We start from the raw sequence: 55,957 nt of genomic DNA, 5'->3' as shown, positions 1-55,957 counted from the left end.
CCTTCTATGCGGCGGTGGCGGGGGTGGGGCAGCTGCTGGGGCTGGCTGCCGCCGAACGCTGGTGGCAGCAGCTCACCCTCGTCTCCTGGAACTCGCTCCTGGCCATTGTCTATATGGGGGTGGCGGCTTCGGGGGTTGCCTACCTGCTGTTTAACCTCAGCATTCAGCAGGTGGGGCCGACCCGCACCGCCAGCGTGGTCTACAGTTTGGTGCCGATTTTTGTGGCGGCCCTGGCCTGGCTGTTTTTTCGGGAGCCGCTAACCGCCCCTATGGTGGCCAGTATGGGGCTAATCTTGCTGGGCGTAAATGTCGTGCTGAGTCTGCCCAAAGTGTGAGTGAGAGGAAATTAGCGTTCGCTATGCTGAGCATAGTTTGTGCCAGCTTATTTTTTGCCGGGAGGCATTATGGCATCGCTAATATTGTCTTTTTTGAGCCCAATTTCTGCCCTGATTGGCCCCATTAACCTGTTTGGCAGCACCGTTCTGCTGGGAGGATTTGGCGATGATCGGCTCATTGGGGGCGACGGAGACGAGATTTTGATTGGCCTGGGGGGTAACAACCAGTTGTTTGGGGGTGGGGGCAACGATCGCCTCTATGGTGGACCAGGCAACGACCTGCTGGACGGCGGCCTGGGCCAAAATCGCCTTGTCGGCGGGGCAGGACAGGATACCTTTGTGCTGAGAAACGATGGCCGGGTCGATACCGTGGTGGATTTTACCCCTGGGGTCGATCGGTTTTTGCTGCAGGGCGGATTGAGTCTGGGGCAGATTGCGATCGCCCAGCAGGGGGGCAACACCACCCTGCGCTACCTGAACCAGCCAGAACCTAGCGTCATTCTGCTCAACGTGGAGGCCACCAGCCTGACGCCGGAGAGCTTTCAAACCCAGGCGCTGGTGCCCAGCTTCAACAGCCTGACCATTTTTGGCGACAGCCTCTCCGACCCCGGCAACCTGTTCCGGCTCACCGGCTTTTTCCCGCCCTTTCCCTACTCCCAGGGGCGATTTTCCAACGGCGATATCTGGGTGGACTACTTGGCGAGTGACCTGGGGCTAGAGCCAGCCCAGGTGCAAAATTTTGCCCTCGGAGGAGCCACCACGGGCCGCGACAACGGCCTCGATCCGCTGATTGGATCGATTACAGGCATCGATCCCAACCTGCCGGGGCTGCTGGACCAGGTGGATAGCTATCTCGGTAGCCTGGGCGAGGGAGCGGCCAACCCCGATGGTCTGTACGTGGTGTGGGCCGGGGCCAATGACCTGTTTAACCTGCCCAGCGACCCCGCCGCGATTCCGGCCTTTCTAGCCAACTCGGTGCAGAATATTGCCACGGCGATCGGCAGTTTGGCGGCGCGGGGGGCAGACACCTTCCTGGTGCCCAACCTGCCCAACCTGGGCCTCACCCCCCGCACCCTGCTCGACGGCACCAGCCAGCAGGCTACGGCCCTGAGCCTGGGGTTCAATGGGGGGCTGGCCAATGCCCTCACGGCGCTAGAGCAAGCTCTGCCCATTGACATCATTCCGGTCGATCTGTTTGGGCTCACCAACGAGATCATTGGCGCGCCGGCAGAGTTTGGCTTTACCAATGTCACCGACCCACTGTTCAACCCGTTGCTGCCCAATGGCCCCGACCCACTGCTGCTCAACGACCCCGGCTTTTTCTGGTGGGATCAGCAGCACCCGACAACGCGAGTCCACGACCTGCTATCGGACGTGTTTCAGGTCGCCCTGGTGGAGGCTGGTTACGTACAGGCTGGGGCCGACCTGCTGCCGACCCTGAGCGCTGGGTTCGAGGCCGACTGGCTGCCCCAGGGCACAAGCAACCTGGCTGAAGCGACCGCAAACGCTCTGGTGCCCAGCCCGGAGGCTTGGCTGGCGGTGAGTGCCGATCTGGGGTGATGGTATCTGGGTGACGGTACCTGGGCGCCAGGGGGTGGAATATCAGACAGAGGCCGTTAGCGTGATGGATGCGGGGCCTCTGTCTGTCCCTGGGCGGCTGATTTAATAGCTTTCGTCGGTGGTGACGGTGTGCAGACCCAGGTCGTGGTTGGCTCGGTTGAGGCGATCGGCGATCGCGCGCCGCCATTTCAAACTGATGGTGTCGTCGGCCAGCACTTCCTGGGCCTCTTCGCGGTATTTGGCACTTTGCACGGTATCGACCTCTTCAAGCTGCTTGAGGTGCTCAAATACTTCTTTGGGAGTCGTCATAGCGGTTGTCCTCTTGATCAGGGGCTGGGGCAACCTGGGCCACAGGACCGAGGTTGCGGGCGCATCCCACCATTTTCTGAAAAGCCCAACCCAACCGCTACTGTTCCCAGCTGAACCTTTACGCCCTGACAAATTTTGTTGTGCTTCGCAACAGGCTGTTGCACTTCGCACCAGCGGATCCGTCTGCCCAAATCTCCGCCCACTGTCCTGGGCTGAATGGGGTGATTCTTCGGTGTGTGTTCAATCCCTGGTCAGTTAATAATTGAACCGGGATGTTTGTTCGAGCCGATTCCATGTCTAGGCTAAAACCAGACAGGGGCATTGCGGAGGAGAGAGCCAGGCATGGAGACGGCTGCCAATGGGGCGATCGCAGCGGCGTATTTCATTATTCCCCTGACGCTGCTGCCGCTGCTGCGGTGGAGCAAGCGCGAGGTTTGGCTCAACCTGCTGTTGATGATTTTGTTCGTCTTCAGCTGCGGCGTGGGACACACCCTAAGCGCCCTGCACCTGCACAGCACCCGCTGGCACTGGGTGACGGCGGGAATTTCCTGGACGGCGGTGGTGGCCTTACTCGCCAGCCAGACGCGCCTGCGCTACCTGAGCGAAACCTTTAGTCTGCTGGAGGCCACCTGGGATCAGGCCCTGACCGGCAAAATGCTTTACGAACGCAGCGGCGACGACCTCACCCTGCTCAAGCTCAACCCTGCCGCCCTGGGCATCACTAATAATTTGCTCAGGCCGGGCGATCGCCTCTGCGAAAAAATGCCTGTCCACCGCCAGCCGGTCTACCCCTACCAGGAGTCCCTCATCGATCTCTACTTTCAGACCCTGGAGTCAGGAGAATCGCGGCGGCTAGAGTTTCACTACAAGGGCGAGGTTTCTGGCTGGTACACCACCCTTGTCACCCCCCTGTCGGATCAGCTGCTCTACCTCACGTTTGCCGAAGTGAGTGGCGTTATCCACGACCCCCTGACGGGCCTCTACAACCGCCGGGTGCTCGATATGGAACTGGCCACCTGGGATATCTGCCTTTTCATTGACCTCGATCGTTTTAAGCTGATCAACGACCAGCGGGGCCATTTCTTGGGGGATGAGTTGTTGAAAGCGGTCGCTGGGGTACTGCAAGATCAGGCCCAGCGCTATGGCGGCATTGCGTTACGCAACGGTGGCGACGAATTTCTGCTGCTGCTGCCTGCGGCGGACGCCGCTGCTGAGCCCTACCCTACCCCCGCCGCGATCGCGGAAGATGTGCTGGTTAATATTCTCGCGATTGAGGTTGAGGGCATCAGTATTAGCGCCTCCATTGGCGTTGCCAGCGGCACCGTCGAGGCGTTTGGGGAAGACACCCCGATCAACCGTCTGCTTCAGGCCGCCGAAACCGCCCTGCGGGAGGCCAAACGCAACCGGCGTTCGAATCTGCCCCAGCACCGCATTCAGGCGTGGAATAGCGATCTGGCTCGACGGCGGCTGCGTCAGATCACCCTGGAGGCTTACCTGGAGCAGCGCAGCAGTGAGCTGGAGTTCTGGCTCGCCTACCAGCCCATCTGCTGTATGGAAACCGGCACGATTGTCGGAGCCGAAGCCCTGATCCGGTGGGACTCGGCTCACCTGGGTCGGGTGTCGCCCTCGGAGTTTATTCCGGTGGCCGAGGCGACAGGGCTGGTGCACCGCATCAGCGACTGGGTACTCAGCCACGCCCTGGAGCAACTGGCCCGGTGGCAGGAGATCTCGCCCCAGTTCAATCTCTCGGTCAACATCAGCCCCCTGGAGCTGGAGGACGACGACTTTTTGGACCGCATCATGCAGCGGGTGGCGGGGGCGGGCATTACCAGCAACCGCTTTGGCATTGAAATCACGGAGCGGGGCATCTACAACAACCTGGAGCGCTACCTGCAAAGCCTGCAAGAGCTGCGGGATATGTCGCTGCGGCTCAAGGTCGATGACTTTGGCATGGGTCAGTCGGGGCTGGCCCAGCTTCTGCAGTTTCGCTTCGATGAGGTCAAAGTCGATCGCTTTTTCATTCCCACTAACGCCCAAAATTTGGAGAAAGTGGCGATCTGTCGGGCGATCGCCAACCTGTCGGAGGGCATCAACTTTGACCTGGTGGCCGAGGGGATTGAGCATGCCGACCAGCGCGACCTGATGCTGGAGCTGAACTACAGCTACGGCCAGGGCTATCTCTTCTCCAGGCCGCTGACGGCGCAGAATTTGACGACGCTGCTGCGGGAGGGGCGGGGGTTGGGGGTGGGTGAGTAGGTGAGTGGATGGGGGGATGGGTGGGAGGGTGGATGGGGGAGTGTAAACGTCAAAATTGAACGGTCAATGTTTTGTACTCTGCGCTTTGTGCAGGGGTGAGGGAGAGTAAAACGGTAGCTTTCAATACAAAATATTGCTTTTTGGCGGAGCCGATTCGGCCTGGCGGAACCTTAATAACAGCGGCATCATTCGCTGGTTCACCCATTCCTTCATCCCTGGTGTTCGTCTATGGCCACCTCAATTTTGTCCGATGCCAACCGTCGCCTGGAGCGGGCGCTCAAGTACGTTGCCATTTCTGAGGACGCCTCTGAGCGGTTGCGCTATCCCAAAGCCAGTCTTACCGTGTCGATTCCGGTGCGCATGGACAACGGCTCCCTGAAGGTGTTTCAAGGCTACCGGGTGCGCTACGACGATACCCGTGGCCCTACTAAGGGGGGCATTCGCTTTCACCCCGATGTCAGCCTGGACGAGGTGCAGTCCCTGGCCTTCTGGATGACGTTCAAGTGCGCGGCGCTGAATTTGCCCCTGGGCGGGGCCAAGGGCGGGGTGACGGTGAACCCAAAGGAACTGTCGAAGTTTGAGCTGGAGCGGTTGAGCCGGGGCTATATTGACGCGATCGCCAACTTCATTGGCCCCGACGTGGACGTGCCCGCCCCCGACGTCTACACCAACCCCATGATCATGGGCTGGATGATGGATCAGTACAGCATCATCACCCGCAGGCTGAGCCCGGCGGTGATCACCGGCAAGCCCCTGAGTATGGGCGGCAGCCAGGGGCGCGACACCGCCACGGGAACGGGTGCATTCTACGTGCTCCAGGCGCTGATGGCCCGCTTTGGCAAATCCCCAGAACTGACCACCGTAGCGGTGCAGGGCTTTGGCAATGCGGGCAGCGTGATCGCCCGGCTGTTGTTTGATGCGGGCTATAAGGTGGTGGCGGTGAGCGACTCCCAGGGCGGAGTCTATGCCCCCGCCGGGCTCGATATTCCCAGCATTCAGCAGTTCAAAGCCTCAACCCGCAGCCTCAAGGCCGTGTACTGCGAGGGCACGGTCTGCAACATCGTGCAGGACCACGCCGTGATCACTAACGACGAACTGCTGTCCCTGGATGTCGACATTCTGATTCCGGCCGCGCTGGAGAACCAGATCACCGCCGAGAACGCCGATACGATTAAGGCCCGCTACATCTTTGAGGTGGCCAATGGCCCCATCACCTCCGAGGCCGACGATATTTTGTCAGCCAAGGGCATTTACGTCTTTCCCGACATTCTGGTAAATGCAGGCGGGGTAACGGTGAGCTACTTTGAGTGGGTGCAAAACCGCAGCGGCCTCTACTGGTCTGTTGAAGACGTCAACAGCCGCCTCAAGACGATGATGGTGACCGAGGCCGAACGCATCTGGAAGATTGCCCAGGAACTCGAGATTCGCCCTCGCACCGCCGCCTACGTTCACGCCCTGGAGCGCCTGGGCGACGCCCTCAACGCCAAGGGCACCCGCGACTACTACGTCAGCGGGATTTAGAAAGCAAGAAAAGGGTATTGGGTTTTGGGTATCGGGTATCGGGTTTGCCTGCCACCTGCCACCCAACACCTGCCACCCAACACCTGCCACCCAACACCTGCCACCCAACACCTACCCTATGCCGCCACCGGCACCCGGCCCCAGCGCTCAACGGCCTGGGCAACCCGCTGGCCAAATAGCTCGGCGGTGAGGCGATCGCCCGCTTCGATGGCTGCGGGGCTGCCGTCCATGGTCATCGCGCTTTGGCCCATAATCCCCAGGAATGAGCCCAGGCGGTTGACGCCGTCGTCTTTGCCCTGGTACTGGCTGGGCATGTCGGTGGCCCCAATCCAGACCATGCCGTGCTGGGCGGCGTTGATCGCCAGGTAGAGCAGGGTGCCCTGCTTATCGCCGCTGGGGGAGCTGGAGTGGGTAAAGCCAGCGGCAATTTTGTCTTTCCACTGCTGCACAAACCAGGCGGAGCTGGCGGCATCGAGAAAGGCTTTGAACTGGGCCGCCACCCCGCCCATGTAGGTGGGCGAGCCAAATACGATCGCGTCGGCTTCGTTCAGACGAGCCATGGTGGCGTCGTCCTGCCAGCGGCCCTGGTTGATTTGCTCACCGGTAATCCTCAGCAGCTCTGGGTTGTGACCTGCGGTGCGGACTCCGGCCGCGATCGCCTCCGCCATCAGGTGGGTATGGCCGCCGCCAGAAAAGTAAACAATTGCAATGGTTGCCATAAAACTTTACCTGTCACGTTACTTCTGGATACTAAAAGTAACTACTTACCAAAGTAAAGTAGAAACCCTGAGGTAACTACTGAATTCCTGAAATCAGGTATTCTGCTATACGTGGAGGATTTAAGGTCACCCTTGAACCCAGAACCCTACCCCTTGAGCCCTGTTGCCATGTCTAGCCGCACCAGCGATCGCAACCCCTGCCCCGTCAACCAACTGATGACGGTCCTGTCCGGGCCCTGGACAATGTACATTCTCTGGATTCTCTCAACCGCTGGCCCCACCCGGTTTGGGGCGCTGCGGCGGCAGGTGGAGGGCATTTCCACCAAAATGCTGACCGAGCGTCTGCGCATGCTCGAGCAGGAGGGCATTGTGGACCGCCACTACGAGCCCACGGTGCCGCCCCAGGTCACCTACAGCCTGACCGAGCGGGCAGGCGAACTCGTCGCCATTCTCGATCAGCTCAACGATTTGGCCCAGCGCTGGTACGGCCCCACCGCCCCGCCAGAGGTCGAGGTCTGCTTTGACCCGGCCCCCGAGTCGGAGCTGACGGTTTAGCCGGGAGGGGCTAGCTGCAGGGGGCTGTCCTCCCGATGCTGAGCGTTTACCGGCCCAGGTAGTCCAGGATGCCCCGGGCGATGCCGTCGGCGATGCGGTTGACGGCGGCGGGGTCGCGGAAGCGGGCAGCGTCTTCGGCCCCGGTGACAAAGCCGGTTTCCACCAGCACCGAGGGCATGGTGGTGTAGCGCAGCACGTAGAAGCGGGCCTGGCGCACGCCGCGATCGCGCATATTGACATTCCGCAGCACGGCGCTGTGGATGCTGCGGGCCAGCCGCTCGCCGCTGGAGAAGTAGTAGGTCTCCAGGCCGTTGACCTCGGGGCGGCTCATGCTGATGGCGTTGGCGTGGATGCTGACAAACAGGTTGGCCCCGGCCCGGTTGGCCATCTGGGCACGGGCGTCGAGATCGACAAATACATCGCTGTCACGGGTCATCAGCACCGTGATGCCCGCCGCCTGGAGCTGCTGGCGCACCCGGTTAGAGATGGTGGTGTTGATCTGCTTTTCCTGAATGCCGCCGATGCCGATAGCGCCGGGGTCGCGGCCGCCGTGGCCGGGGTCAATCACCACCACGATTGAGCCCCGGGGAATGGGAGGGATGACCGGGTTGGAGGCCACCGCCGGGGCGGAGGCGGCGACGATTTTGGCGGGCAGGCTGGCGGCCACCAGGGCGCTATAGATTTCATCGGCCCGCTGGCGATCGCGGAACAGACCCACCTGCACCACCGCCTGACCATCGACCGTGGTGCGAAAGGCCTCGGGCTCGACGGCGCGCACCTGCTGCAGGGTGTTGTTGTTGACAATCGGCACAATGACGCGGAAGTGGTTGCCCGTGGGGGTGGTGCCGCTGGGAGGCGGGGGCGGAGCCTGAGTAATGGGGGCACCGGGTACAACGGGAAGGGCAGGCGCGGCGGGGGACTGCGACAGGGGTGGCGCGGCCCCCTCGGCCAGGCGCACATTCAGCGGGGCGTCGTGGGTGAGGTAGATGTGGCCGACGGGCTGGCCGTTAAAAACTCGCCGGGCCATCTGCCAGCCTGGGTTGAGCTGAATTTTGAGGAAGCCGCCAGTGTTGCCCTGAGGGCGGCCGTTGGTGCGGCCAATTTCAATCGGCGGAGCACTGCGATCGCGGGTGGGACGGGCAAACAGCACCAGGTCATTCTGTCGGGCAGACACCTCCAGGCGGTAGTGCACGCCCAGGTCCTGGCCGTTGATCCGCACTGAATAGCCGTTGCTGTCGGTTTTGCGATCGCAGGCTCCAGCGAAGTCAAAGTTGAGCAGCAGCGGGTCGATGGACACCGGCCCGCTGCCCGTATTTTGTTCCTGCCAGCACTGGCGCTGGTTGGGAACTTGTTCCAAAATCATCAGGTTGTAGAACGCCCCGTCGCGCACCGGAGAAGCGATCGCCACGGTGAGGCTGGGGTCAATGGGCTGCTGTTCAAACTGCTGGGCCGCCGCCGGAGAGGCCGTCAGCCCCGCCAGCGCTAGGGCAGCAGTCGTCAACAACATATTCAGGGAACGAGACAGCAGGGCCATAGCAGTGGTGTAGCGGTGTGAGGAGTGGAGTGGCAGTGGGGGCCAAGCGCTAGCAAGACTCCTAATGCTACTCACGATTGTGGCGATGGCAAGGGCAATTTCGCCGGTAACGTGTCGCAGTTTACCAATTGGCCCGAGCCAGACCAAAGGCCAGAAAAAACCGGCCCAGAAACTCCAGGCCGGTCAGGGGAGCGCAGGGTCTCCTAGCGCGAGGGTTGGCCTAGGGCCTCAGATCGCGGAAAGTTTGGTACGCCTGCTCGGGGTGATAGATATGACAGCGCCCCGTAATTGTCCGCATCAGGTCGAGGGAGAACCGGGTTTCCTTCATCAGCGGGGCCCAGTTTTCTCTGAGGGCGGCGTAGGCAGGCCGCAGGTTGTAGGACGGAATACCGACTGAAATATGGTGGGGAACATGGACGTTGATATCGTGACACAGCACCTCGATCCACTTGGGATAGTCGCAGTGGAGGGTGCCGGAGAGCTGCGCCTCGACCTCATTCCAGGTGTCGCTGTAGCGGAACTGAATGTCGGGAATGGTGTGGTGGACCAGAGTAAAGGTGCTCATCCAGAAGTGGTAGCCCAGCCAGGGCATCAGCCAGTACTTCACCACGCCCCAGGGACCAGCGAAATAGAACAGAGTGGGGAAAAACACCAGCGCAAAGATCACCACAGCGGCAATGGAGCGCATCACCTTGGCGCGATCGCGGGGTTCAAAGTTGCGCAGGTCAAAGTGCAGCGCCCCCCAGTGGGCCACCGAGGCCAGCCACCACAGCCAGCCCCGCATATGCCGGTAAACTGCCTGCAACAGGCCGTTGGCCCCGCTGTACTCCTCCTGGCTCCAGGGAGCCCAGGCGTTGTCAATCTCCATGTTGTTAGTGTGGCGGTGGTGAATGTCGTGGAGTAGTCGCCAGCTGTGGAAGGGGTAGATCAGCGGCAGAAACATGATGTGCCCCAGCCAGTTGTTGACCCAGCGGCGGTTGGCAAAGGAGCGGTGGCCGCAGTCGTGGCCAATTACAAAAAAGCCGGTCAGGGCCGTGCCGGTGAAAAACCAGGCCGCGGGCAGCAAAAACCAGGGCGAAAGGGCGATCGCGGCGTACCCCAGGGCCACAGCCCCCACGCTCAGCAGCACCGCCGTCCAGGCTTTGCGAGGATCTTTTTGAAAGTAGGCTTTGGGAATGGTTTGAATCACCTGCTTTAGCGTCAGGTCGCCATAGGGGTTCGTGCCCGCGGCTCTAGCGGAAGGCTCAAGAATTGCAGTCAAGGACTAGTCTCCAGAAACGTTAACGTGCGAACTTATAGGGCCGAACAACAGCAAGCGTCGGTTTGAGTAAGACGTTTGCGCGTCGGGTAGCGTCCCAGCATTGCGCTGTTTAGCCATCGGCTGATGTCCTCAGCGACGGGGCCAACGCACTATTTTGCCCAAAAAAAATCTGTTCACCCCGCAGGGAACCGAACAGAGCCTTAGCTTGATTGCAAAATCGAGATATCAGCCAGCCAAACCAACTCAACAACTCAGATAATCGCCGCAAACAGCTTAGTGGAGCAAAGACTGGCCCAGGGGGACGCTTATTATTCCTTAACAACCATATCATGCTCAGTTTTGCTTGCCGGTTGAACCTGGGATTAACCCCAAAATTCTCCCCTGGCAGGAGGGAATGACGGCCCGTAAAACCAGGGAGAAACAGGATCCCTGTAAAGCTGGGCGTTGCTGAATGCAGGTATGATATGCCCCCCCGCCCCCCAATTCTGGGGGGAGCCGAAATCTCAAAGTCCCCCAGAATTGGGGGACTTAGGGGGCGATGATAAGGATGTCAAGTTTACAGATTCATTACTCAATTCAGCAACGCCTAAAGCAGAACCCCGGGCTCAATCCTCTGAGAGAAGCCCATCAGCCCACTTCCCTGTTCGGTTTTGGGCCATTGATGGCCATTGACGGCAAAGGAATTGGCAACTGCCCTCTGTATCCTAGCGGCGGCGGCGGGTAAACCCTAACCAGAGCAGCGCTCCACCGATTGACATCACCAGCGGCATAAAGGCAGTGGCGGCCCGGTAGTGGACGTCTTCGGTGGAGTCGAGGCTAATAGCGTCGTAGACAATGCCCTTGTCGCCCACGGGCACAGTCCAGTAGTCGGCGTGGCTGAGGGTGTCGTCCTCGATCGCCACTTCCCAATTCCCAGGGATCGACTCGTCGGGCAGAAATGAAAACCGCCCCTTGTCATCGGTGGTGGTGCTGAGCCAGGGCTGGTCGGGGTTGTTGGGAGCGAAAACGCTCACCGTGGCACCCACAAACGGCTCGCCAGTACTAAATTGAGACTGAAACTCAAGCTGATTGCCTAAGGTGTAAAAGGTTTCGACCTGGTGTGCGCTGGCCTGGGTTGGGAACCCCACCAGGGCCAAACACATGACCAAAGCAACAATCAACCGTTTCATAGCGCAGCGACCCGTAATCTGTACGGCCTTCATTGTAGCGAGAGTTTTGGTCAGCTGAGCCGCGACTCGCCCCGAGATGAGGTGTATCCCACTGTTGTCATCCTGTTGGCGAAGCCGCTTCGCAGGAGCAACGGCGCCAAAGGTTTCAGGGACCGGGATGGGTCGCCTAGCGATCGCTACGGTCAGCGTGACGTTCGCACCAGAGGTGCGACCAACCCGGAATGATATCGGTATACTCCCTGCGATCGCCTGCTTATGCTCTGATTTCTTTCCAAATTGACTGTAGCAGCGCGCTCCAATCCTCAGCCGTCATGTCAAAAACCCGCGTTCGATTGAGGCAGTGGTAGGCGAGTTTGTCCGTGGTAATTCTGGCCAACAGGTCGGGCTGTTGGCCATTGGGCCAGTAGAAATCAAAATCTTCCCAGAAGACCAGTTCATAGTCATAAAAGCCATTTTCGTTTAGAAAATGGCTGGCTCTCAGCACCTGGAGGCGGTGGGTTGGCACCTTTTCACCGGAGCGCCGTTTGAGCTGACGCTCCTGCCGTTCCTGAGTGGCTCTAGGGGAGCTGGCATTGGGCAAAGGGCCTAAAAAGTCTAGATAAATGTGTAGATCGTCGCTTATTTTGCGGACAACAGATTTGGTCGAATTCAGGTCGCAGCGCTTTGGTGAGTAGATCCAGCTTCGCATGGCCCTGGGGGTGTCGCGCCCTTCGACTAGAGAAATCAGGCTAAATTCCCCATGGATAACTCGCATGGATTGGAACGGCTTAGGGGTTTCCTCTGTGGCATGTTCGCGCCACCAAAGCAGGCGACGAATAAACCTCAGGGCGTCTTCCAGAATGCGATCAAATATCATTGAAGTTGGGCTTTTACACCCCAGAAGAACGGATTTTGCACTCATTTTCCTGCTGGACAGGATAGTCTAAAAAGCAGCACCCAAGGTCTGACGATATTAAAATTCCCCGCCAATAACTCCCACTGCGTCAACCTTTTGTAAATTCATTAAAACTTAGCCAAATCCCTGGCCAAATAAACCTTTGACATTAGCAGCGACAGCAATACCCCTAGCCTATCGGCAGGCTCAGCTGGTACTTCTACTCCCATGAGAAAAGGCCCCTGCCAGGTTCGGCAGGGGCCAGAGGTATGCATCTACCGCGAGCACCATACTTACTGTGGAGGCCCTGTCAAGGTAGGGGGAGTACCGTAGATTACTACTGAAGGACGATGAGCAGGGGCGGTGGGACGAAGCCATGGTAGAAAGGCTAACGCTGGGACTGGACGGGGCATTGGCGATCGCCCTGGTGGCGATCGCGGCTTTTACCTGGAAGCTCACCCGCTCGCTGCGGGCGGCCCCCTGGCTGCAACCGACGGAGGCTGTACCGGAGGCATCCATCGACGTGATCATTCCCGCTTTCAACGAGGCTGACAATATTCGCGACTGCGTGGAAGCGGTGCTCACGACCGTTCTGCCGGGGGGCAAACGGTTTGAGGTCTGGATTGCCGACGACCAATCCACCGATGCCACCGGCCAGTTCGCCGCCGAGCTGGCGGCCCAGCACCCCAACGTTCACCATCTGGCGGTGCCGCCGCGTCCGGCGGGGAAGGTTGGGCACGGCAAAAACTGGGCCTGTGCCCAGGCGGCACCGCTGGCCCAGGGCGACTACCTGCTGTTTATCGATGCCGATGTGCGGCTGTCGTCGGGGGCGATCGCCGCGGCCCTGGCCGAAGCCCAGTCCCACCAGGCCGATCTGCTCAGCTGTGCGCCTAAGATTATTTGCGGCTGCTTTGCCGAGTGGCTGGTGCAGCCGATTATGATGAGCGCGATCGCGATCGCCTACGACTTCCAGGCCATCAACGACTCGACGGCGGTAGAGGATGCCTTTGCCGCCGGGCCGTTTATGCTGTTTCGCCGCGAAGCCTATCACCAGATCGGGGGGCATGCCGCCCTCCACGACGTAATCGTGGAGGATGTGGAGCTGGCCCGCCAGATTCGACGGCATGAGTTGAGGCTGCGCTACGTGCTGGGCATTGATCTGCTGGGGGTGCGAATGTATTCGTCCTTTGGCACCCTGTGGGAGGGGTGGACGAAGAACTACTACCTGGGCACCGAAGAAAATTTGCCGCTGACGCTGCTGTCGGCTTTCACCATTGCCCTGGTGTTTGTGATGCCCTGGGTGGGGCTGCTGGCCAGCCTGATTGCGCTCCTGCTCAAGCCCGCATTTTCCTGGCCTGTAGCGATGCTCTACGGGCTGACGGCGTTGACGCTGGTGGCCTACGGGCTGCTCCGGTGGCTGAGCTACCGCCAGGTGCGAGTCCCCCTGCGCTACTGGTGGCTGAGCAGCGTGGGCGGCTTGATTGTGGTGGCGATCGCCCTTACCTCCGTGGTCAAGACCAAGACCGGCTGGGGCTGGACCTGGCGGGGGCGATCGCTGAAAGTGTCCTAACCCCTGGGCGCGTACATCATCACCAGCACGCCCAGCAGCACTACCCAGCCGCCGAGCAGATCAAAGCGATCGGGTTGTACCTGGTCAATGGCCCATCCCCACGCGATCGACAGCACAATAAAAATGCCGCCGTAGGCCGCGTAGGCGCGGCCGAAGTGGGTAGGTTGGAGGGTTGGCACCGCTCCGTAAATGCCCAAAATTGCCACGCCCAGTACCGCTAGCCAGGGGCTTTTGCCCTCCCGCAGGGCCAGCCAGACCAGGTAGCCGCCGCCAATTTCACATAGGCCAGCCAGCACAAAAAACAGCAGCGATCGCACCATAGTTCAGCCCTGGATTCTCAGTCAGCGGAGTTAAGGATTGCGGGTTTACGATTGGTTGGGCCTCAGCGTTTTCTAAAGACAACGCTGAGGCCCGACCTGGGCCGGAGGGTTGGAATGGGGGTCATGGTCAGGTCCTGGGCGGGGGTCAGCTCCCAGGTGTAGTGGCGCAGCAGGTGGGCTGCCACCAGCTTAATTTCGAGCTGGGCAAAGGCCAGCCCCAGGCACACGCGGGGACCGCCGCCAAAGCCCACCAGGCTGAAGTCAAAGCGTTTGTGCTCGGCCCGCTTGGGGCCAAAGCGATCGGGGTCAAAGGTTTCAGGGTCGGTGTAGATGCGGCGATCGCGGTGGGCGGCATCGATTCGGTACAGCGCCATCCAGCCCTCGGGCACCCGATAGCCGTTGAACTCAAAGGGTTTGACTACGCCGCGAAAGCCTCCGCCCACGGGCGGGTACAGCCGCTCCACCTCTTTGACCACCTGATCCAGATAGGGCATCTGCCGGATCTGCTCCAGAGCGACGCGAGCGCTCGTTTCCATCAACCTCATCTGCTCCTGCCGCGCCTGTGCCCACACCTGCGGGTGCTGCGCCAGGGCCATCACCAGCGAGGTCAGCATTGAGGTCGTGGTCTCGTGGCCCGCAAACAGCATCAGCAGGGCCTGGGCCTTAATTTCCTCCAGGCTGAGGCGGTTGCCGTCTTCATCTTCGCTCTGCACCAGCAGGCCCAGGGCGTCGTTGGTGGGGTGAGCCTGGCGCTCCTTGACCACCTGCTCAATGTGCTCTAGCAGGCGATCGCGCGCCTTGATAGCCTTGCCAAAAGGCGTCCAGCCCCAGCGAATCGGCGGCGAAAACAAGCCGTTGGTCAGATCGGCAAACCACTGCGACATCTGAGCGCTCTGCTCGCCCGGTTCGCTGCCCAGCAGCAGGGTGCTGGCGATATCAAAGGTGAGCTGCTTCAGCTCGTCGAACCAGGTGAATTGGCCCAGGGCTTCCCACCGCTGGGCGTAGCGATCGGTCAGCGTCTGCATAGTGGCGACATAGCCCGCCAGGGCGGGACCGTGGAAGGCGGGCATGAGCAGCTTGCGGTTGCGGCGGTGCTCCTCACCCTCCTGCAAAAACAGCGACTCCCCCAGCAGTTCTTTGAAGGTGCCGGGCCAGCCCTCCCGCCAGGAGAAACAGTCCATGTGGCTGGAGAGCAAAAACTGGTTGGCCTCCGGCCCCATCATTACTACCGTGGGGCGGCCCAGCAGGTGGGTTTTGAAAATAGCCCCGTACCTGGCCTGGCGCCTATTGGCAAACTCGCGATCGAGCAAAAAGCTGAGGGTTTCGCCCACCACCGGGAGGCCAAAACTACCGGGAGGCAAAGGCCCTGAATCTGAGATGGACGGGGTCATACAGGGGAGAACGATCGAAACCGACGCCCTCTAGCCTAGCGCGAAGCTACAGCGGTAGCTGCCTGACCTAGTAGATACCCAAAGCCCCGCCATCCCAGGTCATTACTGGGCAGGGGCGATGTTGTGACCAGCGGCCACAATCAGTTCTTTGAAGGTTTCTTCTGAAGCCTGGGAGCTAATGGTGATCGTCTTGGCCTGCGAGTTGATGTCGATATCGGCATCGGGTTCAGAGGTCAGAATCAGGTCCTTAAGCTCTTGCTCCGACTTTTCATTGCCCAGAGTGGGGACTTTAAACTGCCACGGCATAGTGTGTTTTCCACCTTTAGTCTGTCGTTTCCTGTACTCACACTAGCCAGGTAGCGATGGCCTGTCGTCTACAGAAAGGCTGAATGTGCGAGAAAACGAGCCCAGACAGTGCTGAATGGCAGCAATCCAACCCTGAGGCTAGCTCTCATTAGCTAACGCCAAAACCCGCGCATAATATCCTCATAGACATCAGTTCACCAGCCAGCTCCAGCCCCAGAATACGGCCATACCGCCCGCGATGGTCAGTAGCAGGTTCTGACGCCAGACGGCGAGGATAACGCAGGCGATCGCCCCCACCAGCCGCGCATTCTGCCAGCTCAACCAGAGGTCGCCAGCGGGCAGTACCACCGCAGGCACTACGATCGCCGTCAGCACCACCGGGGGCACGTAGCCCAGAGCCCGCACCAGGGTCGGCGACAGGGAAATGCGACCGCTAAAGGCCAGCAGCAGGTAGCGAATTGAAAACGTCACCAGGGCCATAGCGGCGACGAGGAGCCAGTCGTTCATGGGGATTTTGAATTTCGGATTTTGGATTGGGGTCGGTATTACCGTTTGCCCTGGGGGCTGGGGATGAGTTGGGTTTCGAGCCAGTAGCCAGTGGCGACTCCGGCGATCGCCGCCACCATTAGCCCCAGTTTATGGGGCAACCCATTGGCCAGCACCGCCACTAGCCCGGCGACGGCGATCGCCCCCACCATCGGTCGCGTTTTGGCATAGGGCGCGGTCATGCCGATGAAGGTGGCCACCATGGCAAAGTCCAGCCCCCAGGCCGCCGCGTTGGGAATTAGCTGGCCCACCGTCAGCCCCAGCAGGGTACACAGAATCCAGTTGCCGTACATGGCCCCGGCGGCCCCCAGGTAGTACCAGTGTTTGTGGGGACTGCGGTCGGGCTGTGCGTAGCGACGAATGGCGATCGCAAAGGATTCGTCAGTCAACAGGAAGCCAATCACCGCTCTCCACCGCTGCGATGCGCCCTCCACGTAAGGCAGCAGGCTGGCGGCGTAGAGCAGGTGGCGCAGGTTGACGACCACCGTGGTGAGCACAATTAGGGGCAGAGTGCTGCCCGCCGCCAGCAGCCCCAGGGCGATAAACTGCGACGACCCGGCAAACACAAAGGCCGACATGCCCAGGGTGGCCCCAAAGGAAAGCCCGCTGCCCTGGGCCAGGGTGCCAAAGATAATCCCAAAGGGAATCGCCCCTACAACCAGGGGAATAATGTCCCGCGCTCCAGCCAATACCTCTTGCTGCGGCGATCGCTCTACAGACTCAGTTGAGCTAGCCAAAAGAAATCTCCGAAAAGCAGGATGTCTCTTTCCATTTTGAGTTAGAAGGTAGAGGAGGTATCACGGCTTTTCACTATGGCAGACGCTCCCCAGCAAACGCAAATTTGTATTCTTGGCGGCGGCTTTGGCGGCCTCTACACCGCGCTGCGCCTGAGCCAGCTGCCCTGGGAAGGCAACCCGCCCACAATCACGCTGGTGGATTGCAGCGATCGCTTTCTGTTTTTGCCGCTGCTCTACGAGCTGGTCACCGATGAGCTGCAGGCCTGGGAGGTGGCCCCACCCTACGTCGATCTGCTGGCCGGGACTACCGTCCAGTTTCGCCAGGCGGAGGTCGCCGCCGTAGACCTCGACCAGCACCGCGTCAGCCTCAGCGATGGCCTCACCCTCACCTACGATCGCCTGGTGCTGGCCCTGGGCGGCACCACGCCAATGGACATGGCCCCCGGCGTGGCCGAGCACGCCCTTGCCTTTCGCTCTCTGCAAGATGCCTACCAGCTCAAAGATCGCCTGCGCCTGCTGACCGCCTCCGACGCCGAAAAAATTCGTGTCGCGGTGGTGGGCGGCGGCTACAGCGGCGTTGAGCTGGCCTGCAAAGTGGCCGAACAGCTGGGCGATCGTGGCCGGGTGCGGCTGGTCGAGCGCACTGATACAATTCTGCGTGCCTCCCCTGAGTACAACCGGGAAGTGGCCCAAAAAGTGCTCTCCGACCTGGGGGTGTGGGTCGATCTCGAAACTGCCGTCGACAACGTCACCGCCGACACCATTAGCCTGACCTACCGGGAGCAGACCGATATTTTGCCCGTGGATCTGGTGCTGTGGACCGTGGGCACCCGCGTCAACGAGGTGATGGCCAACCTGCCCCTGAAGCACAACGATCGCCAGCAGATTGTCGTGCAGCCCACCCTGGAGTCGGTCGATCGCCCTGGGGTCTACGCCCTAGGCGATGCCGCTGACTGTCGCGATGCCGAGGGCCAGCAGGTGCCCACCACCGCCCAGGTGGCGCTCCAGCAGGCCGACTTTGTCGGGTGGAATATCTGGGCCAGTTTGAGCGATCGCCCCCAGCTGCCCTTCCGCTACCGCCACCTGGGCGAAATGCTCACCCTGGGCACCAGCCGCGCCACCCTCACCGGGCTGGGCGTTCAGCTCGACGGCGAACTGGCCTACGTAGCCCGCCGTCTGGCCTACCTCTACCGCATGCCCACCTTCTCGCACCAGGTGCGGGTGGGCATTAACTGGATGACCAAACCCTTGCGCGATCTGCTCTCAGCCCAGTCCTGATGGCGGAAATGGCTGTTTCCTGTGGAATGATCAGTCGGCCACAGGGAACCCTAATTTTTAGCTTTGACGCTGCATTAGCTGCAAACCGCGATCGCGCGTTTCCAGGCAAAACGAAATCATGAACCGGGCGTCCGGCTACGACGTCCTAAGCCCACCGCTGAGGGTTGACGGCGGCAGTGCCACTTTGGGCGAGCGTCTCTTTCAACCTCTTATCCGAAATGGGCTGGGTCAAGATTGAAGGTGTGATCCGGTGCAATGTTTTATCGCGGGCCGATCGCGACGGTCAAACGGTCGCCCAATTCCCCACCTGTTTTGGCGGGCGGTTAAATCGACCGGGCGATCGCACCCTCTACCCCTTCAACCTTCTCTTTCTGCAACCATGATTCGCTCTATTCAGTCGGTTTTGTTGTTGGGGGTGCTGGCGATCGCACCGCTGGAAAACGCCCTCAATCCCGTCTATGCAGCCCAGGCGCAGGCGGCGGTTTGTAACCCCGATGCAGCCCTTCAAAACCGGCTGGCCATGGCGGAGGAGCAGGCGCGCTCTGCCCTGGAAAGGACTCAACCCGATGCGGCTCTGCAATCGTTACAGGAGACTTTGGCGATCGCTGGGCAGTTGCGAGACGGGCGACGCCAGGCAGATCTGCTACAGCAGTGGCTGCTAGATGCTAACGAGGGCTACCCAACGACCCGGTGGCAGCGGCTGACCCAGGGCGCTCGGCAGGTGCCATCACCCCAGATCCAGGCCACCCTGGGACAGTTTTTGGCGCTGGCCAATCAGCTGCCCTCGGGCCACAGCTATGTCAAAACGCGATCGCTGGCGGCGATCGCCCGCTACTACACCGTTCTAGAGCAGGGTGAAACCCCGCCTGCTAGGCAAGCCCTAGAGCAGGCGCGGCAGGCGGCAACCCTAATTCGTGGCAGTGATTTCACCGCCAGTGCGCTAATCGACATTGCCGAAACCTATGCCTTGATGGGTGAGACGACCTCGGCGCTGGTCGTGCTAACCCAGGTGGGGGGAGCCGTGGAGCAAATTCCGCCCGACACCTCCCAGCGACTGAAGCTGTCTCTTTTGCAGCGCATGGCGACCACCTACGCTCAGATTGGTCACTTCGCTCAGGCCGAAGCCATCGCCGCCGAGTTGCCCGATGACTATGAGCTGCGCTCAATTGTGCTACGGGGCATTGTTGAGGGAACGATTGCCGTGCAAAACCTGAGCGCGGCAGAGACATCGGCTCAAGCTATCCCCGCAGCAACCCAGCGCATTTTGGCCCTGGGCAAGGTGGCAGTTGCTTACCACAACGCCAACCAGCCCGCCGCAGCGGCTCGGGCGATCGCCCAGGCCAGGGAGCAGGCCGAAACGGCTACGGGTTTAACGGATCCAGAGTTTGTCTTTAGAAATTTAGTTGACATCTACCTGCAGCTGGGGCAGCGCGACGCAGCCCTGGAACTGGCCCAAACTCAGCTCCGGGCCTCTCAACCGGAGACGATCAAATCGGTGATGGTGGCCTACAGCCAGGCTGGGCAGCAGGAGGTAGTTGAGGCGTGGCTGTCAGCTCAGCTGAGTGATATTCAAGCCCTGTCCGACCCCTGGGAACAAAGCTTCGCTTTGGGATACCTGCTGCAGCTGGCGATCGACACCCAGCAGTTTGAATGGGTTCGCCAATCCTGGGACCAGATTGTCGCCGTCAACTATAACTATGGCCCACAGGATTGGGAAATGGTCAGGATCGCTACTGCCTACGCGGCCACGGGGCAATACGGTCAGGCAGTGGCGTGGGCTCAGCAGCTGCCCCTCGACCATCGGCCTGTCTTGCGGGTTCGGCTCTTGACGGCGATCGCCCTGAGCGCCCATCAGGCCGGTCAAACCGCCTGGGCTAATAACCTGCTTCAGCAAACGCTGGAGAGCTTAGATAGTCTGGTCGCCACCTATCAGCGCCAGTTCCCCGAAGAGGTGCTCCAAAGCGGGGTGATCGAACCCAGTGCCCTCACCGCCATTGCCGTTGTCTATGCCCAAATGGGGCAAGCCGACCTCACCCGCGAACTGTTGCAGCGGGTCAGCATTTTGGATAGCTCGATCACCGATGCTTCGTTTGGGGGGCCAATCGACCAGCCCTTTGAGGTGTTTATGGCGGCGAACCAGTATATCGGGGCGTTGCAACTCGCCCAGGCTACCTCGCCCGCAGAGGTGCGCATTGGGCGCTTGCAAACCAGCGCCACGGCTCTGCTGCAACAAAATCGCTTTGACCTGGCCCTGCCCGTGGTCAACGAACTCCCTGAGCCCAGTCGCCAGGCGCAGCTCCTGCTGGCGATCGCCCAGCGCTATGGCGATCTAGGGCAGGCTGAGGCCGCACAGCCCATTCTGGCCCAGGCCTTCCAGGTGGCGCAGACCATTCCCGGCGAAGAATCCCAGGTCGATCGACTGGGGGCCGAGGGATACACCATCATCGACAGAACCGACGACCGGGGCAGCATGCTAGAAGCGATCGCCCTGCAATACGCCCAGCTGGGGCAGGGCGATCAGGCCCGACGGGTGGCCAACCAGCTTCAGGCGATTCCGTTGCGCCAGCAGGTTCTAGAATCCATTCGCTGTGCTTTGTGACCTCAGCCCGTCTCGTTCAGACGTCGCCTATCGCTATAACAGCCCCTAGAACGGGCCGGGGAAAATTAACGGCGAGCCGACCAGAAGACTGGCCTACAGGGCTACCGCTGCCAGTGCCTCACGCCCCTGGGCCATGACCTCGTCGTAAACCGCTTCCAGCGCCGGGTTGCAGCCCCGGCATCCGGCCACCACCCGGTCGGCCCAATCCAAATATTCGCGCTTGCGCTCTAGGGACCAGCCGTCGGGGGGCGAGGTGGTGATGTTTTGCACGTTGGCGGTTTTGTCAGCAATTTTGAGCTGCTTGGCCTGGGCCGACAGGTGGGGGGCGTGCTCTACCTGCCGCTGTTTGCGCTCCGCCTTGGGCAGGCTCTTGTCGTCGGTGACTTCGGCCACTATTCGCCGCACCTCAGGGCCAAAAAGCTGCTCCAGTTCCTCTGGAGTGGTCTCGGTGTCTTCGACCGTGTCGTGGAGAATGGCGGCCTGTAACGTCGCCAGGTCGGTGACGCCGCCCTCGGTGGCCAGCAGCTGTGCCACCCGGATGGGGTGGTTGATGTAGGGGGAGGCCTCTTTGTCCTTGCGGCGCTGGTCGCTGTGTTTGGTAGCCGCAAAGTGCAGGGCCTCGAGCAGGGCAGGAGCGGTGGTGGGAGTCAGCGCCGAAGAAGTCATGGGTGTGCTGGGAAGGAGAGATTTGATCAAACCGTATCTTCAGCATGCCCAGAGGAAGGTAACCCGACATCCCCTACTTAGGGGAATCTTTGATAGGTCAACCCCAGGCCGGTGGGCAGTGCCCACATTACAGAAAATCTCACTGATTTTTCTGAGACACATCCTTCGATGATCGCGCCCTGCCCTGGGAGCATGTCACCTTTGTAACCCAATGGCTCCATTGAGATAAGCACAACGATGGGCCAGCACCTGGGGAACATTGTCCTCATTCCACTGGGCCCCTGAGATTTTGACTCTGCGGCTGATTTGCTTGATAGCCGATTCAACCGCCCCTGAGCCAATCGAGCAGATTTGCTCGCGTTGATAATAGTCATAATTGACAATGCGGTGGCGATGCTTGCGGAGGTAATTACAAAAGGCCTGGGCCTGCTTTTTGCTCAAGGGTCCAAAGAGGGCTAGGGTTTCATCGACCTTGCCCTGCCATGGTCAGGATCGCTACTGCCTACGCGGCCACGGGGCAATACGGTCAGGCAGTGGCGTGGGCTCAGCAGCTGCCCCTCGACCATCGGCCTGTCTTGCGGGTTCGGCTCTTGACGGCGATCGCCCTGAGCGCCCATCAGGCCGGTCAAACCGCCTGGGCTAATAACCTGCTTCAGCAAACGCTGGAGAGCTTAGATAGTCTGGTCGCCACCTATCAGCGCCAGTTCCCCGAAGAGGTGCTCCAAAGCGGGGTGATCGAACCCAGTGCCCTCACCGCCATTGCCGTTGTCTATGCCCAAATGGGGCAAGCCGACCTCACCCGCGAACTGTTGCAGCGGGTCAGCATTTTGGATAGCTCGATCACCGATGCTTCGTTTGGGGGGCCAATCGACCAGCCCTTTGAGGTGTTTATGGCGGCGAACCAGTATATCGGGGCGTTGCAACTCGCCCAGGCTACCTCGCCCGCAGAGGTGCGCATTGGGCGCTTGCAAACCAGCGCCACGGCTCTGCTGCAACAAAATCGCTTTGACCTGGCCCTGCCCGTGGTCAACGAACTCCCTGAGCCCAGTCGCCAGGCGCAGCTCCTGCTGGCGATCGCCCAGCGCTATGGCGATCTAGGGCAGGCTGAGGCCGCACAGCCCATTCTGGCCCAGGCCTTCCAGGTGGCGCAGACCATTCCCGGCGAAGAATCGCCGTAGGCCGCGTAGGCGCGGCCGAAGTGGGTAGGTTGGAGGGTTGGCACCGCTCCGTAAATGCCCAAAATTGCCACGCCCAGTACCGCTAGCCAGGGGCTTTTGCCCTCCCGCAGGGCCAGCCAGACCAGGTAGCCGCCGCCAATTTCACATAGGCCAGCCAGCACAAAAAACAGCAGCGATCGCACCATAGTTCAGCCCTGGATTCTCAGTCAGCGGAGTTAAGGATTGCGGGTTTACGATTGGTTGGGCCTCAGCGTTTTCTAAAGACAACGCTGAGGCCCGACCTGGGCCGGAGGGTTGGAATGGGGGTCATTTTGAGTTGGGTGGCTTTCTCAGGGGTCATCAGTTAGGCCTTTAGGTCAACACTTGCATCCTCACCTGTTTCAGCCGACCTTGCAAACCTGACATGCTCCCCCCTGCCCTCCTGGCTGAGCGCCATCTTGGGGTTGCGGGTCATGGACTTAATGTACTCCACCCGGCGAAATCGCAGAGCCGACCAGTCAGCGTCTATCGCCACCTGGCGCACCGGCTCAAAGCCCAGATCCCCCAGCACGGCCCAGCCGGTATCGCGGTTAAATTCGCAGGTATAGGTCTTGGAACTTTTCTTGGGATAGGCAAACCAGAGAATACTGTCGCCCATGGCCCTGGGGGCGATCGCCTGGGCCAAATCATCCACCTCCGCCTGCTGGGTGACAAAGACCAGAGCAAAGGCAATCGCCGCGATCGCCTCTACCTGCCGGTGGGTCGTCACGCCTTCCAGACCCAACAGCTCCGGCTCAAAGCTGGTGGGAGCGTTAACCACCAAAATCTCACCCTGAGCCGTCAAATTCAGTTTTTTGAAAAGAGGCGTCATGTCACCAACCACTTCTCAGCTCAGGGGTTCGCCGTTCCTCTGGCCCCAAACTATTCCGTTTAGGTCTGAACCTATAGCCTAATCCCAAATTAAATTTAGTCAAATTGTCATTTTGCTTACTAAATTACCGCTAAGTTGAACACTAATCTCATGGCCCGTGGGTACCTGTTTTTTAGTCGCCATATTGCCTCTATGCCTCAACAACTGGATGTTCAACTGAACTTCACCATCAACGGAGAGCCAGTCTCCGTGGAAGATCTCTCCCCAGCCATGACCCTGCTGGAGTACCTGCGCCTGAGCGGGCGAGCAGGCACCAAGGAGGGCTGCGGCGACGGCGACTGCGGGGCCTGCACGGTGGCGATCGTCGGGGCCGGGGCCGACAGCCAGCCCCACTACCAGGCGGTGAACAGCTGCCTGATTCCCCTGGGGGCGGTGGCGGGGCGGCAGGTGTGGACGGCAGACGGCATCGCCCAGGGCCGCATTGCCAAAACCCCCCTGGTGAAAGAACCCGTCACCGCCGACCAGCTCCATCCAGTGCAGGCGGCGATGGTAGAAACGGGCGGCTCCCAGTGCGGCTACTGCACCCCCGGCTTCATCATGAGCCTGTTTGCCGCCTACTACGACGGCACCCCCGACGATCTCTCGGTGGAGGGCAACCTCTGCCGCTGTACCGGCTACCTGCCCATCCGCCGCGCCGCCCAAATGGTGGCCGAGGCCGCCCCCCAGGATAGGTTCGCTGAGCATCTGACCTCCGCCTCGCCGGAGCTGGCCCCCCTGGCCTACACCACCCAGAACAACGGCTCCAGCGAACGGTTCTATCGCCCGACTCAGCTTTCAGACGTCCTTGACCTGTTGCAGCAGCACCCCGACGCCACCCTGGTCGCCGGAGCCACCGACCTGGGCCTGGAGATGAGCTGGCACCGACAGCACTACCCAATTCTGATTTCTCTGGAGGCCGTTACCGAACTGAAGCAGATTCACCACACCGAGGAGGCGATCGAAATCGGCGCGGCGGTGCCCCTCAGCCACATTGAAGCCAATCTCCACGGCCTTTTCCCCAGTATGGATGAGATGATCCACTGGTTCGCCGCGCGGCAGGTACGCAATCGGGCGACCCTGGGCGGCAACATCGGCACCGCCTCCCCCATCGGCGACCTGCCCCCGGTGCTCCTATCGCTGGATGCGTCGCTGAAGCTGGCGGGTTCCGGTGGTACACGCACCCTTCCCCTGGCCGACTTCTTCCTGGGCTACCGCCAGACGGCCCTCCAGCCCAGTGAGGTGATTGTGTCGGTGACGATTTCCAAAGCGCCTGCACCGGGTACAGCCCGCCGCCTGGCCCAGTCCTACAAAATCGGCAAGCGCGGCACCGACGACATCAGCATTGTCGCAGCCGCCTTTGCGGTGGATGTGGATGGGGACAACCGGATTCTCAAGGCGCGGCTGGGCTATGGGGGGGTGGCGGCCACTCCGGCGCGGGCGATCGCCGTCGAAGACTTCCTGGTCGGCAAACCCTGGACCATGGCTACCGTACAGGCTGCAAAACCCCTGCTGCAAGAGGCATTTACCCCGCTAACCGACCTGCGCGGCAGCGCCGAGTACCGTAAGCGCCTGGTGGTGAATCTGTTCGAGAAATTCTTTGTGGAGTTCCCGTAGGGTGGGCACCGCCCACCGTTCCCTATACAGGCGACAGCCATCCTTGAATGCGCTTCATCAGCCTGGTTTATACCCAATGATGGTGGTGGGCAATGCCCACCATTGCAAACAAAGGCAAAGGTAGCAAAAGTTAAATGTTTTCGATGCGCTCAAACAGCCCTGCAATGCCACCCCATGACTTAAAGTCCTCAGGGAGGACATAATAAATTTGAGGAAAACTACTAGCAACGGTGAAGCGTGATGACTGCCCTGGCTCAAGAAATTCTTAACAGCTTTGATAGCTTACCTAGTGCGGAGCAGGTAGAGATTGCTCTAGAAATCCTGCGGCGACTTGTTAATCTTGATTTCCTACCACTGACCGATGATGACTTAGCTCTAAACGCAGAGGAGCTATTTTTAGCCCTCGATCAACAGGAAGCTGACCATGAGCAGTCCTGATCGAGGTGAGGTTTGGCTAGTCGATCTGGGCTATGTAGCCAAGGTTAGGCCTTGCCTTGTTATCAGTATCCCCCCACGCATGCAGGACAGAGACTTAGTAACATTAATCCCTCACACAACAGCTCTCAGAGGCTCCCGCTTTGAAGTAGATGTCCGCGTAAGATTCTTGAAACCCGGAGCCTTTGATGTTCAGAACCTCATCACTGTTCCCCACGCAAAATTGTTAAGAAAACTGGGTGAGCTAGATTCGGATCAGCTACTTTAAATTGAAGACGCCGTACTCTTTTGGCTAGGGTTTGAAGCTATGGATTCTGATGAATGAATAGGTTGGATGATACCAGAGATTATTAACACAAAATTCGCAGTCGGAATTGGCTGAACTGCTGCGATATAGCTGAACACAGGATCAGGAGTAAAACCCTCAATTCCAAATCCAAAATTCTCCCAGACCCACCCCTGCCCCTCCCAGGAGGGGATAAACCGTCCTAAATCCCTAGCGAGGTACCCCATGAGCCCAGTCGGTAAGCCCAACCACCACGAAAGCGCGATCGCCCACGTCAGCGGCACGGCGGTCTATACCGACGACCAGCGGGAACCCGCCGGGATGCTGTCGCTGTATCCAGTGCTGTCGCCCCACGCCCGCGCCCGGATCACCAAGCTGGACGTGGCCCCGGCCCTAGCGGTGGCGGGCTGCGTGACGGTGCTCACCGCCGAAGACGTGCCGGGGGAAAACAATACTGGGGTAATCGTCCACGACGAGGTGCTGCTGCCCACGGACGAGGTGGTGTACCACGGTCAGGTGGTGGTGTGGGCCGTGGGGGAAACCGAGGCGGCGGCGCGGGAGGCGGCAGCCAAGGTGGTGGTGGAGTACGAGCCGCTGCCGGCAATCAAGACGGTGCAGGAGGCGATCGCCGCCAATAGCTACCACAGCGACCCCCAATTCATCCGCCGGGGCGACCCCGACGCGGTTATTGCCCGGGCCGAGCACACCTTCTCGGGGGAAGTGGAAATTGGCGGGCAAGATCACTTTTACCTGGAAACCCAGACGAGCTGGGCCATCCCTGACGGAGAAGGTAATCTTCAGGTCTTTGCCTCCACCCAGCACCCTAGCGAAACCCAGGTGGTAGTGGCCCGCATTTTGGGAATATCCACCAACCGAGTTGTGTGTACCTGCCTGCGCATGGGCGGCGGCTTTGGCGGCAAAGAATCCCAGGCCAACCCCTTCGCCTCGGCGGCGGCCCTGGCCACCTACAAGACCGGACGCCCCGCCCGCTGCCGTCTGCGCCGCCATCAAGATATGCTAATCACCGGCAAGCGCCACGGCTTTTTGGGCCAGTACGAAGTGGGCTTCAACGGCGACGGCAGAATTACGGCGATGAAGGCGGTGCTGACCGCCGACGGCGGCTGGAGCCTGGATCTGTCGCCCCCGGTGCTGGGCCGGGCCATGCTGCACATCGACAACGCTTACTACATTCCCAACCTGGTGGTCGAAGGGCGGATCGCCAAAACCAACCGGGTGTCAAACACCGCCTACCGTGGCTTCGGCGGCCCCCAGGGGATGATCGTGATCGAGGAAGTGGTGGACCGCATTGCCCGCACCCTGAAGCTGCCCCCCGATCTCGTACGGGAGCGCAACTTCTACCACGGCGAGGGCGACACCAACCGCACCCACTACGACCAGGACATCGTCGATAACCGCATTGCCCGGGTGTGGCAGGAGGTGATGGCCAAGGCCAACTACGACGCCCGCCAGGCCGACATCGCCGCCTTCAACGCCGCCAACCCCTACCAAAAGCGCGGTCTGGCCATTACTCCAGTCAAGTTCGGCATCTCCTTCAATAAGGTGATGTACAACCAGGCCGGGGCGCTGGTGCTGATCTACAGCGATGGCGGTATTCAGCTCAACCACGGCGGTACCGAAATGGGCCAGGGGCTGCACACCAAAATGATTCAGGTGGCGGGCAAAGCCCTGGGCGTTAAGACCGATCGCATTCGCATGATGCACACCAGCACCGACAAGGTGCCCAACACTTCCGCCACCGCCGCCTCCAGCGGCTCCGACCTGAACGGCCAGGCGGTGAAAAATGCCTGCGAAATCCTGCGCGATCGCCTGGCCGCCGTCGCCGTCCGCATGCTAAACCTGGACGCTCCCGAAGACATGGTCTTTGAAGACGACTGGATCTACTGCCGCACCTATCCCAGCGCCCGCATTGCCTTCGAAGAAGTGGTTTGGCAGGCCTATGCTGAGCGTGTCAGCCTCTCGTCTACAGGCTTCTACCGCACCCCCAACATCTTTTGGGATCCCAAGCTGGGCAAGGGTCGCCCCTTCTACTACTTTGCCTACGGGGCCGCCGTGGCCGAGGTGGAGGTGGACGGCTTCACCGGCACCTTCAAACTGCGCCAGGTGGACATCGTCCACGACGTGGGCGAGTCGCTGAACCCATTGGTAGACAAGGGCCAGGTGGAGGGGGCCTTTGTGCAGGGCATGGGCTGGCTGACCATGGAAGAACTGGTGTGGGATGGCGAGGGCCGCCTGCGCACCTTTGCCCCCAGCACTTACAAAATCCCCACCATCAGCGAGATCCCGGAACAGTTCCACGTCCACCTGCTGGAGCGGGCCGCCCAGGACGGTGTGATCTACGGTAGCAAGGCCGTGGGCGAACCGCCCTTTATGCTGGCGATGTCGGTGCGGGAGGCGATCCGCGCCGCCGTTGCCGCCTTTGGCAACCCCGACTATGTGCCCCTGGCCCTGCCCGCAACCCCGGAGGCGACCCTGTGGGCGATCGAGGGAGTGCGGGAGGCAATGCCCCAGACACAGCCAGTGGCGGTGTCCTAGGTGCTGGGAATGTTAGCGTATAACCACACACCTAAAGCACGCTGATGGTCACCCTCGGTATCACGAAGGCGATTACCAATCTTGCCGAAGCCCAGGCCAGACTTGGCCTTGCACCCAGTTCGGATGCTGACTTTTTTACGGAATGGAAAGCGTCTTTGCCCCCCTTGAGCGAGGCCGAAAAAGCCCGCTTGAATCACCTCAAGCAGCGTTATCTCCACTACGCCGACAGCGGTGCCATTACCGAAGGCAACGTCAACTTGATTTTGCTGTCACCACTGTTAGAAACCCTGGACTTTATCGATCCGCCCGATGAGGTGCGGAGCGAAAAATACGTCCGGTTTGAAATTGAAGACGGTGACACTCAACTGGATGGACTGATCGATGCCCTGGTGATTCACGATCGCCTGCGGTTGATTTTGATTGAGAGCAAACGGTACGGTTTTAGTGTGCGGCAGGCGATCGCCCAAACCCTGGCCTACATGGCTGGAGTGCCGACATCCCCCGTGTTTGCCCTGATTACCACAGGAAAGGATCACCTGTTTGTGAAATGCGATCGCGCCACCGCTCACTATGCACTGTCAGACAAATTTACCCTCACCACTGCGAGGACAATGAGCTATATACTGTCGCACAAATCTTGAAGCGTTTGGGGATCAGATAATCTATTACCCCTAAATTCTCAGACCAAGACCATACTCAAAGACTATTCAGCCATGACAACACTTGCGGATATAGAAGTTGCCATTACTCAATTGCCTGAGCAAGAGGCTCGGCAGCTGGCAGATTGGTTGCAAGCTTATCTAGATACTCTGTGGGACAGGCAAATGGAGCAGGATTGTGCAGCAGGAAAACTCGATGCGCTGATTGCCAAAGCAGAAGCAGATATCGCCTCAGAGCAAGTGAAGGATCTCGATGAAATCCTTTACGACGCCTGATTTTTGGTAAGCTTTTGAGGAGCTATCCCCAGAGCTTCAGGCAAAAGCTAGGAAAACCTATCAACTCTGGCAGGACAATCCTCAGCATCCATCGCTTCATTTCAAAAAAGTGGGCAAGACGCTTTGGTCAGTGCGCATCAGCGGCGGTTATCGAGCGTTAGCCCTCAAAAAGGGAGACGATTACTACTGGATTTGGATAGGCCCCCACGATAAGTACGACGAACTTTTGAAATGAGATAACTGCTTTGTGGTGAACTGTTTTCAACAACTGGTTCAGGCGCTTGCGGTTGGCCCCGCTGTGCTGGCCACTGTGGTGAGTGTGCGGGGGTCAGTGCCGCGCGAAGTGGGAGCCAAGCTGGTGGTCGATGCCACGGGCCAAGCCTTTGGCACCATTGGCGGTGGGGCAGGGGAAGCTAAGGTGCTGCACCAGGCCGAGGAGGTACTGAAAACCGGGCAGAAGCAGAGGGTTGAAATCGACCTGTCGGGGGCACCCCAGCGGCAGATCGAGGGCATCTGCGGTGGCCACATGGGGGTGTGGTTGGAGCGGTGGCAGGGAGAGGCGGCCAGGGATCTGGCCAAGACGATTGTCCAGGGGTTGCAGGAGGGGCGATCGCTCACCCTGGTCACCCCTTTCACCACCGATCAAAGCCCCTACCTGGCCGAGACACCCATCGAACTCGCCCCAGAGATCGCCTTTGTGGAAACCCTGCAACCGCCGCCCACTCTGCTGATCGTCGGCGCGGGCCACGTGGGCATACAACTGGCCAAAGTTGCTCACCTGGCCGGGTTCCAGATCGCCGTGCAGGACGATCGCCCCGAGTGGGCCAATGGCGAACTGTACCCCCAGGCCAGCCACGTTTTGGCGGAGCCGATCGAGGGGGCGATCGCTTCTCTGTCCACCCACCAAACCCTCTACGCCGCCCTGGTCACTCGCGGCTATATCTACGACCTCGAAGCCCTCCAGCATTTGCTCCAGCGGCCCATCCCCTGCCGCTACATCGGCATGATCGGCAGCGAAAAGCGGGTGAAGCAGGTCTACGGGGCGATCGCCCAAACCGGCCTGCCGACATCAAAACTCGCTACGGTCTACGGCCCCATCGGGCTAGACATTGGGGCGCTGACTCCAGAGGAAATTGCTGTCAGTATTGTGGCAGAGCTAATTATGGTGCAGCGGGGTGGCACGGGGCGATCGCTCTCTGAAAAGCTGCGGCGGGGCATGGGGGGCGGTTGATACAGACCCCTCTAAGCGAGCCTTATCAAATCAAACAGTTTTTTCTTCAAGCGCATCAAAGATCTTCAAAACTCTATTAATTTAAGCTCTTTCAATATAGAAAAATCCCAGCCTGATTTTCTTGCTTCAACACAGTTTTTCTTTGAATAAATGATTTTACTTTATCCGCTAAAAAATTAGAACTCATCCCCTCCTTCTAAGGTTGTAGAAAATGGCTCATCCCCAGGGTAGATACAAATAGATATAGTGCGCTCTAAGGTTGCATTAGCGATGCCGGTGGACGTCTGAATCGAACCCGCCCCAATTGCTTAATTATCTCTCGATGGAGGCTTCAATGTCTAACCCCAGAGTCGAAAGCGACAATTACGATCCCCACATTATTCCAGCGGAAACGGCTGCTCGCAAAGAGCGCGAAGGGGCAGGTTTTAAGCAGGTGCGGGACGAGTCTGACAAGTCTATCGACACCAGCGCTGGACAAACCGTAGACAAAGAAGGCTTGGCCAACAACTACCCCATCGAGCCAGAAATGTACATCAACGAACCTGGCGACCTGCGCGAAGAAGAGGAAGCCAATCGGGCGCGGCGGGAAGCTGAACTCAGCGCCGCCAACCAAACCGATGAGTCCGGCAAAGTGACGACAAAGTCGGACGAGCGCAGCAAGGGCGTAGGTCAGGTCTAGCCTGGGCTAGAAATGTAGCATTCTTGTAATGCTTGAGGCACTAGCGCGATCGCAGCGCGACAATGGGGGTAGGCGTAATGGCCTCCCCCATTGATTTTTGGGGCCATCGCTAAATCGGGACCAATTGTTTTCGCTACCGTTATTTCAAGGGCATTACCGCAATGACCCCCGCCACCCTGATAGACCTCCTCAACCGCTACTACCAGACGGGTGCCCGCGACCTGCACGGGCTGGACTTGCAGGGGCTGAATCTGGCGGCTATCCACCTGGTCGATGCCGACCTGCGCCGCGCGAACCTCTGTCGGGCCAACCTCTACCAGGCCGACCTCACCCACATCGATGGCTACCAGATCACCCTGGCCCGTGCAGACCTGCGCAGCGCCTCCCTGGCCCATGCCGTGCTGCGCGAGGCCGACCTGCACAAAGCCAACTGCCACCGCGCCACCCTAGTTGAGGCCGATCTGCGCGAGAGTCGGCTCGATCGCGCCGACCTCAGCCACGCCAATTTAGAAGGCGCTAACCTGACCCAGGCTGACCTGTCCCACGCCAACCTCTACTGGGCCAATTTGCGCTATACCAACCTGACGGGGGCCAACCTGAGCCGGGCCAACCTCAGCGGCGCTAAATTCTGCCAGACCATCATGCCTGACGGCAGCCGGCGCGATTCGGAATGTCCCGTGGCCCAGCCCTCTCCTCTGGTTTAGCTTTTTTGAGGCATTGCCTGGCGTTACTTCCAGGCCCGATTTTCCAGGTCGCGGACCTGCCGCTCCAGGCGATCGAGGCGACCGCGCAGCTCATCCATTTCGGCCTGGCGGGGCACGCCCAGGTCTTGCAGAGTATTGCGAAACAGCCGCTGAAACTGGTCTTCGAGTGCGCCATTGCCCTCGTTGAGCTGGGCCATCACCTCATCCATCAGTGTCCGCGCCTGTTCGGGGTTGAACTTGCCCTCACGCACCCATTCTTCGCTCACCTGCTTGACCCGCTCGGCCACCAGGGACGTGGTACCCACGCCAATCATCAGTAGCTGGCGTAGAAGGTTGTTGGTATCCATTAAAGTCTCCTTGTTGTATCCCAGGTAACGTGAGCAGGTCGCTAGGCGATTGGGTTAATGTCATGGAGTCTAAAGTTTTGGGTTTAAGCTTTTGCCCTAGACCTGAAACCTGAGACCCTAAGCCCGTTCTACGGCGCTTAACTACTTATCTATTCTGTCAGAGATTTCCCTGGCCTCTGGTATTGAAAGCCGAACCCCAGCCGTCGGATGCCCTCAGCTACCCGCCAGCTCGTTTACCTTGGCCCGCACCGCCTGAATGTCCTGCCACATCAGCCACTTGGGGCTGCCCTTATCACGCGAGGGGTTGCGCAGCAGGTAGGCGGGGTGAAAGATGGGCATGCACAGGCGGCCCTCCCACTCCATCCATTCGCCACGAATTTTGCTGATGCCCGACTTGATGCCCAACAGCCCTTTGACCGCCGTTGCCCCGGTCAGCAGAATAATTTTGGGGTCAACCATGCGAATTTGCTCCAGCAGGTAGCCTTTGCAGGCCGCCACTTCGTCGGCGGTGGGCACGCGGTTCTCCGGTGGGCGGCATTTGACAATGTTGCAGATGTAGACGTCCTTCTCGGTATCGAAGCGCACTGAGGCCAAAATCTTCTCGAGCAGCTGGCCCGACTTGCCCACAAAAGGGAGTCCCTGCTCGTCCTCCTGCTGCCCTGGGCCTTCTCCGATAATCAAAACCGGAGCGGTTGGGCTGCCCCGGCTGACTACCACATGGGTGCGGGTCTCGGCCAGATCGCAGCGCAGACAGCCCCGACAGTGGGTGCCTAGGGTCTCCAGGTCGGGGTAAATACCGGTGGGAATGGGCACCTTGGCGCTGGTGGGGATGGCATCGAAGTCGATCCCGCTGGGTTCTGCGCCTGCTTCAAACAAACTAAACTGCTCGTCGGCCATTGCTGTCGGGGGCTCACATCCTTTCGGAGTCATTGTAAAGGGTCTGGCCCCTCGATGCCGTAACGCTGCAGCCGTGGCATGACAATTCTGCCCCACGGGGACGATCGCCCTGAAGCTACACCCCTGAGGCTAGACCAGGATGACCAGCGGAGAGGCGGCCTGAGTGGGTCTGGCCACCCTGCCCCACAGCTAGCCCAGGGATGGCATTGTATAGTAGACAATTAGCCTAACTGTGTTTTTGTCCAGGAGCCTCAGCCTTGACTTTTTCCGCCGAAGATTTTGCCAAAGCCCTCGAAGCCCACGATTACGATTTTCAGGTGGGCAGCACCGTGCGGGGTACCGTGATCTCCTTCGCCTCCGACGGGGCAACTGTCGATATTGGCGGTAAGTCGGCGGCCTTCTTGCCCATTCGCGAGGCAGCGGTGCGAGCCGTTACCTCCCTGGAGGGGGTGCTCGAACCCGGCGCTGAGTATTCTTTCCAGGTGATCCGCGACCAGGATGCCGATGGTCAGGTGCTGCTGTCGATTCGCAAGCTCCAGCTCAAGCAGCTGTGGGATAAGCTGGCCCAGCAGGCCGAAGCCAGCGAGGTGCTGGAGGTAAAGGTGACGGGCTACAACAAGGGCGGCGTAACGGTTGACGTGGAGGGGCTGCGCGGGTTTGTGCCGCGATCGCACCTGGGCCGCTCCTACGAAAACTTGGCCGATGCCGTGGGCCAGCGGCTCACCGTGGGCTTCTTGGAGGTCAACCCCGGTGCCAACAAGCTGGTGATGTCGGCCAGGCTGGCCGCCCGCAGCCAGGTAATGAGCACCCTGGAGCTGGGCCAGCTGATCGAGGGCACCGTGGCCAGCCTCAAACCCTTTGGTGCCTTTGTGGAGTTTGACGGCATTAGCGGCTTGCTGCACATCAAGCAAATCAGCAAAAACTACGTCGAGTCGCTGCCCACGGTGCTGAAGGTGGGCCAGTCGGTCAAGGCGGTGGTTGTGGGGCTAGACCCCGATCGCAACCGCATTTCCCTGTCCACCAAAGTGTTGGAAAAGTACCCCGGAGAACTGCTCAAAGAGCCTGAGGCGGTGTTTGCCGACGCCGAAAACCGCCTGGGCGATGTCAGCAAAGTGCTGGCCGAGAGCGAGGCCTAACCACCATGGGCACCGTTTGGGAACTCGACTTTTACTCCCGGCCCGTGCTGGATGACAACCAAAAGAAGCTCTGGGAAGTGCTGCTGTGCGAAGGGCTGGTGGGTACGGGCGCAGATGCCGAGCGGCTGTTCCGCTACAGCAAGTTTCTGCCCAGCAGCGAGGTCAACTCGATTTCGTTGAAGGGGGCGATCGAAGAGGCGATCGCCGAGGCGACCAGCCAGGGCATTGCTCCCCCCAGCCGGATTCGCTACTTTCGCTACCAGATGCAAAATATGATTTTGCGGGCCTGCGAAGAGGCGGGTATTCCAGCCCGGCCCAGTCGGCGTACGGTGGCCCTGCAGCGGTGGCTGCGCGATCGCAACCAGACCGTCTACCCCCAGATGGAGGGCTATAACAGCGCCCCCTCCCCTTCGGTGGCGGCCCCGCCCCCGAATCCCCAGCCGCTGCCCGACGCCCTGTTGGGCCAAAAGTGGGCCTTTGTCACCCTGGAAGCCGCCGCCTTTGCCGATCTGCCCGAGTGGGAGATCGACTTTGGTGAGTCGTTCCCGCTGGATATGGCGAACCTGAACCCCGACACCCCAATTCCGGGACTGCTGATTTTTTCCCCGCGCGCCTCGGCCCTGTCCGCCTGGATGTCGGGTCTGGAGCTGGCCTACTGGCGGATTGAGGCCAGCAAAAACCCCGCGATCGTGCTGGAAACCGGGGCCGCTGACAGCTGGATTTTGGCGGGTTTACCTAACGCTGGCCTGCTGGCCGAAGCCCAGGCCTTCGAGTCCGCTAAAGCCAAGGCCAACCAGGTGCACTTCATCGGTATCCAGGCCAGCCCCGAGAGCGACTCCTTCGCCGGGTTTTGGCTGCTGCAAGAGCTGCCACTGGGGTAAGACAATGGCATCAAGGATGATTACTTGCCTATCAGCTCCCAGGGTTCTTCAAGTACCCCGGGAGCTAGTTCTGCCTGATTGGAGATACTCGTGATGCAAGGCGCTAAGTATCCTCCACTCCTGCAAAGAATCATCCAGTGGCCCCACTGGCGCAATGTGGGTATCTATGCGCTGCTGCTGGCGATCGCCCTGGTGATGGTATTCCCCCTGCTGTGGCTGCTCAGCACCTCCTTCAAAGGGCCAACCGAAAACCTGCTGGCCACTCCGCCCCAGCTACTGCCCCAGCAGCCGACGTTGGCCAACTACCGCCAGGTGTGGCAGACCAACCCCTTTGGCCAGTACTTTCTCAACAGCACCATCGTGGCGGTGCTGACGGTGGCGGCCAACCTGCTGCTGTGCTCGCTGGCGGCCTACCCCCTGGCCCGACTGGTGTTTTGGGGCCGCGATACCCTGCTGGCGCTGATCGTGGCCACGATCATGATTCCGTTTCAGGTGGTGATGATTCCGCTGTACATTCTGGCGGTCAACCTGGGCCTGCGAAACACCTACCTGGGGCTGGTGCTGCCCTACCTGGCCTCGGCCTTCGGCATTTTTCTCATGCGCCAGGCGTTTCAGGGGGTGCCCAAGGAACTGGAGGAGGCCGCCCGCATGGATGGCTGCTCTGACCTGGGCATCTGGTGGAACGTGATGCTGCCCGCCACTCGCCCGGCCCTGGTGACGCTGGGCATCTTCGTGTTTATCGGCACCTGGGGCGAATTTCTCTGGCCGCTGATTTTGCTCGATCGCCCCGAGCGCTATACCCTGCCTCTGGGGGTGGCCCGGCTGGCGGGCAGCTTTTCGCTCGACTGGCGGCTGATTGCAGCGGGGTCAATTTTGTCGGTGCTACCTGCGATCGCGGTCTTCATTCTGCTACAGCGATACATCGTTCCTACCGAGACGGGCAGCGGCGTGAAGGGGTAAGGCGTAAGCAGTGATTGGTGGGGAAACCCGTCACTATTTGCCCTGGTCCCTGACCAATAACGCCGACCAATGTTGGTATACTACTGATCAGTAATAGATACTGCCTTCCTCTCTGACCCAGTTCCCTGGTTTGTTCGCCTATGGCCCCTCCTTCCTCAGTTTTGCCAGCCTCTAGCCTCGATGATGACTGTCGGCTGGTGAGGCTGTCGCCGGAAACGCTACAGTTGGTGGCCGACTTTTTTAAGGTGTTGTCGGAGTCGAGTAGACTGCAAATTGTCTGCGCCCTCAAAACCGGGCAAAAAAACGTCACCGAAATCATTGAGTTCACTGGGCTGGGGCAGGCTAACGTATCCAAGCACCTGAAGATACTGGCTCAGGCGGGCATTGTAAAGCGCCAGCAGCAGGGCGTGTGCGTGTATTACCAGATTGCCAGCGGCTTTGTGTTCGAGCTGTGTGAGTTGGTGTGTGACTCGCTGTCGGTGCAAATTCAGCAGCAGTCTGAACAGATTGCCCACCTGGAGGCGTTTCGTCAGGGTTAGGTGGGTAGGCGATTGGGCACTGGTCTGCTAGGCGTTGATAAGTAAAATGGCTGTAGTGCAACTACTTCAGACTGATGGATTGTCCTCACTGCCAGAGCCAACAAGTTGTCAAAAACGGGCGAGAGTCGCTTTCGGACGGCCCGGTGCTTCAGCGCTATCGCTGTAAGGGGTGCAGCAAGTGCTTTAATCACCGAACCGGCACCCCGATGGCTCGCCTGCGCACCCCAAGTTCAGTGGTTGCGACCGCCCTCAATGGTCGCGAAGGCCTGGGGATACGAGCGACTGGCCGCCTGTTTGGGGCGTCGCACTCTACCATTCTGCGGTGGGAAGAGCGCTTAGCCCGTCAGGCGGATGCCTGGTCGCCGCCAGCCCCAAGCGGTCGAGAGGTGACGCTGGAAGGCGATGAAGTCTACACTCGCGTGGGCGAGAACCTTCCCCCCCGCTAGTTCTGAGGGCTGGACCATTCACTTTATTGACCGCCAGAGCCGCTACTGGGTGTCCACGATGGCCGGGCACAAAGACGAACTGCTGTTTCAACGGGGAACCCAACAGGCCTGGCAGTGGGCCAAAGGCTGCCCGTTCATTCGCTGGTTTACCGACGGAGAACCCCGCTATGCCAAAGCGTTGTGGGACTTGGCCAGCGTGTATCTGGCCCTACGGGAGTGTCCCAGTCGGTACCGTACCCGCAAAGTCTGGCGGCATGGCCTGGAAGTGGCGATGAAAATCAAAGGGGGTCTCAAGGTCTCAGGCGGGTCGTCTGGGTGAGGCCAGAGCATCCCTACACCGCTATTAGCCTACTGGCTGAGGTGCATGCGAATCATAATGAGGCTCACAATGCTGCTCTGAGACGGCGATGCAGCGCTTATCGTCGGCGTCAAAATCTCTCCGCCAAGACTCGGGATGGATTGCAGCGGGCCTTAGAGGGTCAGAGGATTCTCCATAATTAATTGGGTCAGGCCCCATTGGGAACTTGGCAAACGGACAACTCCGGCAATGGCGATCGACCTGTGTACTCGCCCGCTATCCACCCAGGAACTCCTCTGCATGAGAGGGGTTCAATGTATCTCCTCTTAACAGACCAGCGCCGGGAATCCAGAGGCGCTGATCGGCCACGAAAATCTCCAAATCCTGGACTTGCAAACCGATGGTTAGCGCCGTGCAGAGATTGCGGATGATGCGATTGTGATTGGGCGTACCGCCAGTCATGGGCACGATCTCTCCATCAATGTATTCATGGCGAAACTCAGAAGCGACCTCTAAGCCGAGGTATTCCTCTGGTGAGTAGGTGCGGGAGACCTGGGGCTGGGCAATCATAGGACTTCTATCTATGGCTCCATCAAACTGGCTACAGCTACCCTTCTGATGGTAAGCCATGACCTATGGATGCTACTAAGCTTTACAGTTTGCCCTGGCTCTTGATGCGCAGGTAGCTCTCCACCAGCGGGTCTGAGATCTGGTGGGCCGGGGCATCGAGCACCAGCACGCCGCGCCGCTTCAGGCGGGCAAAGGCGGCTTCTCGCTGGCTGAGCAAGTCTAGGGCAACGGCCCTTTGGTAGGCGGCATCGACCTCGGCGGTGGGCTGATGGGCCTGGCGATCGATCGCCGGATCGCGCAGGGTAATGCAAAAAGGCAGGTGGCGGGGGCGCAGCCGGGCCAGGGCCGAGAGCAGTTCGGCGCTGGCGGTCTCATCCACAATGTCGGTAATGATTACCACCAGGGAGCGGCGGTGCTGCTGCTGGGCGGCGTGGGTGGCGGCGGCCAGATAGTCGGATTCTTCGAGCACCGGCTCGATGGGGGTGAGGCGTTCGATCATCTGCTGAAAGTCGGTGCGACCGCCCCGGGGGGGAATCCAGGTGTGGAGGGTGCGATCGAATACACCCAGGCCGACGCGATCGCCCCGGCTCACCCCTGCCAGCGCCAGCGCCAGCGCCGCATTCAGGCCCCAGTCGAAGCGGGTCAGCCCCTGCACCTGAGCCGTCATCAGTCGACCGCGATCCAAAAGAATCAATAGGGTCTGCTCGCGCTCGGGCTCCAGCACCCGCACCAGGGGCTGGCTGAGGCGGGCGGTGGCCTTCCAGTCTACAAACCGCAGGTCGTCGCCGGTACCATACTCGCGCAGCTCGGCAAACTCGGTGCCCACCCCCATGCGCCGCTTTTGCTTCAGGGTGCCGGTGGCTTGCAGCGCCAGTTTTACAGAGAGTTGATTCAGTCCGATCAGGTCGGGGTAAATGGCGACGGTTTCGGCGGCGGGCACCGTCCAGTCGGCCCAGGCCAGGCCCAGGGGGCTGCGCTGCTGAATTTGCAGATCGCCCCAGAGGTACTCTCCCCGCTGCTGAGGATGAACGGTGTAGGCAATGGTTTCGGGCTCCTGAGCGCTGAGGGAAAGCTCTAGGGGCATGGGGGTACCGCCGAACTCGGTGGGGTAATTGTCGAACAGGCGCAGGCGCACCGGGCTGGAGGATTCACCGTGCAGCGAGATTGGGTTGTCGCGTCCAATCGAGAGTCGGTGCAAGGGATCGCGCCTGATGCTGGCGCGGCGGGATTTGACGCGGAATCCGTCCCACCACATCACCGCCAGAACGGCCCCGTCGAACAGAAGCAGGGCCAGCAGGGCAACGGCGAGGCGATTGGGCGCGCCGACGAAGTTGGTCAGCAGGGTGGCGACAACGCCTCCTGCCAGCAGCAGTCCGTAGGTGCGCCCGGTGGGAACGATCGCCATCAGCGAGGCACCGCCACGCTGTCAAGCACGGACTGAATGACGCGATCGCAGTTCAACCCATCCAGCTGAGCCTCAGCCCCCAGCATCAGCCGATGGCGCAGCAGGGGCAGGGCTACGGCCTTCACATTGTCGGGGGTGACAAACTCCTGGCCGTGGAGCCAGGCGTGGGCTTTGCAGGCGGCCAGCCACTGCACGGTGGAACGGGGCGAGGTGCCCAGTTCCAGATCCGGGTGCTGGCGGGTCTTGTGAGCCAGGGCCAGCAGATAGTCGAGAATCGATTCCTGCACGGGCACAGCCTTGACCGCCTGACGGGCGGCGAGGATGTGGCTGGCGGCGGCGATCGGCTTGAGCTGGCCAATGTCGAGGCGTTTGGCCTCAAACCCAGCCTGGGCGTTGAGCAGCATCTGCTTCTCCGCCGCCGGGGCCGGGTAGCCCACCACCAGTTTGAACAAAAAGCGATCGAGCTGGGCCTCGGGCAGGGGGTAGGTGCCCTCAAACTCCAGCGGGTTCTGGGTAGCGACGACCCAAAACAGGTCGGGCAGGGCGTGGCTGGTGCCGTCCAGCGTCACCTGCTGTTCCTCCATCGCCTCCAGCAGAGCCGACTGGGTTTTGGGCGGAGTGCGGTTGATCTCGTCGGCCAGCAGCACCTGGGTAAAGACAGGCCCCTTCTTGAGGGTGAAGGTGCGGCTGGTGAGGTCAAACACATTGGTACCCGAAATATCCGACGGCAGAATGTCAGGGGTGAGCTGAATACGGCCAAAGTCGGCCTGAATTAGCCGGGCCAGGGCGCGTACCAGCAGGGTTTTGCCGGTGCCGGGCACCCCCTCGAGAATGACGTGCCCCCCCGCCAGCAGGGCCACCAGTAGCTCCTGTACCAGGGGTTCTTGCCCCACCACTACGCCGCTGAGGGTGGTGCCAATGCGGGCGATCGCCCCCTGTAGTTCCCTCTGGCGATCGCTCTGGCGGTCACGCTGTTGATCACTCTGGCGCTCAGTCATGCCCGCTGGTGTCTCCTGTGGTGTCTCTGGTGGTATCGTCGGGGTAATGAAGGGATTGTACCCGCTTCAGCCAATCGCGTAGCTGGCTTTCGGTTCTGGGCAGAGGCGGGCGGAGGAGGGCGGCCAGATCGATCGCAGGACAGTCAGGCCGCTCATCCCAGGCCCTTTGCACCTGCTCGATGGGCAGCGGCATGGAGCCCAGGCCTAGAGCTTTTTGCAGCTGAAGACGCTCGGCCTGGCTGACGGTCTGCACCACGAAGTCGTGGCTGTTCGCCTTGTGCAGCACCCCGGCTAGGGCCTGAATGTAGGCGCGGCTGTTGTCCAGGGAAGGCGTCGCCAGCGATCGCCGCCGCCCCAGTCGATGGTTGTAGGCCAGTAGGGCAATTAGGGTGAGGGCCAGGGCCTGGGCAAACAGAATCACCAGGGGAGTACGGGCCAGGTAGTTGATCCAGCTGTCGCCACCGAGGTCTGCTGCGATCGCCCCCTGGTCTCGATAGCCGTGCAGGTATTCATCTATCCACACGCGCCCCCCGGCCACCAGCTCCGTCAGCAGCGCAAAGTTGCCGGGCTGGTTGAGGTAGGCGTTGGCCCCCAGGTGGGGCGTGGCCACCAGCGTCACCGGCCCCGCACCAAAGGACTGTTGCCAGACAACGGCCCCGTAGGCATCTTCCAGATCGATTCCCAGGGTGGCCCCCTGGCTGTAGCGGCGGCGGGTGTCGATCTGCACCGCCCCGGCCTCGCTGGTTAGCGTTTGAGAAAAAGGAGCCGCCGTGACCGGGGTTTTGACCCCCAGGATCACCAGCCGGTGGCCGGCCTCTACCCAGGCGGGCATCCAGGGCAGCAGATCGGGCAATCTCCCCCTGTCCACAAAGTCGGGCAGCACCGCCACCAGGGTTTCTGCACCAGCGGGAGAACTCTGCACCAGGGTAATGGTGGCATCCTCTACCCCCTCCAGCTGTTCGATCAGAGCCTCGATGGGGCGCTGCCACCGCTGCACCGCAATGCCCTGCTGCTCCAGGGACTCGTACCAGGCGCTGTAGCCCGCCGGGCCGCGGTGCCAGGTCGACCCGCTTTCGAGTTGGCTGGCGGTGGGACCTCCCAGCACCAGCAACCCCAGCAGCAGCGCTAGGGCCAGCAGTCCCCCCAGCAGGGGGCGGCGGGTCAAGGGCAGCGATCGCGTCACGACTGGGCGATCTCCTGGTAGGCGCGGCGGCAGCGCTGGTAGGTTTCCTCGGTGGCCTGGGCGGCTCCGTAGGTCAGCCGCTCGTGGGTGCGAATCAGCAGTTCGTAGGGACGGCTGGGGTGGGTTGCGATACAGGTGAGATATTCGCCATCGGTGCGGCTGGGGCGGTAGGGCACCGTCTCGGTGTCGTTGAGCCGGGCTAGCCCCGCCATATAGAGCGCCTGGCAGGCGGCGGCGTAGTCCCCCTGCTGGGCCAGCCGCTGCGCCTCGTGCCACCAGTGGGCCGCCTGTTTAAGCGCCGCGGCCGAGGGAACGGTTCTCCGCGTTGCCCCCAGTCCGCCGGGCTGGCGCTGGCTCAGGTAGGCCGATATACCCTGGTAAACCAGCCAGCCAATCCATAGGGCCAGGACTGCCACCAGCAGCCAGAACAATCCCCGAGCCAGCGGCTCCAGCCACGGCCACTGGGGCAATCCAGGGGGGTCGACATCGACCCGCGCAAACTGGTACTCAAACCACTCCCCCAGGTTTTGCCACCCCTGGCGAATCTGCCAGAGCGGCGAATTGGTGCGGTGGGCTAGGGCGGACATGGCCAGAATGCGTCAAGACTGGCCCCATTATGGCTCACAGATTGCCCGGTCTAACCCCGGGACTGCGAGAGAATACAGCTGGGATGTGAGCACGGATGAAACACCTGAGGACGGGTTATCAATTGTGGGCAAAAGCCCGCTACATCAAGCCTTGTCACACCCGACCTAAAAGACAGACTAGGGGCTGTAAACCTCGATTTTTAAGCGTTTAGCAGCTAATTGATGCCAGCCCCTCGCGCCCCTAACCTCAATCGTCATGAAAGTCGATTTTGAGCGTAAGCCGCAGGGGCAAAAACAACTGCCAGCGAATCGCGATCGCCCGGACGCCAAAAATTATCGCCATCGCCAGCAGCCGACATAGCGGCGACGCCATAGCTGGCAGCAGCACCACGTAGAGAATGCCGCCCAACACAATCGGTGTGGCGTACAGCTCTCGCGACAGCAGCAGCGTGGGGCGATGGGTCACCACATCGCGAATGATACCCCCGGCAATGCTGGTGATCAAGCCCATAACCACCGCCACGGCAGCGGGGTGGCCAATAGCCAGGGTCTTGTCGATCGCCTGCACCGCAAACAGGGCCACCCCCATGGCGTCGAGGTAGGACAACAGCCGCAGCGGCAGCTTGAGAATAAAGCGGATCCCAACGAAGGTCATGGCCGAGGCCGCGATCGCCACCCAAAACGCGGTCAGGTCCTCCAGCCAAAACACCGGCACATCCAGAATCACGTCCCGCAGGGTGCCCCCGCCGATCGCCGTCAGCAGCCCCACCACCACAATGCTGAAAATATCGAGGCGCTGGCGGGTGGCGGATAACACCCCAGAAATGGCAAACACCGCCACACCCACCTGGGCTAACACGTATTCCATGGGCCAAACTCCGGCAGAGCAGTCCGGGCTAATCCAGATACCCGCCGATTATCCCCCACTCCCTAGCCCTTACCGCCGCGATCGGGCTCGGCCCCGGTGGAGTGGTGAATAAACAGCCGCCCCGCCGCGATCGCCTCATCGCTGCTGGCGTGCATCTCGCCGTCGCTCAGCACCGTCATCTCGGGATTGATCACCCAGCAGCGGTACCCCTCCCCCCGGTGGTAGGTCACCCCAGCCACCCAGCCCGGAAATACCGAAACATAAACTACACGACCTGTATCCATGGCACTGGCCCCTTCAGCCTGTAATTACCGTAACGTCTTGCCGGGACTGCTAATCGCTCCCCACCATCAAGGCGAATAAACCTGTAACGATTGGATCTCCTATCACCTCAGGACTATTCAATTTGGTTCAAGTGTACTATACTAGTCGAGCGAAGGCAACGACAGGGCATCTCCATCTCCACACTCAGCCACTGGGTGGACGCTTTTGCTCAAGCCGACTACACTTCTGAGCTGAAGTGGGGTTTACTAAGGTGACTGTTGGGCTGTTGCCCCACCCAGGTTCCCCCTTCCTTCACAACCGATCCAGCTAATTGTCCTAACCCACCGACCGCACAGTACTCTTTCCCAGACAGCCATGCCATCCAAACAGAACGAGGTCACCGAGAAGCAAAGGGCGCTCTCCATGGTGCTCAACCAGATTGAGCGCAACTTTGGTAAAGGCTCGATTATGCGCCTGGGCGAAGCCAGCCGTATGACGGTTGAAACCATTCCCACCGGAGCGCTGACGCTGGATCTAGCCCTGGGGGGCGGCCTGCCCAAGGGACGCATTATCGAAATTTATGGCCCAGAAAGCTCCGGTAAAACCACCGTGGCCCTGCACGCCCTCTCCGAGGTGCAGAAGGCCGGTGGTGTTGCCGCATTCGTCGATGCTGAGCACGCCCTCGACCCGGTCTACGCCAAAGCTCTGGGGGTCAATATCGACGAACTGCTGGTGTCGCAGCCCGACACGGGCGAAATGGGCCTGGAGGTAGTCGATCAGCTGGTGCGATCGGCGGCGGTCGATGTGGTGGTCGTTGACTCAGTGGCGGCCCTGGTGCCCCGCGCCGAAATCGAGGGCGAAATGGGCGATGCCCACGTGGGTTTGCAGGCCCGTTTAATGAGCCAGGCGCTGCGAAAGATCACCGGCAGCATTGGCAAATCCAACTGTACGGTTATTTTCCTCAACCAGCTACGACAGAAGATCGGCATTTCCTACGGCAACCCGGAGGTCACTACGGGCGGGAATGCGCTCAAGTTCTACGCCTCCGTGCGGCTCGATATTCGCCGTATTCAGACCCTCAAAAAGGGTACCGAAGAGTACGGCATTCGAGCCAAGGTCAAAGTGGCCAAAAATAAAGTGGCCCCGCCCTTCCGCATTGCCGAGTTTGACATTCTCTTTGGCCAGGGCATTTCCACCATGGGCTGTCTGGTCGATCTGGCTGAGCAGACCGGAGTGATTACCCGCAAGGGAGCCTGGTACAGCTACGACGGTGACAACATCGGCCAGGGCCGCGACAACACCGTGCAGCGCCTGATCGACGATGCCGCCTTTGCGGCCAAAGTCGAGGCCCAGGTGCGCGAAAAGCTCTCCATCAATGGCGCGCCCGTGATCGTCGAAGAACCCGATGAGGATGCCGACAACCTGCTCGACGATGAGATTTAGCTCTCAATGTCGTAGGTCAGCCCATCATTCCTGAGCCCTGGAATCTGGACCCTGACACCCCGGCAAAAGCCAGGATTTCCACGTCTGCCAGTTTGTTGCTTGCCGAACAGAGGGCGTTCCTGCAAATGCGGGAACGCCCTCTCGCATAGGTGCCCAATGGGGATTCACGCATTCGCGGAACTACCAGCCGCTGATGGATGGCTTTGTGAATGATCCGGTTAGTTGTCTCCCTAAAACTCTCAGTGGGAGATCTGTCCCGTGGTAGATAGTATCCCCCTCCCCGGGTTCAGTACTATGCCAATATGGGCTGCCTAACTAAGCAAACTGACGAGTTTCTGGCCAACTTGCTGGTTTTGTTAATGTTATCCCCCTGCGGGGGATGTTAGGTTGGACGTAACACATCTCTCCAGAACAGTCACTATGGTTGCAACTCCCGACGTTGTTCAAGCGTCTGCATCTCACTCCCACTCCTCCTCTAGCGATAGCCGGGTAGCGGTGCTGCTGATGGGCTACGGCGAAGTCGAAAGCTACGCAGACTTCGCCAACTACAACGAGCAGGCTCTCAATTTGCTTACGGCCAAGTTTGCTCCCGTGCCCACCTGGGTTTACCCTCCGCTGGCTAAGCTGCTGGCTGCGTTTGATCTGCATGAGTGGAGCCACCAGCATGGCAACTTTATCTCCCCCCACAATGCCATTTTTGAAGCCCAGCGAGCCGGCATAGAAGCCAACCTGAAAGAGCGCTGGGGCGATCGCGTCAAGGTGTTCAAAGCTTTCAGCTTCTGCAAGCCCTTTCTGCCCGAACAGGTGCTTGAGCAGGTCAAGCAGGAGGGCTATGACAAACTACTGATCTATCCCCTGCTGGTGGTCGACTCCATTTTCACCAGCGGCATTGCGATTGAGCAGGTCAACCAGGCCTTGGCGAAACTGTCCGACGGCACCGAGCACTGGGTGCAGGGCATTCGCTACATCCCCTCGTTTTTTGATGCGCCCGACTACATCGACTATCTGGCCTCAATGGTCGAAGACAAGATCAAAAACTACCTGGCCGTCGCCCACCTGCCCTCCCAAACCGGCATCGTGCTGATGAACCACGGCTGTCCCCACGAGGCTAAAGGCTTCACCTCCGGCATTGACGAAAGTCAGAAGCTCTACGACAAAGTGCGGGATAAGCTGATCTATAAATATCCGCTGATCTCCGTCGGTTGGCTCAACCACGACACGCCGCTGATCAAGTGGACCCAACCCAACGCCGACCTGGCCGCCCGCAACCTGATCGACCTGGGCGCTACAGCCCTGGTGTTCATGCCGATTGGCTTTGCCACCGAAAACCACGAAACCCTGCTCGATGTCGAGCACATCATCGAAGGGCTCCGCCGCAAGCATCCCCACGTCACCTACGTGCAAATGCCCTGCGTCAACGACGACCCCGCCTTTCTGTCTATGGCCGCCACCTGGGCCGATAGGCATATCGCCGATCTGTTAGAGGAAGATGCCCTAGCCATCAACCCGTCGCTAGCGTCATCTCAAGCGGCAGCAGTCCACAGCCACCACGGCCATACTCACGATCATCACCTGCATGGTCACAGTCACGATCACGGCCACAGCCACGATCACGGCCATCACCACCACTAGGGCGTGTTGAACCCCATTCAGCTAGTTTCTGGAGTATGAGGCGACCATAGAAGCGGATGAGCGTGGCCTGCTGATCCGCTTCCTCAGCATATTAGGCAGGGTAATGGGGCTCAGAAGCACGGCCAAGCCCAAGAAGATCCAGCTGCCGAAGCGATGTTTTGGACTGGAGGGATCGCGTAAAAACGGGCCCAGGGCCAACAGAAAAACCATCAGCGAGGCTAGCAGGTAAAGCTGGAGAACCATGTTGTGTGTCCTTGCACTCTCTCCAGGTTGCCAAAGTCGTGGCACTCCACTATGGGAATGCTACTGAACCCTATGGCATGACAAGTTTCCGTGGCATGACAAGGGCAGAGATAATACTGACTATGGCGTGACAAGCTCAGTCAAACCCGCTAGAATCAGCCATTAATACAGGCGTTCTAAGCAATGGATGGGTTATGCCAGTGAGTTCTAGCCAGATCAAAGCTCTGCTTGACCAGAAGCGCGATGCCTTTAGCGCCTTTAGTCGGGCTAAGTTTGAGCTGCTGCATGCCTACAACCACGCCTGGATTGAGTTTGCGGCGCTGCCTTTAGGGCAGCAGGGGTCTCAACTAGAGCGCCACAGTGGGCCAGTGGGTGCTCGACCGCTAGAAGAATTGAGGGGTAGCAAAGGTATCCTGCCCTTCTTCTTTGCAGAATCGGGTCCGGTGGGCGATCGCTGGACGAACCGTGAGCAAAGTGCCCAGTGGGTGCAGACTGTCCTGGAAAATATCACAACCTTTGCCGTTGATGGTTCTCAGATTTCCCCCGGCAAAGATATTTCCATCCCCATTGCGCTGCTGCAAATTGGCTGGTTTGAGAACCCCCACAGCGCCACGCGATCCTATCAAAAAGACGTGCGGGTTGACCTGATGACGCCTGCGGAACTGGGGCCCAACCCGGCTCAGCCCGTAGAGCGCCGGGTCAATATTCGCCGCTTTCAAATGGAGGTGGCGCGCCTGGTCGAGTATATCAACGCCTGTGAGGATCCCGATCGCACCCTGGTTTTTTTTGATGGGGCGCTGGTGGTCACCTTTGCCGAAGCCTTCGACCAGGAGAGTCAGACCGCCTACGTGCAGTCTATTCTATCGCTGCTGGAGGCCAGCGATCGCCGCCGCGTGCCCCTGGTGGGCTATGTGGATACCTCCTACGCCCACGATTTGACCGGTATGCTGCACCATGCCTACGGTCTGGAGGCCACCGAGGGCATTCACGATGCTCAACTGCTGGCCCGACTGATGGAGTGGGGCGATCGCACCGCCGTATTCCAGTGCGATCGCGGCGGCATTCTCGATCAGTACGGCATTTACGGCGACCAGATTGCCTTCACTTACCTCAAAACCACCCGCGACGGCTATCCGGTACGGCTCGAAATGCCCCGCTGGATGTGGGAGAGCGGCCACATTACCCAATACCTCAACTGGGTGCGGGGCGAAGTCATTATTGGCGGCGGCTACCCCTACAGCATCGAAACCGCCGACCAGACCGCTGTGCTTCAGGGACAGGATAAACACCTGTTTCTGCGGGTACTGCAAGATTGGGCCGACCGCGAGGCCATCAATCTGCGCCTCTCCCGCAAAATGATCAGCAAACAGCGCCGTCGCTAACGCCCAGCGGCAGACAGACGCAGAAGCTTTGCGAGTACGCCGTGCCCTCTGGGCACCCCCACACCACGGATGAAGAGACTTGTGAAGTCTCCGTAAATTGTCCCAGAGCTACGTAATTTGACCTACACAACGATTTACGTAGGGTGTTTAAGTAGAAAAGTACACCCATAATCCAATATCTGTCTCGGAGAAACCATCAGACGCAAACGCCCCCTTTCGTCTGTGGCTACTGCCAACAGTGCCTACTCACGAAGGATTTGCCCTACATGAAAACATTTGCAATTTTAAGCTCAGCGCTAGTGCTAACGGGGCTTTTAGGCTCAATGGCTCCCGAAGCCTTAGCTAAGTCAAATAACAAAGCCAACAAAGGCGGCGGTAGTCAGCCCAGCCAGCCAGCCGCTCCCCTAACCTGCGCCAGCGGCTCTGTGACCAGCAATCCCCTGGCGGGGGGCTCATCTCTCAGCTACAGCAATTGCATGACCAGCTCCGGCAACGATGTTAGCAATACCGTTGCTACTAGCCTCAGCGCCTTTCTGGATAGCACCCTGGGAGCCGGTGACTGGCTCTTTGGAGGTAAGTCTGACAACGGCGGAGCCGTGGGCAGTAACGGTTTTAGCTGGCAGCAGAGCAAGGAAGGAGAGGGAACCTGGAGCTTAACCCAGGCTATTAACGCTCCCTTTGTGATCAGCCTTAAATCAGGCAACGGCTACGCCGCTTACTACATTGATGGCAGTTCCGCTACCCAAAGTGGTACCTGGGCCACCTTCAACGGCAAAGACCTGTCCCACGCCTCCATCTTCATTGGCAAGCCCAGGGTGGTGTCTGAACCACCTAAGACCACCGTGCCCGAACCCGCCTCTACGGCTGCTATCGCCCTTGTAGGCCTGAGTGCGGTGGGTCTGATGCGCAAAAAGCAGGGCTAGCGTTCTGCTGTTCAGCTACCCACAAAGCTAAAACGGTCTGCAGAAATGGGGTAGGGCGAATGCCCTGCCCCTATTAAAACTCATCTCCTTAGCTGTCGAACCAGCGCTATATACATAAAGTCTCGGTAAATAAGACTTAAACTCAGCGATTTGACCTACACAATTACTTACGCAAAGTGTTTGAGTAGAAAAGTACACGTGAAAACCCATATTTGACCCAGGGAAGCCATCTGCCCGAAACGCTCTCCGACATCTTTTGTGAATGCCTACAATGCCTACTCAAGAAGGATTTAACCGAGATTTAGACTGCATGAAAGCATATAGTGATTTAGGCTCAGCGCAGGTGCTAACTGGTCTTTTTAGCTCAATGGTTTCTAACACTTGGGCTAAGTTAAGCTCCAAAAGCCAGTCAGCGACTCCTTCAATTAGTGGTAGCGGCTCTATCACCAGCACCCGTCTGTCCGGAGGGCCTGCCCTGAGCTACACCAGCTGTCTACAGCCGACTGCTGGTAACGATGTCACCAGCGACGGCATTAGCTCTCCCCTGACGGCCTTCCTTAACGACACCTTAGGGTGCTGGGTTTTTGATAGCAAATATGAAGGTGGCAAAACCTCTGCCGGACCTAATGATCTGGGCTTTCGCTGGATTCAAAAGGGTAAGGGTACTGGCACCTGGAGTCTGGCTAAAACGATTGCAACGCCGTTTGTAATCAGTCTGAAAACCGGCGATATGTACACTGCCTACTACTTTGACGGCAAGGTACCCATCAACAGCGGCACCTGGGCCACATTTGATCACAGGGATTTGTCCCACGCCTCTATCTTTGTAGGCAAGAGCCGTCTTACTTCGGAAAAGCCCAAAGTCACTGTGCCCGTGCCAATCTCTAAGGCATCATGATGCTGGGAGGCATAAGTGCCGTAGGCCCAACACAAATAAAGCAGGGCTAGTGCCTTACCCTGTGTAACTACCCATCCAACTATTTCAACATAACCCTTGAACTGGAGACAGCAATTGTCTCTAGTTCAAGGGTTTTTTGTTCAACTGGTGGGTTGTTTGTCTTGAATATGACCACTACTGATCTTCATTACTGAATTGTCAAAGCCAAGGTGGCTAAGTTGGGTGGCCATTTCAAGCATGGCGATACCCATACCAACGACCCACTGGGAGGCTGCGGCAGAAGTCGACGAACTGTTCCTGATACCTGACACCTAGCACCTGCCCCCCCAGCAAGGATTGCTCTATATTCTGCTAGCCAGTACTAGGTGCTTGGCGCTGAACCGCTAGCTTGTGGTTGAATCGGAGCATACGCTCTAGGGAACAGCACCATGGCCACATCTCCCCAGCCCACGCGACAGGAAACCGACAGCATAGGGGCGATCGCCGTCTCCAGCGATCGCTACTGGGGAGCGCAGACCCAGCGATCGATCCACTACTTTTCCATCGGTCAGGACAAAATGCCCCTGGAGGTGGTGTATGCCATCGCGATCGCCAAAAAAGCCTCGGCCCTGGCCAACGCCGACCTGGGCAAACTGGTCCCAGACAAAGCCCGACTGATTGTGGAGGCCGCCGATGAGATTATCGCCGGGCGACTCGACGATCACTTTCCGCTGCACGTGTGGATGACGGGTAGCGGCACCCAGTGCAACATGAATGTCAACGAGGTGATCGCCAACCGCGCCATCGAGTTGGCCGGGGGGGTGATGGGTAGCAAAACCCCCATTCACCCCAACGACCACGTCAATATGTCCCAGTCCTCCAACGACGTGTTTCCCACGGCCATGCACATTGCCGCCGCCCAGGCCCTGACCCAACGGCTGCGCCCCGCCGTGACCGAACTCAGAGATGCGCTCGATGAAAAAGCCCGGGCCTGGGCCGACATCGTCAAAATTGGCCGCACCCATCTGCAAGACGCCGTTCCCCTTACCCTGGGGCAGGAGTTCTCTGGCTATGTGGGCATGCTGGACGACAACCTCACCCGTCTGGAGCAGGTGCTGCCAGGCCTGCTCCAACTCGCCCTGGGAGGAACCGCTCTGGGCACCGGCCTCAACGCCGGGCCGGGCTTTGCCGAGGCTGCCGCCGAGTACATTGCCCGCCTCACTGACCTGCCCTTCGTCAGTGCCCCCAACAAGTTCACCGTCATGGGAGCCCACGATGCCGTGGTAATGGCCAGCGGCATGCTCAAAACCCTGGCGGTGTCGCTGTACAAAATTGCTAACGACATTCGCCTGCTGAGCTGTGGGCCAAGGGCAGGGTTTGCCGAGCTACATTTGCCCGAAAACGAGCCGGGGTCGTCCATTATGCCGGGGAAAGTCAACCCCACCCAGTGCGAGGCCCTGGCCATGGTAGCGGTGCAGGTGATGGGCTATGACGCGGCGGTGGCCTTTGCCGGAGCCAGCGGCTACCTCGACATGAATGTTTACAAGCCGATGATGATCTTTAACCTGCTGCAGTCGGCGAGGCTGATGGCCGACAGTTGCCACAACTTCACCGAGTTTTTGGTGGTGGGCATGACCCCCAACCGCAAAAAAATTGACCAGTACGTGCAGCAGTCGCTGATGTTGGTCACCGCCCTCAGCCCAGCGATCGGCTATGACAGGGCTTCGCGCATTGCCCACCACGCCTTCGAGCACGACCTCACCCTCAAACAGGCGGCCCTGGCCCTGGGCTACGTCTCTGAAGCGGAGTTTGATACCCTGATCGACCCACGCCGCATGACTCGGCCTTGACTGAAAGCGTGCCGGATAGTACGACCGTGCGGACCTTCTAACCCAGAACTGACGGTTCTTTCGGGATCCCTGACGCGAATGTTAAGGACTATGTTGATTTGCCGCTCTCTCTCAGGTTCGAGGCAGCCCTTCCCGTATGATCATCCTTAAAGTTTGTAAATTTTCCTAAGATTCTGGAGATTCAAACGTGTCTCTTCCGTTATTAAACTATTCCCCATCCAGTCAAAACCAGCGCGTTGCTAGCTACGAGATCGGTGGCGACGAGCAGCCCAGGATTTTCTCTACCGATGATCTGTACGACACCACCGAGATGGATGCGCTGATCGAGGCGGCCTATCGGCAGATGTTCTTCCACGCCTTCAAGTGCGATCGCCAGCCCTTCCTGGAGTCGCAGTTGCGCAATGGTCAAATCACTGTGCGCGACTTTATCCGCGGCCTGGCGCTGTCGCCCACTTTCTACAGCAGCTTCTACGAAAAGAACAGCAACTACAAGTTCGTTGAGCACTGCGTCCAAAAAATTCTGGGCCGCGATGTGTACAGCGATCGCGAAAAAATTGCCTGGTCTATCGTAGTGGCCAATAAGGGCATCCAGGGCCTGGTTGATGAACTGCTCGACAGTGAAGAGTACCTCACCAGCTTTGGCTACAACACCGTGCCCTACCAGAAGCGACGGGTGCTTCCAGGGCGCCCCGAGGGTGAGCGGCCTATCCACATCAAGAACCCCCGCTACGACGCCTACCACCGCAATATTCTGGGCTTCCCCCAGATCGTTTGGCAGTCTCAGGTCAAGCGGTTTGTGCCTCAGGAGAAGAAGGCGACCGCGGGCAATCCCCAAATGTTCTTGAATATGGCCCGCAGCATTGGGGCTACTGGTGCCGCGCCCGCTCGGGTCTCCACTGGCGAGATCAACATCGCCGCCACTGTCCCCTACCGCAAAGTGTCGGTGGACTAGGTCAGTAGACCATTCGCTCATTTTCTAAAACACCACAGGGGATGTAGACCGCAGTCTGCATCCCTTTTTGTAGTGGCTGTCTACGAATAGGCAAAAAAAATCCCCTGGCGATCGCCAGTGGGACTTATCAGGGTGCATCTACCATTCACCTTTTCCACTCAGACGAGCCTCCGTCCGGAAAGGTTGCCAGTTTTTTGGAGATCAATTGGAACTATCCGTGCTCCGCAGCACTTCGACCTGCCCCCGCAGGGAGTCAGCCCAGTCCGTAGACCCGCTGGCCTCAAACAGGTTGGCGGCCTGCTCAAAGTCGGCAATTACTGCCTCCCGCGCCTCAGCCGGAATGTCCTCGGGCCCCTCAATGGTATCGCCCTGCTCCAGGTAGACCTGGCCCAGAACGGCCTGGGCCCGACCCAGGTAGGCCGAGGACTGCTCGGCGTCAATCTCAATCGCCCGGGTGAAGGCCGCGATCGCGCCGGAGAAGTCGGCGGCAGCCGCCAGCGCCTCAGCTTCAGCGTAGGTAATTTCAAATTCGGTTGAGGGGCGCACCACCAGATCGTAGTCGCCCCCCTGGCCGGAAAATGACCTGGCCACCACGGTGTAGGAGCCGTCCTGGGGTAGCTGGATAATGATTTTGGAATTTAGCGTGCCGCCAAAATCGTCGTTAGCCGCAATTTCGGTTTCGTCGGGCCCTAGCAGCGACAGGACTGGGTCAAAATCTTCGCTTTCCAGGGTAATGGTAATTGCCTGTCCAGCACTGCCCTCAAAGGTGTAGGTCGACTGGGCTGGGTAAATGGTGCCACTCTCCTCCAGGAGGGTCTCTGTTTGTGCAGAGGAGGGCGGCGAGCCCAGCAATAGCCCTGCCAGGGCTAACGGCGCTACGACCCCCGTCGAAAAAGCTCTGCCTACAGAAAACAGCCTCAAACGAGCCATATAACCTCTTCAGGATAAACCAACGCACAAATCTGCCATGCAGCCTAGCACAGGCGGACCCGGCCTACGATAGAGCCCAAGGGTAGCGGAGCAGGCTATTGTAATACTGAAACTAACTGACTGCACTCAACCTATGCCTCCCACGCCTCTTCTGTTGACCGGACTGGGGATGACTGGACTGGGGATCGCGGCTTTGGGTAGCCCAGCCCTGGCGATTCCTCCCCCAGATGACATCCCGGAGGAAGTTTTGCGGACGGAGGTGATCACCGAAGCGCGATCGCCCATCGACGGCCGGGCGCTCTCCCCCGCCGACTACACGGTTCTGCAAGAGCGCCTGCGTGACCCCAATGTCGATGTTGTTGTCAACCCCGAGTTGGCTCAGCTGATCCAACTGCTGCAGTTTCGGCGCATACTCAGACCTGTGATTCCCTTTCTGCCCTAGCTGCAATTTCCCAAAATTGCCAAAGATTTCCCTGTGGAAATAGCTAAGTTTTGTTACTCTATTCCGCAGATAGCAAATTCACATAGACCGTTTATATCCCCTGTGGACCTTTAGCAACATGCCTGCAACTGTTGACGCTGAGCAGATTGACCGGATTGTCTGGAACCAGCACCACGACCCCTTTGAAATTCTGGGGCCTCATATGGTGCAGCAACAGGATGGACAAACCGTCTGGGCTGTAAGAGCTTACCTACCCCAGGCTGACCAGGCCTGGGTGGTGCTGCCAGAGGAGCACAAAGAAGTGGCGATGGAGCCAAACCACAACCCCCACTTCTTTGAGTGTGTGTTGGAGGTTCAGGACCTGGCCAATTACCAGCTCAAGTACACCAGCGGTGACCACGTCCACGTCATCTACGATCCCTACGCCTTTAAAACTCGCGCCATTACCGACTTTGACATTCATCTGTTTGGCGAAGGCAACCACCACCGCATCTACGAAAAGCTGGGGGCCCACTACACCGAAATCGAAGGCATTACGGGGGTGTACTTTGCCGTATGGGCACCCAATGCGCGTAACGTGTCGGTGCTGGGGGATTTCAACTACTGGGATGGCCGCAAACACCAAATGCGCCGCCTCTCCAACGGCATTTGGGACCTGTTTATTCCCGGGCTGGAGGTCGGTGCCCACTACAAGTACGAAATTAAAAACTACGACGGTCACATCTACGAAAAGTCTGACCCCTACGGATTTCAGCAGGAAATTCGACCCAAAACCGCCTCCATCGTCACCGACCTGGACAGCTACGGCTGGCAAGACCAGGCGTGGATGGAAAAGCGGCGGCAGACTGAACCCCTCACCCAGCCGGTGTCCATCTATGAACTGCATTTGGGTTCCTGGCTGCATGAGTCGTCAGCCAACCCAGCCCTGCGCCCCGACGGTACCAAAGAACCGATCGTTACCGTTGCTGAACTCAAGCCCGGTGCCCGGTTCCTCACCTACCGTGAACTGGCCGATCGCCTGATTCCTTACATCAAAGAGCTGGGCTTTACCCACATTGAGCTTTTGCCCGTGGCCGAGCATCCCTTCGATGGCTCCTGGGGCTACCAGGTCACCGGCTACTATGCCGTTACCTCCCGCTACGGCACCCCCGAAGACTTCATGTACTTCGTCGACCAGTGCCACCAGAACGACATTGGCGTGATTGTGGACTGGGTGCCGGGCCACTTTCCCAAGGACGGCCACGGGCTGGCCTTCTTTGATGGCACCCACCTGTACGAGCATGCCGACCCCCGCAAGGGCGAGCACAAGGAGTGGGGCACCCTGGTGTTCAACTACGGCCGCAACGAGGTGCGTAACTTCCTGGTGGCCAACGCGGTGTTTTGGTTCGAAAAATACCACATCGACGGCATTCGGGTGGATGCGGTAGCCTCTATGCTCTACCTCAACTACTTCCGTAAGGACGGCGAGTGGGTGGCTAACGAGTACGGTGGCCACGAGCATATTGAGGCTGCCGACTTTTTGCGCCAGGTCAACCATGTGCTGTTTAGCTACTTCCCAGGGGTCCTGTCGATCGCAGAAGAGTCTACTGCCTGGCCCATGGTCTCCTGGCCCACCTATGTAGGCGGCCTGGGGTTCAACCTGAAGTGGAACATGGGCTGGATGCACGACATGCTGGACTACTTCCACATGGATCCGTGGTTCCGGCAGTTTCACCAGAACAACGTTACCTTTAGCATCTGGTACGCCTTCACCGAAAACTTTATGCTGGCGCTGTCCCACGATGAGGTGGTGCATGGCAAGAGCAACATGCTGGGCAAAATGCCGGGGGATGAGTGGCAGAAGTTTGCCAACCTCCGCTGCCTGTACACCTACATGTTCATGCACCCAGGCAAA

At 59.6% G+C, this 55,957-nt stretch carries 55 protein-coding genes and 2 pseudogenes (2 of these 57 running past the window's edge); 32 read left to right on the top strand and 25 right to left on the bottom strand.

Translation table 11 applies throughout. The features are described from left to right. Window positions 1-335, top strand: partial view of a DMT family transporter gene (locus tag NF78_RS12990; RefSeq protein WP_225885290.1) — the end only. 574 nt of this gene lie to the left of the window's left edge; only the last 335 of its 909 coding nucleotides appear in the window; its start codon lies off the left edge, out of view; the stop codon is at window positions 333-335. 93 nt (window positions 336-428) lie between these two features. Next, the gene (locus tag NF78_RS28240) at window positions 429-1,895 is read left to right on the top strand and encodes an SGNH/GDSL hydrolase family protein (RefSeq protein ID WP_052050319.1); all 1,467 of its coding nucleotides are present in this window, start codon (window positions 429-431) and stop codon (window positions 1,893-1,895) included. A 102-nt stretch (window positions 1,896-1,997) separates the two neighbouring features. On the opposite strand, the gene NF78_RS12980 is transcribed toward NF78_RS28240, so the two are convergent. Next, entirely contained in the window at window positions 1,998-2,204 is a 207-nt protein-coding gene (locus NF78_RS12980) for a hypothetical protein (RefSeq protein WP_035986956.1), read from the bottom strand. Between the two features lie 342 nt (window positions 2,205-2,546). Here NF78_RS12980 and NF78_RS12975 point away from each other — a divergent pair, with 342 nt between their 5' ends. Beyond that, on the top strand, window positions 2,547-4,460 hold the full coding sequence (locus tag NF78_RS12975) for a putative bifunctional diguanylate cyclase/phosphodiesterase (protein WP_035986954.1): 1,914 nt from the start codon (window positions 2,547-2,549) through the stop codon (window positions 4,458-4,460). A gap of 228 nt (window positions 4,461-4,688) precedes the next feature. Further along, window positions 4,689-5,981 carry a Glu/Leu/Phe/Val family dehydrogenase gene (locus NF78_RS12970; protein ID WP_035986951.1) on the top strand — a complete coding sequence of 431 codons (1,293 nt, stop codon included), beginning with the start codon at window positions 4,689-4,691 and terminating at the stop codon, window positions 5,979-5,981. A gap of 116 nt (window positions 5,982-6,097) precedes the next feature. Here NF78_RS12970 and NF78_RS12965 read toward each other — a convergent pair whose 3' ends face one another. Further along, a complete protein-coding gene (locus NF78_RS12965) occupies window positions 6,098-6,700 on the bottom strand; it encodes a flavodoxin family protein (protein WP_035986948.1) in 603 nt (200 codons plus the stop codon). 168 nt (window positions 6,701-6,868) lie between these two features. Here NF78_RS12965 and NF78_RS12960 point away from each other — a divergent pair, with 168 nt between their 5' ends. Then, entirely contained in the window at window positions 6,869-7,255 is a 387-nt protein-coding gene (locus NF78_RS12960) for a winged helix-turn-helix transcriptional regulator (RefSeq protein WP_052050316.1), read from the top strand. A 46-nt stretch (window positions 7,256-7,301) separates the two neighbouring features. On the opposite strand, the gene NF78_RS31840 is transcribed toward NF78_RS12960, so the two are convergent. From NF78_RS31840 to NF78_RS12940, 4 genes are all read right to left on the bottom strand, one after another. Next, window positions 7,302-8,789: a DUF3747 domain-containing protein gene (locus tag NF78_RS31840; RefSeq protein WP_035986946.1), complete on the bottom strand. Its 1,488-nt coding sequence runs from the start codon at window positions 8,787-8,789 to the stop codon at window positions 7,302-7,304. Window positions 8,790-9,009: 220 nt separating this feature from the next. Next, the gene (locus NF78_RS12950) at window positions 9,010-10,050 is read right to left on the bottom strand and encodes a fatty acid desaturase (RefSeq protein WP_035986942.1); all 1,041 of its coding nucleotides are present in this window, start codon (window positions 10,048-10,050) and stop codon (window positions 9,010-9,012) included. Between the two features lie 704 nt (window positions 10,051-10,754). Beyond that, the gene (locus NF78_RS12945; RefSeq protein ID WP_035986940.1) at window positions 10,755-11,219 is read right to left on the bottom strand and encodes a carboxypeptidase-like regulatory domain-containing protein; all 465 of its coding nucleotides are present in this window, start codon (window positions 11,217-11,219) and stop codon (window positions 10,755-10,757) included. 253 nt (window positions 11,220-11,472) lie between these two features. After that, window positions 11,473-12,120 carry a hypothetical protein gene (locus tag NF78_RS12940; RefSeq protein ID WP_156119752.1) on the bottom strand — a complete coding sequence of 216 codons (648 nt, stop codon included), beginning with the start codon at window positions 12,118-12,120 and terminating at the stop codon, window positions 11,473-11,475. 349 nt (window positions 12,121-12,469) lie between these two features. Here NF78_RS12940 and NF78_RS12935 point away from each other — a divergent pair, with 349 nt between their 5' ends. After that, window positions 12,470-13,663 (top strand): glycosyltransferase, encoded by a 1,194-nt coding sequence (locus NF78_RS12935; protein WP_035986935.1) that lies wholly within the window; start codon window positions 12,470-12,472, stop codon window positions 13,661-13,663. Here NF78_RS12935 and NF78_RS12930 read toward each other — a convergent pair. The 5 genes from NF78_RS12930 to NF78_RS12910 all read right to left on the bottom strand — a co-directional run bounded on the left by NF78_RS12930 (window position 13,660) and on the right by NF78_RS12910 (window position 16,963). Further along, a complete protein-coding gene (locus NF78_RS12930) occupies window positions 13,660-13,983 on the bottom strand; it encodes a YnfA family protein (protein WP_035986933.1) in 324 nt (107 codons plus the stop codon). The genes NF78_RS12935 and NF78_RS12930 overlap by 4 nt on opposite strands. 62 nt (window positions 13,984-14,045) lie before the next feature. Beyond that, window positions 14,046-15,344, bottom strand: coding sequence for a cytochrome P450 (locus tag NF78_RS12925; RefSeq protein WP_263970590.1), 1,299 nt, complete (start codon window positions 15,342-15,344; stop codon window positions 14,046-14,048). Between the two features lie 132 nt (window positions 15,345-15,476). Then, window positions 15,477-15,680 carry a hypothetical protein gene (locus NF78_RS12920; RefSeq protein WP_035986929.1) on the bottom strand — a complete coding sequence of 68 codons (204 nt, stop codon included), beginning with the start codon at window positions 15,678-15,680 and terminating at the stop codon, window positions 15,477-15,479. 189 nt (window positions 15,681-15,869) lie between these two features. Beyond that, the gene (locus NF78_RS12915) at window positions 15,870-16,187 is read right to left on the bottom strand and encodes an AzlD domain-containing protein (protein WP_035986927.1); all 318 of its coding nucleotides are present in this window, start codon (window positions 16,185-16,187) and stop codon (window positions 15,870-15,872) included. A gap of 38 nt (window positions 16,188-16,225) precedes the next feature. Further along, complete coding sequence (locus NF78_RS12910; RefSeq protein ID WP_052050314.1) at window positions 16,226-16,963, bottom strand: AzlC family ABC transporter permease; 738 nt, start codon at window positions 16,961-16,963, stop codon at window positions 16,226-16,228. A gap of 75 nt (window positions 16,964-17,038) precedes the next feature. On the opposite strand from NF78_RS12910, the gene NF78_RS12905 reads away from it, so the two are divergent. Both NF78_RS12905 and NF78_RS12900 read left to right on the top strand, forming a co-directional pair. Beyond that, on the top strand, window positions 17,039-18,241 hold the full coding sequence (locus NF78_RS12905; RefSeq protein WP_035986923.1) for an NAD(P)/FAD-dependent oxidoreductase: 1,203 nt from the start codon (window positions 17,039-17,041) through the stop codon (window positions 18,239-18,241). 379 nt (window positions 18,242-18,620) lie between these two features. After that, on the top strand, window positions 18,621-20,840 hold the full coding sequence (locus NF78_RS12900; protein WP_035986921.1) for a hypothetical protein: 2,220 nt from the start codon (window positions 18,621-18,623) through the stop codon (window positions 20,838-20,840). Between the two features lie 93 nt (window positions 20,841-20,933). On the opposite strand, the gene NF78_RS12895 is transcribed toward NF78_RS12900, so the two are convergent. Then, window positions 20,934-21,506 (bottom strand): HD domain-containing protein, encoded by a 573-nt coding sequence (locus NF78_RS12895; protein ID WP_052050312.1) that lies wholly within the window; start codon window positions 21,504-21,506, stop codon window positions 20,934-20,936. A gap of 195 nt (window positions 21,507-21,701) precedes the next feature. Then, window positions 21,702-21,989: pseudogene (locus tag NF78_RS12890) on the bottom strand (ISKra4 family transposase); the annotation flags it as partial. Between NF78_RS12890 and NF78_RS12885 the strand changes: the two are divergent. Then, window positions 21,989-22,684 (top strand): hypothetical protein, encoded by a 696-nt coding sequence (locus tag NF78_RS12885; protein WP_035986919.1) that lies wholly within the window; start codon window positions 21,989-21,991, stop codon window positions 22,682-22,684. The pseudogene NF78_RS12890 and the gene NF78_RS12885 overlap by 1 nt on opposite strands. On the opposite strand, the gene NF78_RS29400 is transcribed toward NF78_RS12885, so the two are convergent. Then, window positions 22,591-22,869: a YnfA family protein gene (locus tag NF78_RS29400; RefSeq protein WP_263970589.1), complete on the bottom strand. Its 279-nt coding sequence runs from the start codon at window positions 22,867-22,869 to the stop codon at window positions 22,591-22,593. The two genes, NF78_RS12885 and NF78_RS29400, sit on opposite strands and share 94 nt — an antisense overlap. Window positions 22,870-23,027: 158 nt before the next feature. Then, window positions 23,028-23,534, bottom strand: a complete 507-nt coding sequence (locus NF78_RS12880; RefSeq protein WP_072016065.1) for a hypothetical protein — start codon at window positions 23,532-23,534, stop codon at window positions 23,028-23,030. A gap of 192 nt (window positions 23,535-23,726) precedes the next feature. On the opposite strand from NF78_RS12880, the gene xdhA reads away from it, so the two are divergent. From xdhA to NF78_RS12840, 9 genes are all read left to right on the top strand, one after another. Further along, entirely contained in the window at window positions 23,727-25,187 is a 1,461-nt protein-coding gene (gene xdhA / locus NF78_RS12875; RefSeq protein ID WP_035989601.1) for a xanthine dehydrogenase small subunit, read from the top strand. A gap of 240 nt (window positions 25,188-25,427) precedes the next feature. Next, entirely contained in the window at window positions 25,428-25,625 is a 198-nt protein-coding gene (locus tag NF78_RS12870; RefSeq protein ID WP_035986916.1) for a hypothetical protein, read from the top strand. Continuing rightward, a complete protein-coding gene (locus tag NF78_RS33465) occupies window positions 25,612-25,890 on the top strand; it encodes a type II toxin-antitoxin system PemK/MazF family toxin (RefSeq protein WP_072016064.1) in 279 nt (92 codons plus the stop codon). Before NF78_RS12870 ends, NF78_RS33465 begins: the two co-directional genes overlap by 14 nt. A 243-nt stretch (window positions 25,891-26,133) precedes the next feature. Next, window positions 26,134-28,461: a xanthine dehydrogenase molybdopterin binding subunit gene (xdhB, locus tag NF78_RS12865; RefSeq protein ID WP_035986912.1), complete on the top strand. Its 2,328-nt coding sequence runs from the start codon at window positions 26,134-26,136 to the stop codon at window positions 28,459-28,461. Between the two features lie 44 nt (window positions 28,462-28,505). Then, complete coding sequence (locus tag NF78_RS12860) at window positions 28,506-29,102, top strand: type I restriction endonuclease subunit R (RefSeq protein WP_225885289.1); 597 nt, start codon at window positions 28,506-28,508, stop codon at window positions 29,100-29,102. Window positions 29,103-29,174: 72 nt separating this feature from the next. Further along, window positions 29,175-29,396 (top strand): hypothetical protein, encoded by a 222-nt coding sequence (locus NF78_RS12855; RefSeq protein WP_035986909.1) that lies wholly within the window; start codon window positions 29,175-29,177, stop codon window positions 29,394-29,396. A 247-nt stretch (window positions 29,397-29,643) separates the two neighbouring features. Beyond that, entirely contained in the window at window positions 29,644-30,627 is a 984-nt protein-coding gene (locus tag NF78_RS12850; protein ID WP_035986906.1) for an XdhC family protein, read from the top strand. A 334-nt stretch (window positions 30,628-30,961) separates the two neighbouring features. Beyond that, window positions 30,962-31,306 (top strand): hypothetical protein, encoded by a 345-nt coding sequence (locus tag NF78_RS12845; RefSeq protein WP_035989599.1) that lies wholly within the window; start codon window positions 30,962-30,964, stop codon window positions 31,304-31,306. Between the two features lie 161 nt (window positions 31,307-31,467). Beyond that, entirely contained in the window at window positions 31,468-32,010 is a 543-nt protein-coding gene (locus NF78_RS12840; RefSeq protein ID WP_052050306.1) for a pentapeptide repeat-containing protein, read from the top strand. Between the two features lie 23 nt (window positions 32,011-32,033). Here NF78_RS12840 and NF78_RS12835 read toward each other — a convergent pair whose 3' ends face one another. Together NF78_RS12835 and NF78_RS12830 are read right to left on the bottom strand one after the other, a co-directional pair. Next, a complete protein-coding gene (locus tag NF78_RS12835) occupies window positions 32,034-32,357 on the bottom strand; it encodes a phasin family protein (protein WP_035986905.1) in 324 nt (107 codons plus the stop codon). A gap of 213 nt (window positions 32,358-32,570) precedes the next feature. Further along, a complete protein-coding gene (locus tag NF78_RS12830; RefSeq protein WP_035986904.1) occupies window positions 32,571-33,254 on the bottom strand; it encodes a uracil-DNA glycosylase in 684 nt (227 codons plus the stop codon). A gap of 257 nt (window positions 33,255-33,511) precedes the next feature. Between NF78_RS12830 and NF78_RS12825 the strand changes: the two genes are divergently transcribed. From NF78_RS12825 to NF78_RS30365, 5 genes and pseudogenes are all read left to right on the top strand, one after another. After that, window positions 33,512-34,390, top strand: a complete 879-nt coding sequence (locus tag NF78_RS12825) for a S1 RNA-binding domain-containing protein (RefSeq protein ID WP_035986902.1) — start codon at window positions 33,512-33,514, stop codon at window positions 34,388-34,390. 5 nt (window positions 34,391-34,395) lie between these two features. Beyond that, window positions 34,396-35,271: a Tab2/Atab2 family RNA-binding protein gene (locus tag NF78_RS12820; protein ID WP_035986900.1), complete on the top strand. Its 876-nt coding sequence runs from the start codon at window positions 34,396-34,398 to the stop codon at window positions 35,269-35,271. Between the two features lie 93 nt (window positions 35,272-35,364). After that, entirely contained in the window at window positions 35,365-36,231 is an 867-nt protein-coding gene (locus NF78_RS12815) for a carbohydrate ABC transporter permease (RefSeq protein WP_035986897.1), read from the top strand. Between the two features lie 140 nt (window positions 36,232-36,371). Then, window positions 36,372-36,770, top strand: coding sequence for an ArsR/SmtB family transcription factor (locus NF78_RS12810; RefSeq protein ID WP_035986895.1), 399 nt, complete (start codon window positions 36,372-36,374; stop codon window positions 36,768-36,770). 74 nt (window positions 36,771-36,844) lie between these two features. Next, a pseudogene (locus NF78_RS30365) lies at window positions 36,845-37,844 on the top strand (transposase). On the opposite strand, the gene NF78_RS29385 reads toward NF78_RS30365, so the two are convergent. The 7 genes from NF78_RS29385 to NF78_RS12765 all read right to left on the bottom strand — a co-directional run bounded on the left by NF78_RS29385 (window position 37,791) and on the right by NF78_RS12765 (window position 43,409). Next, on the bottom strand, window positions 37,791-38,084 hold the full coding sequence (locus NF78_RS29385) for a Uma2 family endonuclease (protein WP_081972720.1): 294 nt from the start codon (window positions 38,082-38,084) through the stop codon (window positions 37,791-37,793). The pseudogene NF78_RS30365 and the gene NF78_RS29385 overlap by 54 nt on opposite strands. 82 nt (window positions 38,085-38,166) lie before the next feature. Beyond that, complete coding sequence (locus tag NF78_RS12790; RefSeq protein WP_197064823.1) at window positions 38,167-39,489, bottom strand: DUF58 domain-containing protein; 1,323 nt, start codon at window positions 39,487-39,489, stop codon at window positions 38,167-38,169. Then, on the bottom strand, window positions 39,489-40,487 hold the full coding sequence (locus tag NF78_RS12785; protein WP_225885288.1) for an AAA family ATPase: 999 nt from the start codon (window positions 40,485-40,487) through the stop codon (window positions 39,489-39,491). The genes NF78_RS12790 and NF78_RS12785 overlap by 1 nt, the downstream gene beginning before the upstream one ends. Next, complete coding sequence (locus NF78_RS12780; protein ID WP_052050300.1) at window positions 40,480-41,670, bottom strand: DUF4350 domain-containing protein; 1,191 nt, start codon at window positions 41,668-41,670, stop codon at window positions 40,480-40,482. Before NF78_RS12780 ends, NF78_RS12785 begins: the two co-directional genes overlap by 8 nt. Further along, window positions 41,667-42,257, bottom strand: a complete 591-nt coding sequence (locus NF78_RS28235) for a DUF4129 domain-containing protein (RefSeq protein WP_052050296.1) — start codon at window positions 42,255-42,257, stop codon at window positions 41,667-41,669. Before NF78_RS28235 ends, NF78_RS12780 begins: the two co-directional genes overlap by 4 nt. Before the next feature lie 247 nt (window positions 42,258-42,504). Beyond that, window positions 42,505-43,125 carry a trimeric intracellular cation channel family protein gene (locus tag NF78_RS12770; RefSeq protein WP_035986893.1) on the bottom strand — a complete coding sequence of 207 codons (621 nt, stop codon included), beginning with the start codon at window positions 43,123-43,125 and terminating at the stop codon, window positions 42,505-42,507. Between the two features lie 62 nt (window positions 43,126-43,187). After that, the gene (locus NF78_RS12765; RefSeq protein ID WP_035986891.1) at window positions 43,188-43,409 is read right to left on the bottom strand and encodes a hypothetical protein; all 222 of its coding nucleotides are present in this window, start codon (window positions 43,407-43,409) and stop codon (window positions 43,188-43,190) included. Between the two features lie 355 nt (window positions 43,410-43,764). On the opposite strand from NF78_RS12765, the gene recA reads away from it, so the two are divergent. The 7 genes from recA (at window position 43,765) to NF78_RS12725 (ending at window position 52,691) form a co-directional block, all read left to right on the top strand. Beyond that, on the top strand, window positions 43,765-44,832 hold the full coding sequence (gene recA / locus NF78_RS12760) for a recombinase RecA (protein ID WP_035986889.1): 1,068 nt from the start codon (window positions 43,765-43,767) through the stop codon (window positions 44,830-44,832). 420 nt (window positions 44,833-45,252) lie between these two features. Then, a complete protein-coding gene (locus NF78_RS12755) occupies window positions 45,253-46,464 on the top strand; it encodes a ferrochelatase (RefSeq protein ID WP_035986887.1) in 1,212 nt (403 codons plus the stop codon). A 437-nt stretch (window positions 46,465-46,901) separates the two neighbouring features. Continuing rightward, window positions 46,902-48,089: a DNA double-strand break repair nuclease NurA gene (locus NF78_RS12745; protein WP_035986882.1), complete on the top strand. Its 1,188-nt coding sequence runs from the start codon at window positions 46,902-46,904 to the stop codon at window positions 48,087-48,089. Between the two features lie 323 nt (window positions 48,090-48,412). Then, window positions 48,413-49,012 carry a PEP-CTERM sorting domain-containing protein gene (locus NF78_RS12740; RefSeq protein ID WP_035986880.1) on the top strand — a complete coding sequence of 200 codons (600 nt, stop codon included), beginning with the start codon at window positions 48,413-48,415 and terminating at the stop codon, window positions 49,010-49,012. 271 nt (window positions 49,013-49,283) lie between these two features. Next, window positions 49,284-49,910, top strand: coding sequence for a hypothetical protein (locus NF78_RS12735; protein WP_156119751.1), 627 nt, complete (start codon window positions 49,284-49,286; stop codon window positions 49,908-49,910). A gap of 428 nt (window positions 49,911-50,338) precedes the next feature. Continuing rightward, complete coding sequence (gene fumC / locus NF78_RS12730; RefSeq protein ID WP_035986876.1) at window positions 50,339-51,739, top strand: class II fumarate hydratase; 1,401 nt, start codon at window positions 50,339-50,341, stop codon at window positions 51,737-51,739. Window positions 51,740-51,926: 187 nt separating this feature from the next. Next, the gene (locus tag NF78_RS12725) at window positions 51,927-52,691 is read left to right on the top strand and encodes a phycobilisome rod-core linker polypeptide (protein WP_035986874.1); all 765 of its coding nucleotides are present in this window, start codon (window positions 51,927-51,929) and stop codon (window positions 52,689-52,691) included. A gap of 201 nt (window positions 52,692-52,892) precedes the next feature. Here NF78_RS12725 and NF78_RS12720 read toward each other — a convergent pair whose 3' ends face one another. Then, window positions 52,893-53,621, bottom strand: coding sequence for a PPC domain-containing protein (locus NF78_RS12720; RefSeq protein ID WP_081972602.1), 729 nt, complete (start codon window positions 53,619-53,621; stop codon window positions 52,893-52,895). Window positions 53,622-53,754: 133 nt separating this feature from the next. On the opposite strand from NF78_RS12720, the gene NF78_RS12715 reads away from it, so the two are divergent. Further along, on the top strand, window positions 53,755-54,063 hold the full coding sequence (locus NF78_RS12715; protein ID WP_035986870.1) for a hypothetical protein: 309 nt from the start codon (window positions 53,755-53,757) through the stop codon (window positions 54,061-54,063). 118 nt (window positions 54,064-54,181) lie between these two features. Then, window positions 54,182-55,957 carry the 5' portion of a 1,4-alpha-glucan branching enzyme gene (gene glgB / locus NF78_RS12710; protein WP_035986866.1) on the top strand. The gene runs 522 nt beyond the window's last position, so 1,776 of the gene's 2,298 nt are visible here — the first part of the coding sequence; it begins with the start codon at window positions 54,182-54,184; its stop codon lies beyond the right edge, outside the window.

It is taken from the genome of Leptolyngbya sp. KIOST-1, assembly GCF_000763385.1.
Lineage (GTDB): Bacteria > Cyanobacteriota > Cyanobacteriia > Phormidesmidales > Phormidesmidaceae > Nodosilinea.
The sequence above is the reverse complement of the archived record's forward strand: the minus strand, read 5'-3'. Positions and strand labels throughout refer to the sequence as shown.

What these genes read in the sequence shown, in the direction of transcription:
- NF78_RS12980 (WP_035986956.1), bottom strand. Translation starts at nt 2,204, where the DNA reads ATGACGACTCCCAAAGAAGTATTTGAGCACCTCAAGCAGCTTGAAGAG.
- NF78_RS12975 (WP_035986954.1), top strand. Translation starts at nt 2,547, where the DNA reads ATGGAGACGGCTGCCAATGGGGCGATCGCAGCGGCGTATTTCATTATT.
- NF78_RS12970 (WP_035986951.1), top strand. Translation starts at nt 4,689, where the DNA reads ATGGCCACCTCAATTTTGTCCGATGCCAACCGTCGCCTGGAGCGGGCG.
- NF78_RS12965 (WP_035986948.1), bottom strand. Translation starts at nt 6,700, where the DNA reads ATGGCAACCATTGCAATTGTTTACTTTTCTGGCGGCGGCCATACCCAC.
- NF78_RS12960 (WP_052050316.1), top strand. Translation starts at nt 6,869, where the DNA reads ATGTCTAGCCGCACCAGCGATCGCAACCCCTGCCCCGTCAACCAACTG.
- NF78_RS31840 (WP_035986946.1), bottom strand. Translation starts at nt 8,789, where the DNA reads ATGGCCCTGCTGTCTCGTTCCCTGAATATGTTGTTGACGACTGCTGCC.
- NF78_RS12945 (WP_035986940.1), bottom strand. Translation starts at nt 11,219, where the DNA reads ATGAAACGGTTGATTGTTGCTTTGGTCATGTGTTTGGCCCTGGTGGGG.
- NF78_RS12940 (WP_156119752.1), bottom strand. Translation starts at nt 12,120, where the DNA reads ATGAGTGCAAAATCCGTTCTTCTGGGGTGTAAAAGCCCAACTTCAATG.
- NF78_RS12935 (WP_035986935.1), top strand. Translation starts at nt 12,470, where the DNA reads ATGGTAGAAAGGCTAACGCTGGGACTGGACGGGGCATTGGCGATCGCC.
- NF78_RS12930 (WP_035986933.1), bottom strand. Translation starts at nt 13,983, where the DNA reads ATGGTGCGATCGCTGCTGTTTTTTGTGCTGGCTGGCCTATGTGAAATT.
- NF78_RS12920 (WP_035986929.1), bottom strand. Translation starts at nt 15,680, where the DNA reads ATGCCGTGGCAGTTTAAAGTCCCCACTCTGGGCAATGAAAAGTCGGAG.
- NF78_RS12915 (WP_035986927.1), bottom strand. Translation starts at nt 16,187, where the DNA reads ATGAACGACTGGCTCCTCGTCGCCGCTATGGCCCTGGTGACGTTTTCA.
- NF78_RS12905 (WP_035986923.1), top strand. Translation starts at nt 17,039, where the DNA reads ATGGCAGACGCTCCCCAGCAAACGCAAATTTGTATTCTTGGCGGCGGC.
- NF78_RS12900 (WP_035986921.1), top strand. Translation starts at nt 18,621, where the DNA reads ATGATTCGCTCTATTCAGTCGGTTTTGTTGTTGGGGGTGCTGGCGATC.
- NF78_RS12895 (WP_052050312.1), bottom strand. Translation starts at nt 21,506, where the DNA reads ATGACTTCTTCGGCGCTGACTCCCACCACCGCTCCTGCCCTGCTCGAG.
- NF78_RS12885 (WP_035986919.1), top strand. Translation starts at nt 21,989, where the DNA reads ATGGTCAGGATCGCTACTGCCTACGCGGCCACGGGGCAATACGGTCAG.
- NF78_RS29400 (WP_263970589.1), bottom strand. Translation starts at nt 22,869, where the DNA reads ATGGTGCGATCGCTGCTGTTTTTTGTGCTGGCTGGCCTATGTGAAATT.
- NF78_RS12880 (WP_072016065.1), bottom strand. Translation starts at nt 23,534, where the DNA reads ATGACGCCTCTTTTCAAAAAACTGAATTTGACGGCTCAGGGTGAGATT.
- xdhA (WP_035989601.1), top strand. Translation starts at nt 23,727, where the DNA reads ATGCCTCAACAACTGGATGTTCAACTGAACTTCACCATCAACGGAGAG.
- NF78_RS12870 (WP_035986916.1), top strand. Translation starts at nt 25,428, where the DNA reads ATGACTGCCCTGGCTCAAGAAATTCTTAACAGCTTTGATAGCTTACCT.
- NF78_RS33465 (WP_072016064.1), top strand. Translation starts at nt 25,612, where the DNA reads ATGAGCAGTCCTGATCGAGGTGAGGTTTGGCTAGTCGATCTGGGCTAT.
- xdhB (WP_035986912.1), top strand. Translation starts at nt 26,134, where the DNA reads ATGAGCCCAGTCGGTAAGCCCAACCACCACGAAAGCGCGATCGCCCAC.
- NF78_RS12860 (WP_225885289.1), top strand. Translation starts at nt 28,506, where the DNA reads ATGGTCACCCTCGGTATCACGAAGGCGATTACCAATCTTGCCGAAGCC.
- NF78_RS12855 (WP_035986909.1), top strand. Translation starts at nt 29,175, where the DNA reads ATGACAACACTTGCGGATATAGAAGTTGCCATTACTCAATTGCCTGAG.
- NF78_RS12845 (WP_035989599.1), top strand. Translation starts at nt 30,962, where the DNA reads ATGTCTAACCCCAGAGTCGAAAGCGACAATTACGATCCCCACATTATT.
- NF78_RS12840 (WP_052050306.1), top strand. Translation starts at nt 31,468, where the DNA reads ATGACCCCCGCCACCCTGATAGACCTCCTCAACCGCTACTACCAGACG.
- NF78_RS12835 (WP_035986905.1), bottom strand. Translation starts at nt 32,357, where the DNA reads ATGGATACCAACAACCTTCTACGCCAGCTACTGATGATTGGCGTGGGT.
- NF78_RS12830 (WP_035986904.1), bottom strand. Translation starts at nt 33,254, where the DNA reads ATGGCCGACGAGCAGTTTAGTTTGTTTGAAGCAGGCGCAGAACCCAGC.
- NF78_RS12820 (WP_035986900.1), top strand. Translation starts at nt 34,396, where the DNA reads ATGGGCACCGTTTGGGAACTCGACTTTTACTCCCGGCCCGTGCTGGAT.
- NF78_RS12815 (WP_035986897.1), top strand. Translation starts at nt 35,365, where the DNA reads ATGCAAGGCGCTAAGTATCCTCCACTCCTGCAAAGAATCATCCAGTGG.
- NF78_RS12810 (WP_035986895.1), top strand. Translation starts at nt 36,372, where the DNA reads ATGGCCCCTCCTTCCTCAGTTTTGCCAGCCTCTAGCCTCGATGATGAC.
- NF78_RS29385 (WP_081972720.1), bottom strand. Translation starts at nt 38,084, where the DNA reads ATGATTGCCCAGCCCCAGGTCTCCCGCACCTACTCACCAGAGGAATAC.
- NF78_RS12790 (WP_197064823.1), bottom strand. Translation starts at nt 39,489, where the DNA reads ATGGCGATCGTTCCCACCGGGCGCACCTACGGACTGCTGCTGGCAGGA.
- NF78_RS12785 (WP_225885288.1), bottom strand. Translation starts at nt 40,487, where the DNA reads ATGACTGAGCGCCAGAGTGATCAACAGCGTGACCGCCAGAGCGATCGC.
- NF78_RS28235 (WP_052050296.1), bottom strand. Translation starts at nt 42,257, where the DNA reads ATGTCCGCCCTAGCCCACCGCACCAATTCGCCGCTCTGGCAGATTCGC.
- NF78_RS12770 (WP_035986893.1), bottom strand. Translation starts at nt 43,125, where the DNA reads ATGGAATACGTGTTAGCCCAGGTGGGTGTGGCGGTGTTTGCCATTTCT.
- NF78_RS12765 (WP_035986891.1), bottom strand. Translation starts at nt 43,409, where the DNA reads ATGGATACAGGTCGTGTAGTTTATGTTTCGGTATTTCCGGGCTGGGTG.
- recA (WP_035986889.1), top strand. Translation starts at nt 43,765, where the DNA reads ATGCCATCCAAACAGAACGAGGTCACCGAGAAGCAAAGGGCGCTCTCC.
- NF78_RS12755 (WP_035986887.1), top strand. Translation starts at nt 45,253, where the DNA reads ATGGTTGCAACTCCCGACGTTGTTCAAGCGTCTGCATCTCACTCCCAC.
- NF78_RS12745 (WP_035986882.1), top strand. Translation starts at nt 46,902, where the DNA reads ATGCCAGTGAGTTCTAGCCAGATCAAAGCTCTGCTTGACCAGAAGCGC.
- NF78_RS12740 (WP_035986880.1), top strand. Translation starts at nt 48,413, where the DNA reads ATGGCTCCCGAAGCCTTAGCTAAGTCAAATAACAAAGCCAACAAAGGC.
- NF78_RS12735 (WP_156119751.1), top strand. Translation starts at nt 49,284, where the DNA reads ATGCCTACTCAAGAAGGATTTAACCGAGATTTAGACTGCATGAAAGCA.
- fumC (WP_035986876.1), top strand. Translation starts at nt 50,339, where the DNA reads ATGGCCACATCTCCCCAGCCCACGCGACAGGAAACCGACAGCATAGGG.
- NF78_RS12720 (WP_081972602.1), bottom strand. Translation starts at nt 53,621, where the DNA reads ATGGCTCGTTTGAGGCTGTTTTCTGTAGGCAGAGCTTTTTCGACGGGG.
- NF78_RS12715 (WP_035986870.1), top strand. Translation starts at nt 53,755, where the DNA reads ATGCCTCCCACGCCTCTTCTGTTGACCGGACTGGGGATGACTGGACTG.